38 protein-coding genes and 2 pseudogenes are annotated in these 45,659 nt (G+C 69.9%); 19 read left to right on the plus strand and 21 right to left on the minus strand.

Annotation, left to right across the window (positions count from 1 at the left end; genetic code table 11):
• The first annotated feature begins 148 nt into the window (after positions 1 to 148).
• Positions 149 to 1,333 carry a tyrosine-type recombinase/integrase gene (locus ABD979_RS11515; protein WP_345507617.1) on the plus strand — a complete coding sequence of 395 codons (1,185 nt, stop codon included), beginning with the start codon at positions 149 to 151 and terminating at the stop codon, positions 1,331 to 1,333.
• Positions 1,334 to 1,682: 349 nt separating this feature from the next.
• Here ABD979_RS11515 and ABD979_RS11520 read toward each other — a convergent pair whose 3' ends face one another.
• The 6 genes from ABD979_RS11520 to ABD979_RS11545 form a co-directional block, all read right to left on the minus strand.
• Positions 1,683 to 3,212 carry an MFS transporter gene (locus tag ABD979_RS11520; protein ID WP_345507618.1) on the minus strand — a complete coding sequence of 510 codons (1,530 nt, stop codon included), beginning with the start codon at positions 3,210 to 3,212 and terminating at the stop codon, positions 1,683 to 1,685.
• 327 nt (positions 3,213 to 3,539) lie between these two features.
• Positions 3,540 to 6,395 (minus strand): helix-turn-helix transcriptional regulator, encoded by a 2,856-nt coding sequence (locus tag ABD979_RS11525; protein ID WP_345507619.1) that lies wholly within the window; start codon positions 6,393 to 6,395, stop codon positions 3,540 to 3,542.
• A 351-nt stretch (positions 6,396 to 6,746) separates the two neighbouring features.
• Positions 6,747 to 7,907 (minus strand): MFS transporter, encoded by a 1,161-nt coding sequence (locus tag ABD979_RS11530; protein ID WP_345507620.1) that lies wholly within the window; start codon positions 7,905 to 7,907, stop codon positions 6,747 to 6,749.
• Between the two features lie 456 nt (positions 7,908 to 8,363).
• Positions 8,364 to 9,245 carry a CPBP family intramembrane glutamic endopeptidase gene (locus ABD979_RS11535; RefSeq protein WP_345507621.1) on the minus strand — a complete coding sequence of 294 codons (882 nt, stop codon included), beginning with the start codon at positions 9,243 to 9,245 and terminating at the stop codon, positions 8,364 to 8,366.
• Between the two features lie 205 nt (positions 9,246 to 9,450).
• A complete protein-coding gene (locus ABD979_RS11540; RefSeq protein WP_345507622.1) occupies positions 9,451 to 10,416 on the minus strand; it encodes an NAD(P)-dependent alcohol dehydrogenase in 966 nt (321 codons plus the stop codon).
• A gap of 72 nt (positions 10,417 to 10,488) precedes the next feature.
• Entirely contained in the window at positions 10,489 to 11,253 is a 765-nt protein-coding gene (locus tag ABD979_RS11545; protein WP_345507623.1) for an HD domain-containing protein, read from the minus strand.
• 318 nt (positions 11,254 to 11,571) lie between these two features.
• Between ABD979_RS11545 and ABD979_RS11550 the strand changes: the two genes are divergently transcribed.
• The 5 genes from ABD979_RS11550 (at position 11,572) to ABD979_RS11570 (ending at position 17,192) form a co-directional block, all read left to right on the plus strand.
• Positions 11,572 to 12,867 (plus strand): alpha/beta fold hydrolase, encoded by a 1,296-nt coding sequence (locus ABD979_RS11550; RefSeq protein ID WP_345507624.1) that lies wholly within the window; start codon positions 11,572 to 11,574, stop codon positions 12,865 to 12,867.
• Positions 12,868 to 12,927: 60 nt separating this feature from the next.
• Complete coding sequence (locus ABD979_RS11555; protein ID WP_345507625.1) at positions 12,928 to 14,316, plus strand: DJ-1/PfpI family protein; 1,389 nt, start codon at positions 12,928 to 12,930, stop codon at positions 14,314 to 14,316.
• The gene (locus tag ABD979_RS11560; protein ID WP_345507626.1) at positions 14,316 to 15,551 is read left to right on the plus strand and encodes a serine hydrolase domain-containing protein; all 1,236 of its coding nucleotides are present in this window, start codon (positions 14,316 to 14,318) and stop codon (positions 15,549 to 15,551) included. Before ABD979_RS11555 ends, ABD979_RS11560 begins: the two co-directional genes overlap by 1 nt.
• 148 nt (positions 15,552 to 15,699) lie before the next feature.
• A complete protein-coding gene (locus ABD979_RS11565) occupies positions 15,700 to 16,734 on the plus strand; it encodes an MFS transporter (protein ID WP_345507627.1) in 1,035 nt (344 codons plus the stop codon).
• Positions 16,735 to 16,814: 80 nt separating this feature from the next.
• On the plus strand, positions 16,815 to 17,192 hold the full coding sequence (locus ABD979_RS11570; RefSeq protein ID WP_345507628.1) for an MFS transporter: 378 nt from the start codon (positions 16,815 to 16,817) through the stop codon (positions 17,190 to 17,192).
• Between the two features lie 181 nt (positions 17,193 to 17,373).
• Here the strand turns inward: ABD979_RS11570 and ABD979_RS11575 are convergent, their stop codons facing one another.
• Positions 17,374 to 17,952 carry a helix-turn-helix domain-containing protein gene (locus ABD979_RS11575; protein ID WP_425583968.1) on the minus strand — a complete coding sequence of 193 codons (579 nt, stop codon included), beginning with the start codon at positions 17,950 to 17,952 and terminating at the stop codon, positions 17,374 to 17,376.
• 147 nt (positions 17,953 to 18,099) lie between these two features.
• Here ABD979_RS11575 and ABD979_RS11580 point away from each other — a divergent pair, with 147 nt between their 5' ends.
• The 5 genes from ABD979_RS11580 to ABD979_RS11600 all read left to right on the plus strand — a co-directional run bounded on the left by ABD979_RS11580 (position 18,100) and on the right by ABD979_RS11600 (position 22,222).
• Entirely contained in the window at positions 18,100 to 19,053 is a 954-nt protein-coding gene (locus ABD979_RS11580) for an NAD(P)/FAD-dependent oxidoreductase (RefSeq protein WP_345507630.1), read from the plus strand.
• Positions 19,054 to 19,145: 92 nt separating this feature from the next.
• The gene (locus ABD979_RS11585) at positions 19,146 to 19,436 is read left to right on the plus strand and encodes a putative antibiotic biosynthesis monooxygenase (protein ID WP_345507631.1); all 291 of its coding nucleotides are present in this window, start codon (positions 19,146 to 19,148) and stop codon (positions 19,434 to 19,436) included.
• Between the two features lie 109 nt (positions 19,437 to 19,545).
• The gene (locus ABD979_RS11590; RefSeq protein WP_345507632.1) at positions 19,546 to 20,382 is read left to right on the plus strand and encodes an MFS transporter; all 837 of its coding nucleotides are present in this window, start codon (positions 19,546 to 19,548) and stop codon (positions 20,380 to 20,382) included.
• Complete coding sequence (locus ABD979_RS11595) at positions 20,318 to 20,878, plus strand: MFS transporter (RefSeq protein WP_345507633.1); 561 nt, start codon at positions 20,318 to 20,320, stop codon at positions 20,876 to 20,878. Before ABD979_RS11590 ends, ABD979_RS11595 begins: the two co-directional genes overlap by 65 nt.
• Before the next feature lie 45 nt (positions 20,879 to 20,923).
• Positions 20,924 to 22,222: an MFS transporter gene (locus ABD979_RS11600; RefSeq protein ID WP_345507634.1), complete on the plus strand. Its 1,299-nt coding sequence runs from the start codon at positions 20,924 to 20,926 to the stop codon at positions 22,220 to 22,222.
• Positions 22,223 to 22,686: 464 nt separating this feature from the next.
• On the opposite strand, the gene ABD979_RS11605 is transcribed toward ABD979_RS11600, so the two are convergent.
• On the minus strand, positions 22,687 to 23,475 hold the full coding sequence (locus ABD979_RS11605) for an SDR family NAD(P)-dependent oxidoreductase (RefSeq protein WP_345507635.1): 789 nt from the start codon (positions 23,473 to 23,475) through the stop codon (positions 22,687 to 22,689).
• The gene (locus ABD979_RS11610) at positions 23,465 to 24,055 is read right to left on the minus strand and encodes a TIGR03086 family metal-binding protein (RefSeq protein WP_345507636.1); all 591 of its coding nucleotides are present in this window, start codon (positions 24,053 to 24,055) and stop codon (positions 23,465 to 23,467) included. Before ABD979_RS11610 ends, ABD979_RS11605 begins: the two co-directional genes overlap by 11 nt.
• Before the next feature lie 241 nt (positions 24,056 to 24,296).
• Between ABD979_RS11610 and ABD979_RS11615 the strand changes: the two genes are divergently transcribed.
• From ABD979_RS11615 to ABD979_RS11635, 5 genes are all read left to right on the plus strand, one after another.
• Complete coding sequence (locus tag ABD979_RS11615) at positions 24,297 to 24,815, plus strand: hypothetical protein (protein ID WP_345507637.1); 519 nt, start codon at positions 24,297 to 24,299, stop codon at positions 24,813 to 24,815.
• A complete protein-coding gene (locus ABD979_RS11620) occupies positions 24,812 to 25,636 on the plus strand; it encodes a CPBP family intramembrane glutamic endopeptidase (RefSeq protein ID WP_345507638.1) in 825 nt (274 codons plus the stop codon). The genes ABD979_RS11615 and ABD979_RS11620 overlap by 4 nt, the downstream gene beginning before the upstream one ends.
• A 245-nt stretch (positions 25,637 to 25,881) precedes the next feature.
• Entirely contained in the window at positions 25,882 to 26,979 is a 1,098-nt protein-coding gene (locus ABD979_RS11625; RefSeq protein ID WP_345507639.1) for a sensor histidine kinase, read from the plus strand.
• Between the two features lie 35 nt (positions 26,980 to 27,014).
• Positions 27,015 to 27,722 carry a response regulator gene (locus ABD979_RS11630; protein WP_345507640.1) on the plus strand — a complete coding sequence of 236 codons (708 nt, stop codon included), beginning with the start codon at positions 27,015 to 27,017 and terminating at the stop codon, positions 27,720 to 27,722.
• 147 nt (positions 27,723 to 27,869) lie between these two features.
• A complete protein-coding gene (locus tag ABD979_RS11635; RefSeq protein WP_345507641.1) occupies positions 27,870 to 28,292 on the plus strand; it encodes a GNAT family N-acetyltransferase in 423 nt (140 codons plus the stop codon).
• Between the two features lie 524 nt (positions 28,293 to 28,816).
• On the opposite strand, the gene ABD979_RS11640 is transcribed toward ABD979_RS11635, so the two are convergent.
• From ABD979_RS11640 to ABD979_RS11675, 8 genes are read right to left on the minus strand one after another with little or no spacing between them, the layout of a single operon-like run.
• Entirely contained in the window at positions 28,817 to 29,839 is a 1,023-nt protein-coding gene (locus ABD979_RS11640; RefSeq protein ID WP_345507642.1) for an SDR family oxidoreductase, read from the minus strand.
• A gap of 47 nt (positions 29,840 to 29,886) precedes the next feature.
• Positions 29,887 to 31,653 carry a glycoside hydrolase family 15 protein gene (locus ABD979_RS11645; RefSeq protein ID WP_345507643.1) on the minus strand — a complete coding sequence of 589 codons (1,767 nt, stop codon included), beginning with the start codon at positions 31,651 to 31,653 and terminating at the stop codon, positions 29,887 to 29,889.
• Positions 31,650 to 32,540, minus strand: a complete 891-nt coding sequence (locus ABD979_RS11650; RefSeq protein ID WP_345507644.1) for an enolase C-terminal domain-like protein — start codon at positions 32,538 to 32,540, stop codon at positions 31,650 to 31,652. Before ABD979_RS11650 ends, ABD979_RS11645 begins: the two co-directional genes overlap by 4 nt.
• A complete protein-coding gene (locus tag ABD979_RS11655; protein WP_345507645.1) occupies positions 32,513 to 32,773 on the minus strand; it encodes a hypothetical protein in 261 nt (86 codons plus the stop codon). The genes ABD979_RS11650 and ABD979_RS11655 overlap by 28 nt, the downstream gene beginning before the upstream one ends.
• Positions 32,770 to 34,470 carry a GMC family oxidoreductase gene (locus tag ABD979_RS11660; RefSeq protein ID WP_345507646.1) on the minus strand — a complete coding sequence of 567 codons (1,701 nt, stop codon included), beginning with the start codon at positions 34,468 to 34,470 and terminating at the stop codon, positions 32,770 to 32,772. The genes ABD979_RS11655 and ABD979_RS11660 overlap by 4 nt, the downstream gene beginning before the upstream one ends.
• On the minus strand, positions 34,467 to 35,171 hold the full coding sequence (locus ABD979_RS11665) for a gluconate 2-dehydrogenase subunit 3 family protein (protein WP_345507647.1): 705 nt from the start codon (positions 35,169 to 35,171) through the stop codon (positions 34,467 to 34,469). Before ABD979_RS11665 ends, ABD979_RS11660 begins: the two co-directional genes overlap by 4 nt.
• The gene (locus tag ABD979_RS11670) at positions 35,171 to 35,677 is read right to left on the minus strand and encodes a hypothetical protein (protein WP_345507648.1); all 507 of its coding nucleotides are present in this window, start codon (positions 35,675 to 35,677) and stop codon (positions 35,171 to 35,173) included. The genes ABD979_RS11665 and ABD979_RS11670 overlap by 1 nt, the downstream gene beginning before the upstream one ends.
• A gap of 2 nt (positions 35,678 to 35,679) precedes the next feature.
• Positions 35,680 to 37,476, minus strand: coding sequence for a thiamine pyrophosphate-requiring protein (locus ABD979_RS11675; protein ID WP_345507649.1), 1,797 nt, complete (start codon positions 37,474 to 37,476; stop codon positions 35,680 to 35,682).
• A gap of 164 nt (positions 37,477 to 37,640) precedes the next feature.
• Between ABD979_RS11675 and ABD979_RS11680 the strand changes: the two genes are divergently transcribed.
• A complete protein-coding gene (locus ABD979_RS11680) occupies positions 37,641 to 38,144 on the plus strand; it encodes a MarR family transcriptional regulator (RefSeq protein ID WP_345507650.1) in 504 nt (167 codons plus the stop codon).
• 253 nt (positions 38,145 to 38,397) lie between these two features.
• On the opposite strand, the pseudogene ABD979_RS20090 reads toward ABD979_RS11680, so the two are convergent.
• The 3 genes and pseudogenes from ABD979_RS20090 to ABD979_RS11695 form a co-directional block, all read right to left on the minus strand.
• A pseudogene (locus ABD979_RS20090) lies at positions 38,398 to 39,475 on the minus strand (IS3 family transposase); the annotation flags it as partial.
• Between the two features lie 268 nt (positions 39,476 to 39,743).
• Positions 39,744 to 40,424, minus strand: a complete 681-nt coding sequence (locus ABD979_RS11690) for an ABC transporter ATP-binding protein (RefSeq protein ID WP_345507651.1) — start codon at positions 40,422 to 40,424, stop codon at positions 39,744 to 39,746.
• Complete coding sequence (locus ABD979_RS11695) at positions 40,421 to 41,506, minus strand: ABC transporter permease (RefSeq protein WP_345507652.1); 1,086 nt, start codon at positions 41,504 to 41,506, stop codon at positions 40,421 to 40,423. Before ABD979_RS11695 ends, ABD979_RS11690 begins: the two co-directional genes overlap by 4 nt.
• 191 nt (positions 41,507 to 41,697) lie before the next feature.
• Here ABD979_RS11695 and ABD979_RS11700 point away from each other — a divergent pair, with 191 nt between their 5' ends.
• Together ABD979_RS11700 and ABD979_RS11705 are read left to right on the plus strand one after the other, a co-directional pair.
• Entirely contained in the window at positions 41,698 to 43,044 is a 1,347-nt protein-coding gene (locus tag ABD979_RS11700) for a sensor histidine kinase (protein ID WP_345507654.1), read from the plus strand.
• Positions 43,041 to 43,715: a response regulator gene (locus ABD979_RS11705; RefSeq protein WP_345507655.1), complete on the plus strand. Its 675-nt coding sequence runs from the start codon at positions 43,041 to 43,043 to the stop codon at positions 43,713 to 43,715. Before ABD979_RS11700 ends, ABD979_RS11705 begins: the two co-directional genes overlap by 4 nt.
• Positions 43,716 to 44,906: 1,191 nt before the next feature.
• On the opposite strand, the pseudogene ABD979_RS11710 reads toward ABD979_RS11705, so the two are convergent.
• Positions 44,907 to 45,562, minus strand: a pseudogene (locus tag ABD979_RS11710) (transposase); the annotation flags it as partial.
• Positions 45,563 to 45,659 lie beyond the last annotated feature (97 nt).

Genomic DNA, 45,659 nt, shown 5'->3' on the forward strand with positions numbered 1-45,659 from the left:
GCCCGCCCTGACAGCCTGATCCCTCCAACACGGATCACGCAGCGCTACACCACCACCTGGGACTTGACCTCGTAGGAGTCGCGAGTGGACTGATGTGGACTCCAGTTCCCTTTCGTTCTTGCACGAATCTTGCACGGAGGGAGTCACAGTGCGACAACCAGTGCACCCCGAAGGGCCAGCGGATGGGACAGCCGCGACGCCAGCGACGCGTCGATCCGGGGGCAACAACACCGGCCGCAGACGAGGGTTCGGCAATGTCCGCCGACTGCCGTCGAAGAGGTATCAAGCCAGCTACCTCGGACCCGATGGCCGCCGGCACCTCGCACCCACCACCTTTCACACCAAGAGTGACGCCGAGGCCTGGCTCAGTGTCCAGTCCGCCGCCATCACCGAGGCCCGATGGCACCCGGCGCCCCACTCCCCCGCGCCGCTCCCCGCGTTCGCCGAGTATGCGCACTTTTGGCTGGCCGGCAGAGAGCTCAAACCCAGGACGCGAGCAGAGTACGCCCGACTCCTCACAGTCCTCATCGCCGCCTTCGGGCCCACCCCTCTTGACGAGATCACCCCCGAGGCGGTCAAGGCCTGGTACTCGGGCTGGGGACAGAAGCGTCCCGCTGCCCGCGCGCACGCCTATTCACTCCTGCGGACCGTCCTCAACACGGCCGTCGAAGAGGAGCGGCTGTCCGGCAACCCCTGCCGTATCCGTGGCGCCGGCCGAAACCCCAGCCGCCTCGGCATGCGCCCGGCCACCCTCGACGAGCTGACCCAGATCGCCGACGCCATGCCCGACCGGTACCAGCTGATGGTTCATCTCGCGGCGTGGTGCGCCCTGCGATTCGGTGAGCTCACCGAACTTCGCCGCAAGGACATCGACCTCCTCCACGGGCTCATTAGGGTCCGGCGTGCCGTGACCTGGCCCGACGGCCAGCCACACGTGGGAACGCCCAAGTCAGCCGCTGGCACCCGGGACGTGACCGTTCCTCCGCACCTCCTCCCCCAGATCCGTGCCCACCTCGCTACCCACGCCCAGCGAGGAGCCGACGGCCTGATCTTTCCCAACACCGACGGACGCCACATGCACCACGGCAGCCTCTACAAGGTCTACAAGCCGGCGCGTGCCGCGGCCGGAAGACCGGACCTTCGATGGCACGACCTGCGCCACACCGGGGCCACCCTCGCGGCGCACGCGGGGGCCACCACCCGCGAACTCATGGACCGTCTCGGACACTCGACCGCAAGCATGGCGATGCGCTATCAACACGTCGCCGACGACCGTCCGGCGGAAATCGCGCGGCGCCTTTCTGCCTTGGTCGAACAGCAAGCGGTCCGCTAGGTGGCGTGCGTCAGACGAACTGTGCTCGGTCACCTCATCTTCCGAAGTGTCAATCGTCGTCCCGACACTAGGCCGCTGGTTGTCGTTACGGCAGGCGAGGGAGTACGCCGGACTGATCCTGCCAAGCAGGACCGTCTGGTGGGCTTGTCGACGAACAACGCGCACCGAACCCTTGCGGGTGCGGCCCACGCAACGCGGCGACCGGGCCGCCCATGCACGCGGAGCACCGAAGCCGTCTTGGACAGGGCCTCAGTGGTTCGACACAACCCTCGATCGCCAAGTAGTAGCTCGAGCGCTCGGCCCCCACGGGTGGGGGACCAAGCGCTTGAGTGAAGCGTTCCGGTTCGCTTTAGTGATGCATGTGCATCCCGGCCCCGGCCTCTACCCGGGTGGCAGGCATCCGCAGGTACGCGAACACGGCCAGGACGAGAGCGATGCCGGCTGCGACGAGGAACCCGCGGTCGAAGCTGTCGACGACACCGGTGGCACTGGTGAGGCTGCCGGCAGTGCTGGCCACGGCGGAGAGGACTGCCACGCCTAGGGCGGCACCGACTTCGTGCCCCGTCATGAGGAACCCGGATGCCATCCCGGCGTGCTGGGGTGGGATGCCAGCCATTGCGGTGACGGACACAGGCGCGAAGACCATGCCGACACCCAGACCGATCGTGGCCAGGCCGGGCAGGACGCCGGTTGGGAAAGCGGAGCCGGCGGATGCCTGGGCGAGCAGGACCGCTCCGCCGGCAACGATGACCAGGCCGATAGCGGCGATGAGCCGCGGGGTCCCGTGCGCCATGGCGTGCTTGGCGATGACGGTACCGGCGGTGATGGCGAGGGCGAACGGAACGAAGGCGACGCCGGCCCGGATGGCGGAGTACCCCATGACGGTCTGGATGAAGATGGACGTCAGGAACACGGTTCCGACCAGGATGCCGGTGACGCCGAGCATGACGGTGGTGCCCGACACCAGGGACTTCACCTTCCACGTGTGCGGCGGGACGAGCGGGTTCGAAGCCTTGCTTTCCCGGACCTTGAACGCCACTGCAAGGAGCGCGGCGATGGCGAACGCGGCCAGGACGCGAGCGGAGAGCCAGCCGTGCTGCTCCGTCGCACCCAGGCCGTAGATGAGGGCGGCGAGGCTGCCGATGACGGTGGTAGCGCCGGCCACGTCGAACTGCCTGAGGGTGACGGCTGGGGTGGTGGCCGCCGGGATGACCTTGAGCCCGGCGACGAGTGCGACGGCGCCGATGGGCGCGTTGATGAAGAAGATGGTTTCCCAGCCTGCCCACGTGGTGAGGGCTCCGCCGAGAAGGACGCCGACGGCGACGCCGAGGGAGCCGACGGCACCCCACAGGGTGAGTCCGAGGCGGCGCTGAGCGCCGGAGTACGTGGTCATGATGATGGAGAGTGCGGCCGGGGTCATCAAAGCCGCCGCGAGGCCCTGACCGGCGCGGGCAGCGATGAGTTGGTTTGCGCTGCCCGCGAACCCGCTGACGATGGATGCGATGGTAAAGATGGTCAGGCCGGTGAGGAACACCCACTTGCGCGACAGTAGGTCGGCGATGCGGCCGCCGAAGAGGAGGCCGCCGCCGGACATCATCAGGTAAGCAGTGACGACCCACTGCATGTCTGACCCGTCCAGGTGCAGGTCGCGACCGATGGACGGCAGTGCGGTGTTGACGACGGAGATGTCGAGGACGACGAGAATCTGTGCGGCGAGGGCAAGGGCCAGGACGGCCCAGGACGTGCGTGGCCCATCCCTGTCGTCGTGTTGGGCGGCGGTCGGTGCGTGGCCGTGGTGGGTCGGGGTGTGGGGTGCGGCGTGGGTGTCCGCGGTGGCGGTGTCGACCACGAGCGGATCGGCGGCGGGCTTGGCGTGCATGACAACTCCTTGACGGGTTTCGGCTGGCGGTCCACCACCAGGGGGTGAGCTGTTGGTGGGGTGATGCCTACCGTCGTCCGAACGCCGTGGGCTCGCGCCGGTCAAATGGCCGGGGTGTGCAAGGCGTGCGGCGTGCAAGGGCGTGGGCGCAGAAGCAGCCCGGTGCCACCGGCTGGCGAGAACCCGACATGCGTGGACCCGTTGGCCGTCGGGGACACGCGCCGGGAATCCGCTTTCGCCGCTGCCTCCCCACCATCGAGTTGGTGGGGAGGGCCCGGGGAGCTCCACCACGATGGTGTGCACTCCGGGTGCGACAGGTCGAAGAGGTCAGTTGAAGTCGAGCTGGGCGAGCTCGGTCCGTGAGCTCACGCCGACCTTGGTGAACACGTTGCGCAGGTGAAACGCTACCGTCCGCGGTGAGACCCAGCACTGGGCGGCGACATCCTTGTTCGACAGCCCGGTACTGACGAGATGGGCGACCTTGAGCTCCATCGGTGTGAGGTTCAGCAGGGTGGATGGATCGCGCTTGCGGGCGGTCTCCCCGGACGCTCGCAGTTCCTGAGAGGCGCGCTCGACGAGGGGGACGGCACCCAGCTCGGTGAAGGTCTCCAGCGCCGGCCGCAGGTGAGTGCGGGAGTCGACGCGACGGTTCGTACGGCGCAGGAACTCCCCGAACGCGAGCTGGGTGCGTGCCAGGTCGTAGGGGCGGCCGGCTTGCCGGTAGTGAGCGACCGCGCGTTCGAACGCCGCCGTCGAGGCAGCCGGGTCAGTCGCGGTCAGGGCACGTCCGAGCTCGAGCGCACCCAGCGCCCAGGCGTATCCGGTCCCGGGGGCGAATCGGGCCAGCTCCTCTACCCAGGTGCGGGCTTGGTTGGTGTCGCCGGCCCGGACTGCGGCTTCGAGTCGGTCGACGGCGGCCATCCGGTGCAGGGCGGGGACGCGCATCCCGGACAGGTGGTGCAACGCTGCTGCCGTTTCACCTTGCGCGGTCGCGCGGGCGCCCTTCGCCCAACGGGTCACGTCGTGTGCGGGGCCGGCCATGATGCCCAGAGGGTGTCGAGCAGAGACCTCTTCGAGGGATGCAAGATGGCGGTCGAAGTCGTCGCTGCCCGTCAGGGCAGCAAGCAGCGCCATGCATGCCAGTGGCGCGGCGGTCAGGGTCGGTTGCCCGACGCTGCGCGCCAAGGTCAGCGCTTCGTCGGCGGAGCTGAGCGCTGCCGTCCACGGTCCAGTCGGTAGTTGGGCGAACATGAGCCGTTCGAGGGCGTAGACGACGACCATGCCGGCGCCTGCCTCCCGGGCGGTGGACTCCATGGCGGAGTAGTAGAAGCGGGCTCCCTCATCGTGGCCCAGGTGCAAGGCGGTGTTGCCGAGGTTGCCCATGACGTCCAGGTCCTCGACGTGCCGCCCAGCGTCCAGTGCGAGTGCCAGCGCTGGAACGGCGCCGTCCCAGTCCTGGTCGCCGCACGCCGTCAGGGCGCCCAACAGCAGCCGCAGGCACGTGGTGCGTTCGGTGTCTCCTGACGAGGGAGCCAGCAGCTTCGCGAGCACCTCGTCACCTAGGGTGGCTCCACTGTCGGCGCCATAGGTGCGGTTGAGTGCGGCGGCGCACGCCATCTCCAACGCACGGCCGGTGTCGTGGTCCGCGACCGTGCGGGCGGCGACTGTGAAGATGCGGTGCGCGTCGACGGCCGACCCGACGTTGACCTCGATGCGGGCGCGCAGCCGGTCGATGTCGGCCCGTTGTAGCGGGTCGACGGCAACGTCGCGTGCTCCGGATGCCAATGCGCGCGCACGAAGCGCCTGCCCTGCTGCCCACGCGGTGCGACCAGCTCCGAACAGGCTGGTAGCGCGGTCCGTCTCGTTCTCGGTGAGTTCGGCTGAGCGTTCGAACGCGTCCGCTGCCGCGACATGGCCACCGCGTTGTTCAGCGCGGTCGGCGACGTCGTGAAGGGCTGCAGCGACCTCGGCGTCGGGTCCGTCAGCCGCAGCAGCACGGTGCCAGGTCGCACGATCCGGGTCGTCGACGCCCACTGCCTCAGCGAGGGCGCGGTGGACCTGGCGCTGCTCGTAGCTGGTCGCGGCTTGGTACACGGCCGAACGGACCAGCGGATGCCTGACAGCCACGACGTCGCCGGTGACGGTGAGCAGGCCTGCTCGTTCAGCGCCGTCCCACCCGGCCGCGTCGACACCAAGCGTGGCGGCCGCCTGCCGGACGGTGGCGACTCGTCCTGTGGCGTCGGCAGCGGCGACCAGCAACAGCGTCTGAACCCCTTGAGGCAGGCGACGACAACGGTCCAGGAAGGCGCGTTCCACTCCTGCGGTCAACGCGAGCCGTTGTGGCAACGGCGCCTGCCCGTGCAGCTGAGCCGGGCTCAGTCCGGTGGGCAGCTCGAGCAGGGCGAGGGGATTCCCACCGGTCTCGCGGACGAGGCGCTCGGCAACCTCGCCCGACAGGGGATCCCCGCCACGTTCGTCGAGGAGCTGACGGGCGGCGGTGCCGTCCAATCCATCGAGCTGCAGGGTCGGCAGCCCGGGCGGAGCGAATTCTCGTCCTGCTGGGTCGCCGGTTCGGGCGGCGAAGACCATCGCCACGGGGTCGGCGGCAAGCTGCCGGGCGGCGAACAGCAACGCGTCCGCGGACGCGGAGTCGAGCCAATGCGCGTCATCGACGACCACCAGAAGCGGATGGGCGGGTTCGGCTGCGTCGGTCAGCACTGACAGCGTGGCAACACCGACGAGGAAGGGCTCGACGGCGGGCCCGTCCTCGAGTCCGAACGCGATCCGCAGCGCCCGAGCCTGAGGGCGGGGTAGGTGGTCGACGTTTGCCAGGGGACGAAGCAGGCGAAGTAGCGCTGCGTACGGCAATGGTGACTCGGACTCGACACCGGCAGTGCGCAGCACCCGAACGTGCCCACCCTCACCCGAAAGTCGTCCCAATGTGGAGAGGTCGCGCAGCAGGGCGCTCTTGCCGACGCCTGGCTCCCCCAGCACGACGAGGGCGCCGCCGATACCGGCGCGTGCTTGGTCCACCAACGCGCCAAGCCGCGCGCGTTCGGGCTCACGGCCGTGTAGCACCAGCCGACCGTACCGCCGGCCCGGCCGCCCTGCGCGGCGTCCCGGCACATTGACCGCGGAATGCTGACCCGCCCGGCGCAACGTGGACTCACCGAAGAACGCCATGCCCAACTGAAGGACTCTCCATGACCGCAACCGACGCTCCCCCGGGCCCCACCGTGAGGGCCGCCATCAACCGCATCGCTACCGTCCGTACATCCAAGCGCTTGGGTCCTGGGTGCGCACCACTCGTTCGCGGACGTCCCACCGATGTGGGTGCTCATCCACCCCGGCGGCCGAGGCCCCCGGGCCCCTGATGCGTGACGAGGACCACTTGGAGCGGGCACGCCAGCAGCGCGCCGATGATCCGACCAGTGAGTGCACCGGACGCCGTGAGCCTCCGGGCTGCGCAGCGGCCGCGGGTGACCGCAGCGCCGTCGAGTGCCGTACGACTGTTCAAGCACTCGGCGGCGAAGGTCAGGCTGCTCGGAGGGTGTTGCGCCCGAGCCGCCAGACCAGCAGCCCGAGCGCGAGCATCGCGAGTCCGCCCTTCATGACGGCGCTCCATCCACCCGCGGACCACAGCATGCTGGCGATGGCGGATCCACCCGCCCCGCCGGTCATGGCGCTGGTCACGACGGCCGTGTTGAAGCGGCCTCGAGCGTGGACGTCGATGCTGACCAGCCGCGTCTGGTGAAGAACGTTTTCGGCTTGGACGGCGACGTCCAGCACGAGCACGGCCGCCAGGACGCCGAACAGGGTGTGCGACCCCACGGCGCCGATGGTGAGGGCGAGAATGGGCAAGCCGAGGGCGGCACCGGTCGCTGGGGTGGACTTGCCCACGTCGTGGGCGCGACCGACGTGTCGGGCTGCGAGAGCCCCCGCGAGCCCGACCAACCCGACGAGGCCGATCTGGACTGCGGTCCACGAGTAAGGCTCGGTGCTGAGTAGGAAGGTCAACGCGCTCCAGAACAGGGAGAAGACGCCGACATTGAGCGCGCCAAGCACGAGAGTCACCTGAACGACCCGGTGGCCGCGCACCACGGCGAACACTGACCGCAGCAGGGCGACGTAGCCGGCGGACACCGGCGCTGGAGCGGCTGGCAGGAGCCGGCCTAGCATGAGCGCAAGAGTGGCTGTGACCATGGCAGCGAGGAGGTAGATGGCACGCCATCCGAAAGCACTCGCGAGGACTCCGCTGACGGCGCGGGAGACCAGGATGCCGGTGAGTAGACCCGACACGATGCTCCCGACCACGCGTCCGCGTTGGTCGTCACCGGCGAGGTCGGCAGCGAGCGGGATGAGCAGTTGTGCGGCCACGGTCGTGAAACCGACCAAGGCCAAGGTCATCAGCAGGACTGGGTAACTCGTGACGAGTCCGGCGGCTGCGAGGGCGACAGCGCAGGCGCCCATGACCAGTGGGAGGAGCCGTCGAGCTTTGAGCCGGTCACCGAGCGGGACAAGCAACAAGACGCCAGCGGCGTAGCCAGTCTGGGTCACGGTGACGAGCAGGCCGGCAGAGCCCGCGGACACGTCGAACGTTTCAGCGATGACGTGAAGCAGCGGCTGTGCCCAGTACGTGTTGGCGACTGCGGCACCTCCAGCGAAGGCGAACAGAGCAGTCATTGTCCTGCTCATGCCGCGAGCCTGGGCGGCTGGTGAGCGGTGGGAAGTGGCGGTGTCGGACACGGTCGTGGCCTTCCGGACGGGGTCCCCGGTGATAGTTGGTGACCTGTCCACCCTGACGTCGATGGACTGCATTCGCCCCGGTCAGATGACCGGGTGCCTGGACAGTCCGCGTCGGCCGCCTTGACTGGAGCGCCTCGCGGTGTGAGCAGGGTGTGCGCGTCCACTGCCGCGACCCGCAGCACAGCCCGCAGAGACTGTCGGTGACCAGGGCTGTCGGCGACGTCAGTGGCGTGCGGAGACCAGGCCCTGGTCCTCCCTACACCGAGCAAGGGGCGTGAAGGCGGTGGCTCGATGGATGACGGTCGAGGCGGAATCGGCCTCGTGCCAGAGCTCGGTGCTCGCACAACGTCGCTTGATGAGGCGGGGCGAGGGGCGCGCCGTTGGCCCGGTGCACGGGTGCCGGAGTCACAACCCCAGCATGGTGGCGTTGCGAACGGCGTCGATGACGGCGTGTGCCAGCGCCGGACCGCCGAGGTTGCGGCTACGACGCCACGCAAGTGACAGGCCAACCCCAAGCGCGACGTGCACGACGACAATCTCGACCACCAGCAGCGGCAAGGGGAAGCCGGAGGCGACCGGCAGGTGCCACAGGCCCCACAGCGCGGACACGAATGCGGCGGACTGCCAGCGGCGTGAGTCCCCGTCGTGGTGCACGTGCGCGTCGAGGGCCCCGCGGAAGGCGACTTCCTCGAGGAGGAACGTGGCCGGGTAGTACAGGGCGGTGTACTTGGCCAGCGCGGCAACCGCGGCCATGGCAGGCAGGGGCGTCCCGGTCGCGATGTGCACTGCGCCAAACACGGTGCCCATGCCCACGGCCCCGATAGCCATGGGGAGTGCGGCCGAGCGCACGGTCGCGACGATGGAACTGGCACGCAGTGAGAACGCTGCCGCGACTGCACCGGCCATGGCGGCCAGGTACCAGCCGAACTCGGTCCAGTCGGCGGCCGTGAACGCGCCGACCGCGTAGTACCCCGGGGTGATGGCCAGCACGGTTGCCATCGCGAACCCTCGGCGGTCCAACGCGAACCGGGTCGTGCCTCCAGCGAACAGCTCACGCAGCGGGCGACGGCGCACCAGCAGCTGGAAGGCGGCGGTCATCGGGATGCCGAGCAGCAGGTATGCGTTCCTGCTGAGGTGCAGCAGGTATCCGGCAGTCACCCAGATGGCCACCAAGGCGACCGCTTCGGCGGCCCGGCGCCCCTGGGAGGGTTCTGGTCGAGGCCCGCGGGTCACCCACGAGGCAGGGCTGGCGTCGGGGCTGGCGTCGGGGCTGGTGTGCAGAGTCATGGCTCTGTGCTCCGTCCGGTGAGCTGGAGTGCGCCTGGGAAGTTGGCGCACGCACGACTCTTCTCCGAACCGGTCACGCTCACCCCGGCACAACGGCCGGGATTCGGCCCGGCCTCGTGGTCTCCTCGGGTCGACACCGACGTGTCGACCCGAGGAGCGCCCCCCCCTGGCGGTCCGTGGTGCTCGCGCAGCATCACGCACCGGGTCAGATGCCCAGGACGAGCCGGTTTGCTGCCGCACCCGTTCCCACCGCGGTGACGGCATGGGCCGCTTCGACCAGCGGATGCAGCTGAGTAGCCGTGGGCTGCACCTTCCCTTGGGTGATGAGGTCGTTCAAGCGCTCGAGGGTGGATGTGTTCTCCTTGGCGACGAACATGCGCAGCTGCTGGCTGACGAACGGGGAGAGCAGGGCGGCGCCGAGCTGGCGTTGGATGCCACCGACCCATCGGTCGCCTTCACCACCGACGATGACGAGCCTGCCCTTGGGTGCGAGGGCGCGGCGCAGCCGTCGCGTGGAGGTGCGACCGAAGACGTCGATGATGACGTCGTAGGTGCGGGTGCCGTCGGTGAAGTCGCCTCGGGTGTAGTCGATCGTGTGGTCGGCGCCGAGGGCGGCGGCGTGATCCTGGTGACGGGGTCCGGCGACTGCCGTGACCTCGGCGCCGGCCGCCTTCGCGGCTTGGACGGCGATGGAGCCGACTGCTCCGGTGGCACCGACGACCAGAACGTGTTCGCCGGGTTGCACCTTCGCGTGGTCACCTACTGCCTGCAGGGCGGCGAAGGTGGCGTAGGGCAGGACTGCGGCCTGCTCGAAGGTGAGCTGGGCCGGCTTGCGCGCCATCTTGGTCGGGGATGCGGTGACGTACTCGGCATACGCGCCGCGGGCTGCGCCGTAGACCTCGTCGCCCACGGCGAAGCCGGTCACGTTCGCACCGACTGCTTCGATGCGCCCGGCGTAGCTGACACCGGGTACCCGGATCTTGGGGCTGCGCAGGCCGGTGCCGAGGCGCATCAGGTACGGCTGTCCGGTCATGAAATGCAGGGCGCCGCGGTCGACGCCGGCGGCGACGACGTGGACGAGCACCTCGTCGTCGCCGAACTGCGGGCGGTCGATGTCGTCGAACCGCAGCGAGGAGGCGTCTCCGTAGTGGTCTTGCACGATGGCTTTCATCTCAGGGGGTCCTTTGCGTGGAATGGAGGTGGGGTGAAGGTGGTGCTGTGTTGGAGCGGTGTTGCGAGGGGTTCAGTCGTCGAAGGGTGCGAGTGCGATGGCGGCGGAGAACGCGCCGTACCGGCACAGGAAGCGGGCACGGCCGTGTGGGACGCGGGCTGCCTCGTTCGCCCAGACACCGGTGAAGTACCTCTTGAAGCCGTCGCGGGGGTGGTCGCGAACGGTGGTGGTCAGGACGCCCGGTGGCAGCTGCCAGGTGCGAACGCCGGCGACGTCGACACCGGTGCCTGCGGCGAGCAGGTAGGCGACGGGTCCGAAGTCGAGGGTGACGCGGGGGCTGTGGTGCAGGGTGATGGCGGTCTGCAGCGTTTCGGTGGCGGCCGTGGACAGGCCCACCTGTTCGGCGACGTTGCGGGCGAGGCGGGCTGAGGCGAGGGTGAAGTCGTCGCGGCCGGTGGCGGTGACCAGGCCGGTGTCGTGCAGGAGGGCAGCGGCGTAGAGAAGCTCGGCGTCGACGTCGACTCCTTCGAGCTCGCCGACGGCGCGGGCGAACCTGTAGGAGCGGTGGCTGTGGTTGAGCAGCGGCGACGGCAGGACTCTGGTCGCCGCGTCGGTGGCTGCGCGGGTCAGGGGTGAGGTCGGCGGGACGAGCCGGGCGGGGTCCACATACGCGTTCCGGCCTGGGTGCAGGTGCGTCAGCAGGCCCAGGCGTCCGACGGCGTTGCCGGCGTGGGCTCGGGCGAGGTCGACCAGCAGCCCACGCGCTTCAGCGGGTTGCAGGCGTCCGCCGGTGCGCATGGTCCACGCGTGCGTTCCGACGGTGGTGTCGGGGGTCATCGGTTACTCCTTGCTCACAGCGGTGTCCCGGTGCAGGGGCGCCTTCGGGTCCACTTCGAGAGTGACCCCAGGGGTGGGTGGTTCGCCCCGGTCAACTGACCGGGTTCTGAACCGTGACGCTGCCCAGACGCCCGTGGCGCACCACCAAAGGACTGGCAATCCTGGCCATGTGACCGGGGCGAGGAAACCCGCTGACGGCAACTGTGGGGACTGTGGCCGTCCACCTCGGACGCCAGGAAAGGGGAAACCGTCATGACCACCTCAACCGCCGTTGACACCCCGGCCGCGACCAGCTCGCCCGCTACTCGGGTCGAACCGATGGGTCGCATCACGTTCGCGTCCATGGCCACCGGTGCGCTGGTCGCCCTCACGCTCATCGTGGCGGTCGTGCCCGACGCGTCCGAGGCCCGCGTCGTCGGCGCGGTCCTCCTCGCGTTCGCGACCGGGTGGGCGATGCTCGCGCTCCTCACCACCCGGTGGACCACGCAACCGCAACGGTGGGCGCACGTCCCTGCCGCCGTGATGGCGACCTCCGGCGCCGTCCTGGCCGCTGTCGACCCGGGCGAGCCGGCCATGACCCTCCTGTCATGGGTGTGGGTGCCCGCCCTGCTCGTCCTCGGTGTCTGGGTCTGGGGCCAGGTACGGCGCTCCATGCCCGGCCGGTCCCGGCTGCTCGTCTACCCGGTGGCCGCCGCCATGCTCCTCGCCGGCACCGGCGGCCTCTACCACGCCAGCACCGAGTCCCCGACCGCTGCGGCCGGACCCATGCCGGGCAAGCTGGTCGACGTCGGTGGCTACCGGCTCCACCTGAACTGCACCGGCACCGGCTCCCCGACTGTCGTCCTGCTCAACGGGCTCGGTGAGACCTCGCCGCTGTGGGCACGCGTCCAACCGGCCGTCGCCGCCACGTCCCGTGTGTGTGCCTACGACCGGGCAGGGCAGGGCTGGAGTGACGACTCGCCGAACCCAGCCGACGCCACCACCGCTGCCACGGACCTGCACCAGCTGCTGAGCGCGGCCGGTGAGACCGGTCCGTTCGTCCTAGCCGGGCACTCCAGCGGCGGCGTCCACGCCCTCACGTACACGCATCTGTACGACAGCGACGTCGCCGGCGTCGTCCTGCTCGACAGCGCAAGCCCGCACCAGGTCGAGCTCGTCACCACGTTCAACGGGGAGTACCAGGTCATGCGCCGTGCCCTCGCAGTCGCACCGACCCTGTTCCGTTTCGGTCTCGGCAACGCGATGGGCGGTCCCGCCCTGCCAGGCCGTGCCGGTGCGCAGGTCGCTGCGTTCGCCAACAGCCCACGAGGCTTGGCCAACACGCGCGCCGAGCAAGCCGCACTGCCCGTCGCGTTCCGCCAGGCGCAGGCACTCGCCACGCTCGGGAACATCCCGCTGGTCGTCCTCACCGCCAAGGACAACGTCGACGATAAGCCCGGCTGGGCAGCGGCTCAGGACCAGATGGCCGCCCTGTCCAGCAACGCGCGGCACACCGTCGAGAACCAGTCGCACGTCGGCCTCCTCACCGACCCCACCGGCGCCGGCGGGACCGTCACCGCCATCGCCGACGTCGTCACCGCCAGCCGCACCCACGCCCTACTGCCCACCCGCTGACACCCCTTCGTCAGCGTCTGCGCAGCACCGAACTCCCGCCGCACCCGATTGGAGACCCTCATGCCCACCCACGGTCGCCGCGCCCTGCGCATCGCCGCCTCCACCACCCTCGCCGTCACCACCCTGGCCGCCCTGGTCTTCGCTGGAGGATGGGTCACCACAGCCCAAGCCAACAGCCCAGCACCCACCCTCCCTGTCCGGGACCTTCCCGCCAGCCGCCCATCCTCGAACGGCCCCATTCACGTCGCCGTCGCCCTGGGCGCGTCCGGGAGTGTCGGCAGCGACGCCCTCGCCCCGTTCGAGGTGTTCGCGAGCTCCCCGGCGTTCTCCGTGTACGCCGTCGCTGCGACCCCCAGCCCCCAGCCCACGCAGGGCGGCCCGGCCATCGTCCCCACGTACACCTTCGCCGACACGTCCTCCGGGCGCGCACCCCGCCCGGACGTCGTCGTCGTCCCCGCCGTCGCTGCCGCGAGTGGACCAGCCGAAGCGTCCCTGCGCGACTGGGTCACCCAGCAGGCAGCCGCCGGCGCACGAATCCTCAGCGTGTGCAACGGCGCCGAGATCCTGGCCGCTGCCGGCCTCCTCGACGGACGCACGGCCACCGCCCACTGGTCCCGTCTGGGCGCCTACGCCAAGAAGTACCCGGCAGTGCACTGGGTTGCCGGCAAGAGGTACGTCCGGGATGGAGCGATCACCTCCACCGCCGGCGTCACCTCCGGCATCCCCGGAGCGCTGCGCGTCATGGCCGACCTCGCCGGCACCGACGAGGCCACGCGCGTCGGCCGACTCGTGGCATACCCGAACTGGTCGCTGACCCAGTCGCCCGACATCCCCACCCGGTCCTTCGCCCCCACCGACCTGCCCATCGCCCTGAACGTGGTCATCCCCTGGGGCCGGCCCACCCTCGGCATCGCCCTGACCAACGGCATCAGCGAGATCGACATCGCCAGCACCTTCGAGGTGTACGACGTGTCCTACGCCGCCCGACCCATCCCCGTCAGCTCCACCGGAGCCGTCATGACCAGTCACGGGCTGGTGCTCCACACGAGCAGCGTCGGTCAGGCCCCCACGCCAAACCTGTTGGCTGTCCCCGGACCGGCGGGCATCGCGGGACTCGACCCCGCCCTCCGGGCTTGGGCTGAGAAGAACCGCGTCCCCGTCGACGCCGTCCACGGATCCGGCAGGTCGCCCGGGTTCGACGGCGCCCTGCAGTACCTGTCCGCCCACGCCGGCCGAGCGGCCGCGCTCTCGGCCGCGAAGATGATGGACTATCCGGCCACCCAACTGCGCCTGGAGGACGCCGGCAGCGGCGTCCGAATCCCCGTGTTGCTCGTGTTCGGTCTGCTCCTGGTTGCTACTGCAGCGGCGGCACCCACCGTGGTGCGCCGTGCACGCACGAGCTCAGCCACGAGGTCGAGCTCGCCAGCCCACCTCCGCGCCTTCGGCTGATGGGACCGGTCTGCCGCCGTGTGCCGCGACTGGCCGCGATCGTCGTCGTAAGTGCGTTGCTCGCGTACCTCGGAACCCTCGCTGCGGTGCGCGGTCCGGTTGCCGCCTACCGCATGGCCACCAACGGTCGCCCCAGCGTAGACACCTGGCGGATCTTCCCTCAGCGCTCGGTGGAGAGCACGGGCGTGCACGCCGCGTTGGCGACCTCACCCATGCCAACCTTCCCGGAGACCGTCGCGGTGCCCGACTTCTTCGACGTCTCGCAGAAGCGGGTCGCCCGCTGGAGCGATCTTTTCGCGCAGACCAACGCGCGCGCGTTCGTCGTCGTGCACGACGATGCGGTGGTCTACGAGGCCTACCCGAACGGCGCGCATCGCGACGATGTGCAACCGGGCTTCTCGGTCACGAAGTCGTTCATGTCCACGCTCATCGGGATCGCGATCCATGACGGGAGGATCCGAAGAGTCGACGACCCTGTCGTCGGCTACCTCCCCGAGCTGCTCGGCCGCGGGCTCGACGACCTCCGCATCCGTGACCTGCTCACCATGAGCTCGGGCGTCGGGTTCGACCAGGTCGGCGCCGTGTTCCCGCTGCTGGCCGCGTTCAGCGACGACCCGCGCGTCTACTACTCACCGGACCTGCGGTCCATCGCGCTCGGTGTGCGAGCGGGCGCCGAGCCGGTCGCGCAGGCGTTGCGATACAACGACTACTACCTGCTCCTCGAAGGGATCATCCTCGAGCGGGTGACCGGCCAGAGCCTGACGTCCTACCTGTCGGCGAAGCTGTGGTCGCCGCTGCAGATGGAGTTCCCCGCGTCCTGGAGCCTGGACAGCGACACCGACGGCTTCGAGAAGCCGGAGGCCGGCCTCAACGCCCGCGCTCTCGACTTCGCGCGGCTAGGACTCCTCTACCTGCACGACGGCCGCTGGGCCGGTGCGCAAGTCGTCCCGAGCGGATGGGTGCGCGCCGCCACCGTGCCCGACGCGGGTGACACGCGCCCTTGGCTCACGGCGCCGCGATGGAAGGAGCTCGGCTACTACGGCTACCACTGGTGGGGTCTTCGGGGGGCCGATGGACACCTACGACTTCATGGCTCGCGGGAACCTCGGCCAGATCATCTACGTGTCGCCCGCCACGAAGACAGTCGTGGTCAGGCTTGGAGGAGGACCCGACCCGGACACGTTGTGGCCGTTCGCGATCCGCGCACTGATCGCCGACCTCTACCCGACGCCTGACGTCGGATCATCGGGCCGATGACGAGCCAGAACGTCCACCAGACCCGGGGCCGTTCCGAACCCGGCCATTTCACCGGCGCGGACACCGCCACCCCACCGGCGCCTTGGACATGGATGACAAACCCGTGCCAACCCAAAGGAGCCCACCGTGTCCGCCACCCCCGCACCCAGCACCCTTGCACCCGACACCCGCTCGGCCGACCCCACCAGCACACCCGCCATCGACACCATCGACACCATCGACACCGCCGACCCGCGGGCCCGTCAACGCCAATGGGTCGCGCTCGGACTCCTCGTCTCCGCGCAGTTCGTCGTCATGCTCGACACCTCCATCGTCAACGTGGCCCTCCCCTCCATCCAGAGGGACCTCGCACTCAGCGCCACGGCCATCACCTGGGTCGTCAACGCGTACGTCCTCACCTTCGGCGGCCTGCTGCTCCTGTCCGGTCGCGCCGCAGACCTCTTCGGCTGCCGCCGCCTGTTCACCGCCGGCTCCGCTTTGTTCACCATCGGCACCCTGCTCGCAGCCCTCGCGACCAACCCCGCGCTCCTCATGAGCGGCCGCATCATCCAAGGCGCTGGTGCCGCAGCACTCAGCCCAGCCGCCATGTCCCTCCTTTTGCTGACCTACCCCGGACCCCAACGAGCCCGCGCCATGAGCATGCGGGGTGCCGCCTCAGCCGTGGGCGGAGCCACCGGGGTCATGGCTGGCGGACTCCTCGTCGGCATCTTCGGCTGGCCCTCCGTCTTCTACGTCACCGTGCCCATCTCCATCTCCATCGCCGCCGTCGCGCTCGCCCGCTCCGTCCTCCCCGTAGGCGCACGAGGCCCTCGCCGCCCCTTCGACTGGCACGGTGCCGCCGCCATCACCGGCGCCGTCATCGCGCTCGTGCACGGCGCCCTGGGCATCGCCGACGGCGGCCTCACCGCCCCGACCGTCCGGGGCAGCCTCACGGCCTCCGCCGCCCTCCTCACCGTCTTCATCGCCGTCGAACGCCGCACCACCGATCCCCTCGTACCCCTCGAGCTCTTCGCGTCCCGAACCATGAGGACAGGGGTGGCCCTCGCCGTGCTCGGCGGCGCCGCCCGAGCCTCGACCTTCGTCCTCGTCGCCCTCTACCTCCAGCAGGCCCTGCACCTGGCCCCCAGCAGGCCGGACTCGCCATGGTCCCCACCTCCCTGACCGGGTTTGCGTTCTCCCTCGCCCTCCTCCCACGGATCCTGCGAAGGTTCGGCCCGCAGCGCACCCTCCTTGCCGGCCTCGTGGTTCTCGCGGCAGGCCAGCTCTGGCTCGCCTACGCACCACGAGACAACGGGTACGCCACCGCCGTCCTCCCCGGGCTCCTGCTCGTCGCGGTCGGCGTCGCCCTCAGCTTCACCCCCACCACCATGGTCATCGCCTCCGCCGCCCCTGCCACCCACACCGGACTCGCATCCGGCCTCGCCGGCTCAGCCACCCAGGTCGGAGCCGCCCTCGGCACCGCCACCTTCACCGCCATCGGCGTCTCCATGGCTGCACCCGCCTCCGGCCACCTCGGCGCCAACGGCTTCTCCGCCGCCTTCACTGCAGCCGCTGCCGTCGCACTCATCACCGCCGCACTCGGCTCCACCATCGCGTGCACCCGACCCGGCTCCCGGTGAGTCCGATGGACGAGCGTCTTGGTCTCCGCGGGTGGGTCAACCATCCGACGCCCCCCCTTCGGTCGCGAAAGCGCAGACGGGTGTAGACGAGGGGCGCAGCTGCAGCCGGCCATCGGCGACACCGTGGGCGGCGTCCCCGAACCGAGTCCAGGCATCGTCAGCCAGAGGCGTGCGCCCACGGCTACTGGTGCGGCTCTGTTTCGGTGCCGCCGGAGGCCCGCACCTGCATGCGTTCGCCGACGCGTCCGAAGATGCTGAGCACCTCGGCCGGGCCCTCGCCGGTGCTGCCGAACCAGTGCGGCACCCGAGTGTCGAACTCGGCCGCCTCTCCCACACCCAGGACGAAGTCCTGGTCGCCGAGGATGAGCCGCATCCTGCCGGACAGCACGTAGAGCCACTCGAAACCCTCGTGTCCGCGGGTGCGTGGTGTCGTCTGGGATGCCGGGACGATGATCTTCCACGCCTGCACCCCACCCGATCGCGTCAGCGGGAGGACGGTGCGTCCGTTCACGTGCCGGGGTTTGAGCCTGACCCGTGGGTCTCCCACCTCGGGGGCTCCGACCAGGTCATCGATCGGCACCCGGTAGACATGGGCTAGCGGGAGCAGCAGTTCCAGGCTGGGCCGGCGTTGCCCGTTCTCGAGCCGCGACAGGGTGCTCTTGGACAGGCCCGTCCGTTCGGCCACGTCGGTCAAGGTGAACCCGCGTTGCGCGCGCACCCGCCGCAGTCGCCGCCCGACACCCGCCAGGGCCTGCTCCAACGGTGACCCGAGACCGTGTGCCGCGGACTCCGCGGAGCTGGGTGACCTTTCCTTCTTCGGCGTCGTCACGAAGCCATTGCATCGTGCGATTCCCGGAATCAGCAACAGTGGTTGCCGTGGAGTCCTGGCGAGGGTGACTCTCATGGCATGAACGAATACGACGTGGTGATCATCGGCGGAGGCGCCGCCGGCCTCTCCGCAGCCCTGGTGCTGACGCGAGCGCTGCGGCGAGTGGCCGTGATCGACGCCGGCCAGCCACGCAACGCGCCTGCCGCCCACATGCAGGGCTTCCTGGGCTCCGACGGCCTCCCGCCCACCGAGCTGCTGGCGTCTGGCCGGAGAGAGGTAGCCGGCTACGGCGGGCACCTGCTGTCCGGCCGCGTCGGCAGCATCAGCCACCTCCCGGCCGCCCCGGCCGCCGGGCAGTTGCGCTTCGAGGTCATCCTCGACGACGGATCCACCCTTCGAATCCGTCGCGTCCTGGTCACGACCGGGCTGCGCGACGACATCCCTGACCTCCCGGGAGTGCGCGAGCGCTGGGGCCGTGACCTGCTGCACTGCCCGTACTGCCACGGCCATGAGGTCCGCGACCAGCCCTTGGGCGTGCTCGGTGGTTCACCCGAGGCGCTCGCGCACGCCCACCTCGTCCGGCAGTGGTCACCCGACGTCGTCTTCTTCGCCCACGGCGACCCGCTCACGGCCGACCAGCGAGAGCTCCTCGCGGCCCGCGCCATCGGCGTCGTCGACGCCCCGGTCGCCGGGCTCGTCGTCGAGGACGACCGACTCACCGGGGTCGAGCTGGTGACGGGTCAGGTGGTCCCCCGAGCCGCGGTCTTCGTCCGCCCCCGGTTCGTCCCCAACGACACGCTGCTGACCGGCCTCGGTTGCGCGAAACACGACAACGGCTGGGTCGCGGTCGACGCCACCGGGAGGACCAGCATCGCCGGAGTATGGGCGGCCGGGAATGCCGTCAACCCGCGCGCCCAAGTCATCACCGCCGCAGGCGAGGGCTCGTCCGCAGCCATAGCCATCAACAACGACCTCGTCGACGAGGACGTCCGCATCGCCGTCACGAAATCCAGGCTCGGCCTCCCCCTCTGAGCCTCTCCCGGCCCCTCCCGCCCCATCGACCCACCGGCCGCGCCCGGCGTCGCCGGTGACGGCATTCCTCTCACGCCGCAAGGAGCTTCAGCATGCCCAACGCCCAGCCCACGCCCCAGCCCGACCCGACGACCGCAGCACACCCGGTCGCACCGAAATCCGCTGGGCCGCCCAGCAAGCACCAGCTGGCCCTGATGATCTGGATCGCCGTCTTCCCGACCCTCACCGTGCTCAACCTGGCGATCGGCCCGTGGCTCGCTGCCACCGGCCCCGTCCTGCGCACTTTTGTGCTGGCGACCATCGCAGTCCCGATCGTCATCTACGGGATCATGCCGCGACTGCACCGCGTGCGGATGCGGCTGCTGTCCCGGCGAGCCGCCTGACCCGGCCCGGACTCCTGGACCGGTCCCCCAACCGGACCTCGTTGGCGCCGGCAACCCCCTGCTGGATGCTGGTGACCGACCGGGTCCACCCCAAGGCCCAGCAGGCGAGATGCAACCTGCTGATCCTCACTCGGTCGCTCGAGGCGTCAGTCCCGCGCCGCTCGGCCCGCAACGGGTCGGGCGGCGGTTCCTGGCGCTATATGCACTCTCGTACGCGGGGGGATCGCTCCTCTTCCTCGGCCCCCTGCTGGTGTCGCTGGCCCTCAAGGTCGACGACCTGGTCGGCATCGCCGACGCCCCGAGGAACCTCGCGCTCGTCACCGGCGTCGGCTCGCTGCTCGCGATCGTGAGCAACCCGCTCTTCGGCCGCTTGAGCGACCGCACGACGTCACACCTTGGTATGCGACGACCGTGGATGGTCATCGGTCTGCTGGGCGGCACGGTGGGAACCCTAACGATCGCCCTCGTCTCCAGCATCCTGGTCGTCCTCGTCGGCTGGTGCGTGGTTCAGATCTTCCTCAACGCCCTGCTCGCGGCCCAGGTCGCGATCCTGCCCGACCACGTGCCGACGGCCCAGCGCGGCCTCGTCTCCGGAGTCCTCGGAGTCTGCCTCCCGGCGGCCTCCGTCGCTGCCACCTACTTGGTCCAAGCCTTCGAGGGACGACAGCTGATGACGTTCCTCGCCCCCCTGCTGCCGGGCGGCACGCTCGTCGTCGTCTTCACCACTTCCCTGAACGACCACCATCTCGACCCGACCGACAAGCCGCCGTGGTCGCTCCGGCAGCTGGTGGAGACGTTCTACGTCAACCCACGCGCCAACCCCGACTTTCGCGTGGGCGTTCGCCAGCCGGTTCATGTTCGTCATGGCGTACGCGTTCCTCGTGACCTACCAGGCCTACTACCTCATCGACGAGGCCGGCGTCCTCGAAGGCGAGGTCGCACATGAGGTCTACCTCGGAACCCTGGCGCAGTCCGTGGTCCTCGTCATCGCCTCCCCGGTCACCGGCCGGTGGTCCGATCGACCTCAGCGACGGAAGGTCTTCGTCGTGGCCGCCGCGGTGATCTACGTGGCGGCCCTCTTCATCATCGCCACGGCCAGCGGGGGCGGGGGCTACCTTTTCGGCATGGGCATCGGAGGTCTGGGATTCGGCATGTACATGGCCGTCGACCTTGCCCTCGTCGTCGACGTCCTCCCGGACACCGGCTCCGCAGCCAAGGACCTTGGCGTACTCAACATCGCCGGCGCCCTGCCCTTCGCCCTCGCGCCCGCTCTGGCGCCAGTCGTGCTCGGCGCCGGCGAGAACAGCTACTCCACCCTCTATCTCGTGGCTGGCACCTGCGCCCTGCTCGGTGCCGCCGCCATCATCCCTGTTCGTCGAGCTCGCCGATGGGGCACTCCATGGACGCTGGACCATCGATGTCATGTCCGGAGACGTGGATGAGCCACACCCTCGAGCATCACGGCAGCACGTCGAGGTGCTGACACCGTGAGCACCCGCAAACCTCTCGACCGACCACGCTTCTGGCGCCCCCAGATGCCGTCGGTGCTCCGTGAGGAGCCCCAGTACCGTCTCCTCTTCACCGGTCAGGTGCTCTCCATCCTGGGTGACCGCGTCATGATGGTCGTTCTTCCCTTCGCGGTCCTGGCCGTCGGCGGCAGCGTGGGTGACGTGGCGATCGTGTCGGCCGCCCAGTTCATCCCCTTCGCGGTGCTGGCACTGCCGGCCGGTGTGTGGGCCGACCGGCTCGATCGCAAGAAGATCCTCATCGCCTCTGACGTCACACGATTATCCTGCCAGCTCGCGGCCGGCATCCTCGTGGTGACTGGGGCTGCGCACGTCCTCCATCTCGCTCTCCTGGCGGCCTTGTACGGTGCAGCAGATTCCTTCTTCGCCCCAGCCTTCACCGGGCTGCTGCCCGGCACCGTGTCTCCCACCAACCTGCAACCGGCGAACGCCCTTCGTGGTCTCAGCTTCTCCGCCAGCTCGATCGTCGGCCCCGTGCTGGCCGGATTTCTCGTCGCCGTAGCGGGGCCGGGAGGCGCCTTCCTCTTCGACGCCGGGACGTTCGCGGTCTCGATCGCCTGTCTCATCCCGATCCGCACGCGAGTGGCCGCCCAGGTGCTGCACGACGAGGACCCCGACGCAACGACGACTCACTTCCTGTCCAGCCTCAAGGAAGGCTGGTCGGAGGTGCGCAGCCGCCCATGGGTCACCTCGTTCCTCGGCGGCATGTGCAGCTACCACGTCATCGTGCTCCCCGCGATCTTCGTGCTCGGGCCCGTGCTCGCCGAGGAGGAGCTGGACGGCGCAAGGTCCTGGGCCATCATCACGGCTGGATTCGGCGTCGGTTGCGTCGTCGGCGACGTGCTCCTGCTGCGCTGGAGGCCACGCTTCGCGCTTCGCGTCGCGAGCCTGATGTTGATCGGTGCATCGTGTCAGGCGGCGTTCATCGGCAGCGGTTTGGGTGAGTGGTCGATCGCCGGGCTGGAGGTACTGGCTGGCATCTGCGTCACCGGTACCTTCACGCTCTGGGAGACGTCGCTCCAGGAGCACGTGCCCGACCGCGCACTCTCACGTGTCTCCAGCTACGACTACCTCACCAGCGCCGGCGTGATTCCGCTGGGCAACTTGCTCATCGGGTTCGTCACGGTCGCCATCGGGCAGCACCACGCTCTGCTCGCCATGACCGTCCTGGGTGTGACTGTCGCCGTCGCCGTCGCCCTTGTCCCAGCCGTGCGTCAGCTGCCACGGGCACAGACAGTGACCGCCGTCGGGGAGGTCTGACCTCCGACCGCACAGCGGGCTGTCCCTGCCGGAGTACCGCGTCGGCGCGGCCGGCGCAGTGACCGCCCAGGCCCTGACCACGATGTACGGCTGGCGGTCCTGTCCTCGCAGTCGCGCATGCCAGCGCTCATCGGCCTGATGCCCGGGACGCTGCTGCGCTGCTCCCGCCTGGTGCATCGGGTGCGCGTTCCGACCCACCAGACGCGGAAGGAGCGCCTGACAACGACGGAGGTCGGAATCGCTCATCCTGTCGATCGCACGCCGGCGACTCGCCACCCGTTCCGGAAGCCCGGGAGTACGCCTTCCCGCGTCGAGAACCCGGCCTCTTCGGACCGAGGCGGCCACGAGGATGAAGTCGTTGTGGCAGCCGGGTCGAGGACGAGCTCGGAACCGAGCCGGGCCAGGACGCATGTCAGGACGCGAGGTATCCCGAAGCCTCCATTCACAGGTGGCCCATCGCGCGCTCATAACCCCATCGCCCCGTCGACGGTGATGACTTGCCCGGTGACGTAGGACGACTGCGGAGCGGACAGCCACAGCACCGTGTCGGCGATCTCATGCGGCTCGCCGATGCGTCCGAGGGCGATGAGTGAGTGGTATCGGTCGAGCTTCGCTTGGCGGTCGGCCTTGGTGGTGCCCTGCAGGTTCTTCTCCAGCATGGGGGTGCGGATGGCGCCCGGGCGTATAGCGTTGATTCGCACCCCTCGGGCTGCGAACTCCTTGGCGGCGGCGACCGTGAGGGCTTCGACGCCGGCCTTGGCGGCGGCATAGCTACCGGTCCCGGGCATCCTCAGCTGGGCGTCCATCGACGAGGTGTTGACGACGGTGCCGCCGTTGCGCAGCAAGGCAGGCAGCTCGTGCTTGAGGCACAGCCAGACACTGGTCAGGCTCGCGCGCACGATGCCCTCGAACTCGGCGAGGGTCATGTCCGAGAATCCGCCCGCACCCGTGGCGGCGTCGGTGTTGGCGGCGTTGTTGAATGCATGGTCCAGGCGCCCGAAACGGGCCAGGACGTTTGTCATCAGGCGCGCGACCGCATCCTCGCTGGTGACGTCGGCCGGGAAGAACTCGACGTCACCCAGGCCCCTCAGGGACTCGGCAGCGGCGTGGCCGCGTTCGGGTGATCGTCCGCACAGAGCGACAGACGCTCCCTGCTCCAGGAAGGCCCGTGCCGTCGCCAAGCCGATCCCGGACGAGCCGCCGGTGACCAGCGCGACTTTGCCGGCGAAGCTATTCCCGGGTTCAGCCGACATGAGCGGACTGGGGTTGCGTGACGGTACGCCCGAGGTAGGCGAGCAGGCGACGATGCGCAGGCTGGTGGCCGCTGATGGTGACGGCTGGTCCGAACACACCTGGCACCCGGTATGCGTCGACGCCGCCCATCTGCTCCATGGTGTCCAAGAGCGCCGCGCACGCGTTCTGGTCGGCGAGGTCCTCCCGGTCGATGGCCACGGCGAGGTCCAGGCCGTGGACGAGGATCTCGGTGAGATGGATGACCGCGGCGAGCGGTGCCGGCAGGGTCCCGAGGCCGAGAGTCAGGGTGCCGGTCAGCGCGTCCCGGCGGGCCCATGCCGCTACGTCGTCGGTGGCGGCGGCCTGGAAGGCTGCGACGGCGTCGGCGCCCAGCCAGTCGGACTCGTGCTCGGCGCGGGCCGCGACTCCGTTGAGCTCATCGGTGTAGAGGCAGATGCCGCCGACGAGGTGGTTGGTCACCTCCCGCACCGTCCATTCGGCGCACGGCGTGGGCTGGTTCCAGCCATCGCTTGGCACGGCGGCCACGATGGCGCCGGTGGTCTGCAGGGCGGTGGGGATGCGGGTGGGAACGTCGTTCACGAGGCACTCCTTGCTGTGGGCGAATGGATGGTGTGGACGGATCGACGCCCACGGTGCCGGACCTTGATCGGCGGGCGCATCGGCGCCCGGGTGGACAGTGGGCCAGCTGGTCGGACCGTCTCCACCCCTGGGTGGAGAGCTGCTTGTCCACCCGTGAGGCGATGCGCGGACGGTGCGGGTCTCCCTACCGTTGCGGTGCCGGCTCACGGTGAGCCGGCAACGACGAGAGGGAAATCGGGTCATGTCGACCGCGCAGTACGCACTCAACCTCGGCCTCCTGCTCTACATCCTGGCCACCAACCTCGGCACGCGCCCCGTGACCAAGAGACGCATGCTGCTCCCGGTCGTGCTGGTCGCCGTTGCCGCGGGATTCTTCCTGCGAGATGTCCCAACGAGCGGGAACGACGGGACGCTCGAGCTTCTCGGGATCGCGGTCGGCGCCGTGCTCGGCGTGGTCGCTGGCCTCCTCGTCCGCGTGCGTCAGGGAGCGGACGGTCGCCTTCATACCGAAGCCGGCGCCCCGTACGCGTTCCTCTGGGTGATCGTCATCGGTGGTCGCGTGCTCTTCGCCTACGGCGCGGATCACTGGTTCAGCCGGGACATCGCAGCCTTCTCTGTGGAGCACCAGATCACCGGTGCAGGCGCGTGGACCGCCGCGTTCGTGCTGATGGCCCTCACCATGGTCCTGGCTCGAGTCGCCGTCACCGCCACCCTCGCCGCCCGCTCGGTTCGGCTCGACCGGACGGCGGTGGCGGCATGACCGACATGACGAGGGAGACGACGACGCGACCGCGCCCGTGGTCCGCACTGACCCGTCCGCGCACCACGGGCCAGGCCTTCACGGCCGGACTGGCCGTGCTCGCCGGGACGCTCGCCATCACCGTCGTCGGTGGTCTTCTCACCAAGCTCTTCATGCGTGAAGCCTCTGGCATGCTCCGGGCGCTGGTGGTGGTCGCTGTCCTGACCGTGGTTGCTGTGGCCGTCCGGCCGCACTACGGCTCGTGGCGGGACCTCGGCGTCACCCCGTGGACGCCGAGCTCGGGCTCCGGTCTGCTCCTCGTGGCACTCTCCTTGGCCGTCAGCCCGTTGGCCTTCGGCGTCCAAACTTTGGAGCCGAAGGTGTGGCTGCTGCTGCTGGCCGGCTACCTGCTGACCGGGTTCACCGAGGAGCTGGTGTGGCGCGGCATGGCCTGGCGTGTGCTGACCCTGCTGGGTCCGGCACGTGGACCGCTGGTCGGCTCCGCCCTCTTCGGCCTCGCGCACCTGGGCAACGTGCTCTACCGGGACAGCGTGGTCCTCGTCGCCGCGCAGGTGTGGGGTGCGTTCTGTTTCGGGCTCGGGTATGCCGCCCTGCGCCGACGGACCGGCACCATCGTGCCGTTGATGGGCCTGCACCTGCTGACCGACCTCTGCGCGGCCGTCAGCTCAGGACCGTCCTTGGCACTGCTGGTCGGTCAGGACGTCGTACTCCTCACGCTCGGTGTCGTCCTGCTCGCCCGTGACTCGAGGTCCGCTCGCCGGCTCGGCGACGGTGGCCCGCTTCCACAACGGCGCGGGTCCACCGCGACGAACCTAGGGTGAGGGGTGTGACAGCAACACCCTCGTCGCGCCCACCGGACAGCGCGTCGGCCGCCACGGCGGGGAGAACCGGCCCAGACCTCTCGCCGCCGCCTCAGCGCCAGGCACGGACCCGGCCGGGGAGATCTGCGGACAGCCCGCGGGGGCGTTGGTCCTGGTACCGCGACGCTGCCGAACCCGAGGACCCTCGATGGCGCAGAGGGGTCGTCCTGCTGGGCACGGCGTGCGCGGTCGCCGTCGTCCTCGCGATGGTGCCAGCCGTCGAGACGTGGACGCTGACGATCGCGGGTGCTCTTGGGGCAGGGCTCGGTCTGTGGGCGCTCGAGCTCTACCGGACCCCGTCCAGCCGAGCCCTGGAGGCCGGCACGCTGCTCTGCGTCGGCATGGCCGGTGCGATCCTGAACGCCACCGCGCCACAGTCGCCCGGGTTCGTGCTCGCCTACTTCGCAGTCTCCGGGCTCGGGCTGCGTTTTCCCCCGCGACCGGCCACCCTGCTGGCGGCCGGCGTCATCATCGCTGTCGACATCGGCATCCTCACCACCTCGACCCATGTCGCGACCTCCCTGACGACCAGCGACCTCGGGCTGGCATTCGTGTTCGTGCTCGCCGCCGCCACGCGCAGCGCCCGCGCGGCGCACGCACGCACCGCGGCGCTCGTGCTGGAGCTCGAGCAGTCCAGGGCCGCGCAGGAGGCAGCGGCCGCCCTCGCCGAGCGCACCCGGCTCGCTAGAGAGATCCACGACATCCTCGCCCACTCCCTCGCCGGACAGGTGATGTCGCTGGAGGCCGGCAGGCTGCTCGCCCAGCGGACCGGCGCAGACCCTCGCCTCGTCACGGAGATCGACCGAGCCCAGCGCCTCGCCCGGGACGGACTCGGAGACACCCGGCGCGCCATCGCCGCGCTGCGCGGTGACGCCCTCCCCGGTCCCGAACAGCTCCCTGCCCTCGTGGCGATCGCGCAGTCACAGGGACTGCGCGCCACCCTCACCGTCCACGGAACGCCACGCCCGCTGGCGCCGGACGCCGGCCTGTGCCTGTACCGCACGACGCAGGAGGCCCTGACCAACGCTGCCAAGTACGCCGGGCGTGGTGCAACAGTGCAGGTCGTGCTGCGATGGGAGCAAGCAGCCGTGCACCTCGACGTCACAGACACCCGCCGCCCTGGACTCGGTGGGCCGATCTCCGGGCCGGGGGCCAGCGTCCCCCCGGGAGGGTACGGCCTCACCGGTCTGCGCGAGCGGGCCGAGCTGGCCATGGGCACCCTCGACGCGGGGCCGACCGAGGACGGCTTCCAGGTCCGTCTCACCCTGCCCACCGAACAGGCCACAGCGGAGGAGAGCAGATGACTCTGCCAAGCGAGACACGTGGCGGGGCCGCACGGGTGCTCATCGTCGACGACCAACGCGTCGTCCGAGAAGGGCTGTCGATGCTGCTCGGGCTCATCGACGGCCTCGACGTGGTCGCGGTGGCCGCCGACGGGGACGAAGCCATCACGCAAGTCGAGGAGAGCGACCCGGACGTGGTGCTGATGGACCTGAACATGCCGCGAACCGACGGCATCGAAGCCACGCGCCGCCTCGCCATCAGCCACCCTCACCTGCCGGTGATCGTGCTGACCACCTACACGGATGACGAACGCGTCTTCGCAGCGCTACGCGCGGGTGCCCGCGGATACCTGACCAAAGACGCCGGCGCCGCTGAGATCGAAGCCGCCATCACCGCGGCCACCGCCGGAAAGGTGCATTTGGACCCTGACGTCCAGCGGCGCCTGCTCGAGACGCTCAGGAGCGGCGCCGCCTTTGGCATCCCCGACGGCGATCCCGTCGAACCGTCAGGCAGATCCGCTCCCGCTCAAGGGGCTTCGGCAGCACCAGGCACGGCCCCGGACGGTCTCACGAGAAGGGAGGTTGAGGTGTTCCAACAGATCGCCGAAGGGCGCTCCAATGCCGAGATCGCAGCGAACCTGTACGTGTCGGAGGCCACTGTCAAGACGCACATCAACCACATTTTCGCCAAGACCGGCGTGCGTGATAGAGCCCAGCTGGTCGCCTACGCCTTCCGAACCGGGGTCGCAGGTCCTCCTTCCTGACCGGCCGCCGCCGGGACTCGCCCGAAATACCTAACGACGCAACGTGGCCTGGGGTACACAACATGCTCAACGGCGTCTCGGCGGTGATGAGCGTGCGTTTTCAGTGACCTTGCTTTGCGCGTACCTGGACTTCAAGAGGACAAGCACATGTCAGACCTGGTGACGTACGTCGATCGGCTCCCCACCCCCGGCGAGCATCGTGTACTTGCAGAGTCCGTCCGGTGGTCGCACGCCTTCGACTGGGACACTATGGAGGCATCATTGGCCGGCTCCATCGCTGGCGTCGTGACCCTCGACGGAGCGCACGTCATAGGCATGGTCCGGCTGGTCGACGACGGAGTAAAGTGCTACTACGTGCAAGACATCGCTGTCCTGCCCACCTTCCAAGGCCGGGGAATCGGCGCAACGCTGCTTCAGCGACTCCTGGAGCGCGTGGCCCGGACCGCAGTCACAACGGCCTTCGTGGGCCTGTTCGCCACGGAAGGCGCCGCATCCCTGTACCAGCGCCACGGCTTCACTCGTGGCGACATGACAAGTATGTTCCGGCTCGTCCCTCCGATGCATGCGTGACCCGACGCTCAGGCCACTCAAGTGGCCCGTTCCGGGTCTGATGGAGGCTCTCATTCCAAGGAAGGATGAGAGTCATGGCAGCACCGAGGAAGTACCCCGACGAGCTCCGCGAGGGAGCAATCAGGATGGCCGTCGAGCTGCGGCGTGACCCCGAGACCGACTGGCCCATCCCGTCCCTCGAAGGCCAGCTCGCCACTCAAGCACGGCGAGGGAAGTGGCGAGGACAGCGCTCGTGACGAAGTAGCGCCGGTCGCGGCCGGTCGCCGCGGCCCATGCCACCATGCTCATCGCATGGAGTCCGTCGACCAGGGCGCCCGCACGGTGCGCCTCAGGGACGCCCGCTGCTACCACCGCCACGGCCTGTGCCAAGTGACGGACTCCTAGCATTCGAGCGACCCCTACAGTTGTGTCGTCCGGCACCCCGTGAAGCTCGTGACCGGCCAGCCAAGCCGGGGCAACCATACCGCTGATCCCGTAGGCTGCCCTGCCGACCTCAAGCGGGACGCCGGCTGCGTTCATGAGCCTCATCTCGACCGCCGTGAGGTCACGGCCGCAGCTACGGCGGTCGCCGCGATGCCGCCAATAACACCGAGGAGCCCGTGGTGCTGGGAGGCCCAGAGCTGAGGGGACCAGTCGGCGGATTGCTCAGTGAAGGGGCCGCGCGTGCCGTAGTCGTGGTCCTCGTCGGCGGGACTGTCGAGGTTGTCCGGGCGGTCCGGGTCGCTCGGCTCGGTCGTCTGCTGGGAGTCGAAGCCGGTGCGGGCCAGGTAGCGGTCCAGCAGGCCGGGCGCCACGGCGTTGGCCACCAGCGTGCCCATCGTGCTGCCGCCCACCCAGTACTCCCGGCGCCCGGGGTGGTCGGCGGCGTGCACGACGGCGCGTGCGGCCACGTGCGGCTCGTAGATCGGGGGCACGGGCTGCGGCTTCCGGGGCAGGCGCGAGCGCACCCACTCGAACTGGGGCGTGTTGACCGCGGGCATCTGCACCATGGTCACGCGCACCGGGCTCTTGTCGTGGAGCAACTCGCATCGGAGAGACTCGTGGAAGCCCTGGATGGCGTGCTTGGCGCCGCAGTAGGCGGTCTGGAGAGGGATGCCCCGGTAGGCGAGGGCGGACCCCACTTGCACGATGGTGCCACGTCCGCGCTTCTTCATCCGCGGGAGGATCGTCATCGTCGCGTAGACGTAGCCGAGGTAGGAGACCTCGGTGACGCGGCGGTATTCCGCGGGGTGGATCTCGTCGAATGGTGCGAAGACCGAGGTGAACGCCACGTTGACCCAGACGTCGACGGGCCCGAGCTCGCGCTCGACGGTGTCGATGGCACCAGTCAGGGCATCGGGGTCGGCGACGTCGACCTCAACGACCAGTGGGTGGCCGCCGGCGGCGCGGACCTCTTCGGCGGCCGCCTCGAGGCCGGCGCGTCCGCGCGCCAGCAGCGCCACCGCGGCGCCGCGCGCGCCGAAGGCGACCGCGGTGGCGCGGCCGATGCCGCCGCTGGCACCGGTCACTGCGACGACCTGGTTGCGGTGGTTGCCTGGGTCGTTCATGGCGTTCCTCTCGTCGTACCGGACAGGGTCTGCTGGGACGGCTGGCGTCAGGTGTACAGGTGGGTGCCGGGTCCGTCAGCGAGCCGGGCGCTCGCCTCGAGCATCGCGGCGTGGACGAAGGCCTGAGGGAGGTTGCCGCGCAGCTGGCGTTGGCGGACGTCGAACTCCTCGGTGAACAGGCCCGGGGTCGTGCAGGCGGCGCGACCACGTTCGAACCACCGCAGCGCCTCGGCGCGGTGGCCCTGCTGGTGCGTGGCGAGCGCCATGTGGAAGCCGCAGAGCAGGAAGACGCCTTCGGCCTCGGCGAGGGGTCGCTCGTCGTGACGGAACCGGTAGAGGTAGCCCTCGTCGGCCAGCTCGTCGCGCACCGCCGCAAGGGTGGCGATGCTGCGCGGGTCCTCCGCAGGCACCGCACCCCGCACGGCGGCGAGCAGGAGGGACGCGTCGACCCGCTCGTCCTGCGGGCTCTGCTGCCAGCGGCCGCTCGGGTGGAGGCAGTCGGACGTCACGTCGGCGACGACGGTGTCAGCGAAACCGGCCCACTCGGCAGCCTGGGCGGTCGGCGCGACCGCGGCGATCCCCCGCAGGCCTGCTGCACAGACGAGACGCGAGTGCGCCCAGCGCCGGTCGGCCAGCTCCCAGATGCCAGCGTCCGGCTTCTTCCAGCGCGTGCGCATGACGTCGATGCACGTCTCGACCGCTCGCCACCCGTCGAGGTCGAGCATCCCGTGGCGCTCCGCTGCGGCGAAGAGCAGCAGCGACTCGCCGAGCGTGTCGAGCTGGAACTGCTGGTTGACCCAGTTGCCGACGACGTCCTTGCCGCCGGGGTAGCCGGGCAGGTCCAGCTGCCGCTCGTCCGGGACGAGGCCGCCGTCCACGGTGTAGGCCGGGCGGAGGTCGTTGCCGTGCTCGAGCAGCGCGCCGGACACGAAGGTGACCGCGGACCCGAGGAGCGGGTGGGGGCCGCAGGCGGCGACCGCCTGACCGGCGTAGCACTGGTCGCGGATCCACGCGTAGCGGTAGTCGTAGTTGCGGCTGCGTCCGCCGTGCTCGGGCAGCGACATCGTGGCAGCCGCCACCATCCCGCCGCGCGCGCTCGTGAGGCCACGCAGTACGGCAAACGACTGCCGGGCGTCGGTGGGTGCGATGGTCTGCTCGATGCTCGGAACGGCGTCGGCCCACGAGCTCAGCGTCGCCGACCACGTCGGGTCCGGGTCGGGTGGATGTTCGGGCAGGTGGTCGCGACCGATCTCGAGGACGAGATCGTGGCTCTGGCCGTCGTCGAGCTCCACGACGAGCTCGAGGCGGTTGTCCGAGCTGACCCAGTGGGCGTCGGCGGCGCCGGTCCAGCGCATGACGTGCCGGCCGGCGCGACCGGTCCACACGTCGCCAGAGCGGTGAACGTCGACCATCGGCTCGGTGCCGAAGCCGGCCCCGAGCGAGAGTACGGCGGCGAACCGGGCGTCGCCCTGCTGCGCCTCGAGATGGTGGAGCAGCACGACGCGGTCCTGGTCCCCGGGGAACGCCAGGGCTTGCCGGCACTCCATGACCCGGTCTGCGGCGGTCCACCGCCCGCGCCAGACGAGCGTCCCCTCCTCGTAGTAGCCGCCCCAGACGAAACGCTCCTCGAGCGGGGTGACGGCATACGTCCCCGGTCCGCCGATCAGGGAGCCGAAGACGGGGTCGTCGTGCCACTGCGGCGCGCACAACCACGCGATCTCCCCGCGGGGCCCGACGAGGGCGGCGCGCTCGCCGTCGGCGAGGACGGCATACTCCCGCAGGACGTGCAGCGGCAGGCCCGCCGGCAGCTTCACGCGACCCGCCACTGGTCCGCACCCCCGCTCACCGTCATGCCGTGCCCCGGGACGTCGGACCGCGGGTGCAGGGCACCGTCGCTCACCTCGGGTATGCCGTCGAGCAGCTGGGGCTCGAGCAGCGCGTGGTCGACGAACCACTCGACGTGCCGCAGGTTGGGCACCGCCGCCGCGACGACGGCGTGGAGCGAGGGCGCGCAGTGCGCCGAGACCTGTAGGTGCGCCGCCTCGGCCTGGGTCGCGCCGCGCAGCCAGCCGGAGTAGCCGCCGCAGCGGGTGGCGTCGAGCTGGAGGCAGTCGACGGCGGGCAGCAGCGCCGTCACGTCGTCGGGGGTCGCGGCGTACTCCCCCGCCGCCACGTCGCAGGAGAGCGCCTCACGGACGACGGCGAGGCCAGCGGTGTCGTCGCTGGAGACCGGCTCCTCGAACCACACGACGCCGAGGTCGTCGAGCCGGTCGCCGACACGGACGGCCTCACCGAGGGTGTAACCGCCGTTGGCGTCGACCATGAGCCGGGTGCCCTGGGGAGCCAGGCGGCGCAGCTGGCGAACGCGCTGGAGGTCGCGCCCGGGGTCGGCGCCCCAGCTCTCGCCGATCTTGATCTTCATCGCCGTGCAGCCGGCCTTGGCCCAGCCCTCGACCTGGTCGGCGAGCTGCGCGTCGTCGAGCGTCGTGAATCCGCCTGAGCCGTAGACCGGCACGTCGTCGCGGCAGCGGCCGAGCAGATCGCCGAGCGGCACGTCGAGCAGTCGCGCCTTGAGGTCCCACCACGCCACGTCGACGGCGCTGACGGCCTGCATGGCCAGGCCGGTGCTGCCCAGGTTGCGGACGGCGCGGCGCATCGCCGACCACCCGTCGGTCACGTCGAGGGCGCTGCGGCCGAGCACTGCGGCGTCAGCTCGTCCTCGACGACCGCGGCGGCCGCGCGGCTCGAGTAGGTCCAGCCGAGTCCGGTGCAGCCGCCTGCCTCGAGCGTGACCGTGACGGCGGTCGTCGCGCGCCACGCCAGCGTGCCGTCCGCCTCGGGCTGGGGCGTCGGGAAGCGGTAGACGGCCGTCTCGACTGCCGTGATCGCGCTGTCGTCGCGGGCGTATGCCGTGTCGCTCCGTCGCGCGCTCATGCTCGCACCGCCTGCTGCTCGGTCAGGCCTTGGCGAGCTTGCGCCGCAAGGCGATCGGCGGCCCGGGCGGCGAGCGCCATGATCGTCAGGGCCGGGTTCGCCGATCCCTGGGTGGGCAGCACGCTGCCGTCGACGACGTAGAGGTTGGGGATGCCGAAGACGCGGTGGTCGGCGTCGACGACGCCGTCCTCGGGCCGGGCAGCCATGCGGGCTCCGCCGACCAGGTGGGCGTAGCGGTCGATCGTCATGACCTCACTGGCTCCGGCGGCCTTGAGGATCGTCTCCATCGACTCGGTCGCGGCCTTGGTCAGCATGCGGTCGTTGTCGCACTGCGAGTAGGAGAAGTGCGCGATCGGCAGGCCGTGGCGGTCCTTCTCGTCGGCCAGGGTGACGCGGTTGTCGGGCTGCGGCAGGAACTCGCACAGCGCCCCGATGGTGGCCCAGTGCACGAAGTCGCGGAGGTACTCGCGCAGCGGTGCCCCCCAGTGCCCTTGCGCGACAACGTGTTCGGCCCAGGTGATGGGCAGCGGGCTGACGTTTTGGATCGACCAGCCGCGGCGGTAGGGCTTGGTCGGGTCGGTCTCGTAGAACTGCTCCGAGGACACCTCCGGCGGCGGGGCCTTGTAGGCGCGGATCTCCTCCTCGAACCGGCCCGAGGTCTGCGGGGCGCCCTGGACCATGAGGTAACGCCCGAGCTGGTCGTGGTCGTTGCCCAGCCCGGCGGCATACCGCTCGGTGGCCGAGAGCAGCAGCAGGCGTGGGGTCTCGATGGAGTAGCCGGCGACGGCGACCGCCCGGGCCCGCTGGAAGTGCTCGCGCCCGCGGCGCAGGTAGGTGACGCCGGTGGTCCGGCCCGAGGCGTCGTCGACGACGACCCGCGTGACCATGCTGTCGGGGCGGATCTCCGCGCCGTGCGCGAGGGCGTCGGGCACGTGCGTGATGAGCGGGCTCGCCTTGGCGTTCACCTTGCAGCCCTGGAGGCAGAAGCCGCGGTAGATGCAGTGCAGTCGGTGCCCGAAGCGGCCGTTGGCGATGGCCACCGGCCCGACGCGGGTCTCGATGCCGGCTGCGAGCGCGCCCCGCTGGAAGATCTCCCCGTTGCCGCCGACCGGGTGCGCCGAGTGCGGGTAGGAGTGCGGGTCACCCCACGGCCAGTCCTGCCCGGCGACGGGCAGCTCCTGCTCGATCTGCTCGTAGAACGGCCTGAGGTCTGAGTAGGCGATCGGCCAGTCGGCGCCGACGCCGTCGTCGGTCAGCACCGAGAAGTCGCTGGGGTGGAAGCGCGGGGTGTAGCCGGCGTAGTGCACCATCGACCCGCCGACACCTCGGCCCGAGTTGTTCGAGCCCATCGGCACGGGGTCGCTGCCGCCGATCTGGCGCGGGTCGGTCCAGTAGAGCGTGTGCGAGCCGCGCTCGTCCGAGACCCAGTCGGCGTCCGGGTCCCAGAACGGACCGGCGTCGAGGCACACGACGCGCCAGCCTGCCCGGGCAAGGCGCTGGGTCAGGACGCTGCCGCCGGCGCCGGCACCCACGACGGCGAGGTCCACCTCGTCGCTGTCGTCGAAGCGCCGCATGTCGTCGCGGAGGCGGTGGTTGGTCCGGGTGCCGTCGGTCGGCAGGAGCCAGGCGGAGTCGTTGCGAGCCCGTAGGTCCCGCTCGGCGCGCGGGCCACCCGAGGGGATGGGCAGTCGAGTCACCGTGCGCCTCCCTCGAGCATGGCGGCGTGGTGCTGTCGCGCCGCCTCCACCCGCTGGGCGAAGGGGGCGGGACGCCGGCCGACGGTGTCGGCGGCCTCCCAGTGCTCGCGTCCGCCGAGATTGACGTAGCCGCGTGGGTAGGCGGGTCCCGGGAAGCCGATCTCGTTCCATGCCCAGGGGTGGGAGTAGAAGGCGGTGCACGCATACCGCGTCCACAGGCTCCACACGTGCTCGGCGGAGACGCCGAGCCAGGGCTTGCCGGCCGAGGAGAGCGTCTGGACGCCCTGGACGAGCGCGGCCTGGCGGCGCGCATCGAGCTCACCGAAGCGCGTGCCGTCGAAGCGTTCCTTCGCGGCGTCGTCGAGCCAGGCCAGGGTGTGCCGCCAGGCGTCGCCGTCCTCGGGGAGGTCGTCGTAGTGCCAACCGTCGGTCTCGCCCACCGCGAGGCGCTCGTCGAGCAGCGCGAGCACCGGCACGCGGGGCTCCTCGTCCTGGTGGAGGATCAGGTCGAGCAGGGGCGCCGCGACCGACACCTCGTCGGGGGTGAAGAAGGCGAGGTCGGACGGGTGAGCGAGCCGGCCGAGGACGACGCCGGCGGTGACGTCGTCCCAGGCGTCGACCGAGTCGAGCACGTCGAAGCCGGCGAAGCGGCCACGCCCCTGGGGCGTGACGGCGTGACGGTGCGGAGCCCGGTACGGCATCAGCGGTGCCTCCCCAGCCGAAGCACGCGGCCGGAGGGGGACGTGCTGGGACGCGTAGTCTCGTCCTCACGCCGCAGCACCGCCGCGAGCAGGCCCATGCCACCGACGACGGTGGCCAGCAGCGGGGCGAACAGGGGCGGGCCCGACTCGAGGTTGTAGCGGGTGACACCACCTGGTCGCTGGGCGACACCGCGCCAGTGCAACCATGTGCCCTGCAGGCCGTTGGCGACGATGAGCGCCGAGGCGACCGGCAGCACGGTGTGGGCGGCGCGTTTCGAGAAGATGCCGGCCACACCCGCCGGCACGGCCGCGGGCAAGATCGCGACCGGCCACCACATCAGCTTGTTGCCGAAGCTCGCGCCGTCGTGGGCGAGGTAGATCTCGGCCGTGGTGACGGCGGCTCCCGCCGCGGTCAGGCCGGCGAGGGTCTGCTCGAAGCGGCCCGTGCGCACGTCCTTGACGGCTCGCTCGAGCCAGCTCGTGGCACTGCCGGTGGTGCGAGCCATCGTCACTCACCGCCCTTGAGGCCGGGGACGATCTGCTGCGCCTTCATCTTGACGCCCTGCTTGATGAAGCCCCACCGGTCCTCGTCGCCGTGCAGGACCGCGGCCGCGGTCGCCTTCGCCTGTTCCAGCGTGGCGCGCGGCGGGATCGGGGGGATGTCGGGGTCGCAGCGCACGTCGAGCACGGTCGGCCGGTCGGCCGACAGGGCGGCGTCCCAGGCGGGGCCGAGCTGGTCGGGATCGTCGATGTTGACCCCGACCAGGCCGAGGCTCCGCGCGAAGGCGGCGTAGTCGACGTCGGGGAGGGTCTGAGACTCGGCGAACTTCGGCGAACCCTCCATGGCCCGCATCTCCCACGTCACCTGGTTGAGGTCGTTGTTGTGCAGGACCGCCACGACGAGCCGTGGGTCGGCCCACTGCTGCCAGTAGTGCGCGACCGTGATGAGCTCGGCCATGCCGTTCATCTGCATCGCGCCGTCACCCACCAGGGCGATGGCCGGCCGGTCGGGGTGCGCCCACTTCGCGCCGATGACGTAGGGCACGCCCGGGCCCATCGTGGCCAGCGTCCCCGAGAGCGAGCCGAGGATGTCGCCGTGGAACCGCAGGTTGCGGGCGTACCAGTTGGCGGCGCTGCCCGAGTCGGAGGCGACCATGGCGTTGGTCGGCAGGCGGCTGGAGAGCTCCGAGAAGATGCGCATCGGGTTGACCGGCTCGGCGTCGTTCATCGCCCACGTGTCGACGGTCTGCCACCAGTCGTCGACGTTGGCCTCGATCTCCTCGCGCCAGGAGCGGCCCTCCTTGCGGTGCAGCAGCGGGATGAGGGCCCGCAGCGTGGCCTTGGCGTCCCCGACGAGGTTGAGCTCGTAGGGGTAGCGCATGCCGATCCAGGCCTCGGACCGGTCGATCTGCACCGCGCGGGCCTGGTCGAGCGGCGGCATGAACTGCGTATACGGGAAGTTCGAGCCGACGGTGAGCAGGGTGTCGCAGCGCATCATCAGGTCGTAGGACGCGGTGGTGCCGAGCAGGCCGATGGAGCCGGTGACCCACGGCAGCGTGTCGGGCAGCACGTCCTTTCCGAGCAGTGCCTTGGCGGCGCCGGCGCCGAGCAGGTCGGCGACCTCGGTCAGCTCGGCCTCGCAGCCGCGGGCGCCCTGCCCCACGAGCATGGCCACCTTCTCGCCGGCGTTGAGCAGGTCGGCGGCACGGCGCACGGCGTCGTCGTCGGGGCAGGCGGTGGCCCGGGCGGTGCCGACGCTCGAGGGCACCATCTTGAACGCGTGGCCGGGCGCGGTGTACTCGAGCTCGAGCACGTCGGACGGGAAGATGATGCAGGTGGGCGCGCTGCGCGCCTGGGCGATCCGGATGGCGCGATCGATGAGGTTGGGCAGTTGCTCGGGCACGGTGCACATCTGCACGTAGTCGGAGCAGACGTCCTTGAAAAGGGTCATCAGGTCGACCTCCTGCTGGTACGACCCGCCCATCGCGCTGCGCGCGGTCTGGCCGACGATGGCCACGACCGGCACGTGGTCGAGCTTGGCGTCGTAGAGTCCGTTGAGCAGGTGGATCGCGCCCGGGCCGCTCGTAGCGACACAGACGCCGAACTCACCGGAGAACTTGGCGTAGCCGACCGCCTCGAAGGCGGCCATCTCCTCGTGACGGGCCTGGACGAACTGCGGTCGGTTCTCGGCGCGTCCCCAGGCGGCCAGCAGGCCGTTGATCCCGTCGCCAGGGAAGCCGAACACCTGACGCACACCCCAGTCCCGCAACCGGGACAGCACCACGTCGGCAACCTGCTGGGTCATTTCAACCTCCTGCGTCGTCGTCCATGAGCCATGGGTCATCTGAGCCGGATCCGTCACGGACTGCTACCACCGGGCCGTTGGCCGGCACCAGCTGTCGGGGGCACTCCCATTCTGTTTACGCGCAATAGTTGCGGATTGCAAGAGTCAGGCGGCAGACTCGGTTCGTGATTGATGACGATCGCCCACCACCAACCGACCATCGCCAGATCCACGATGGCGAGGTGAGTGCCGTGCTCGACGCCTGCCGCATTCTCGTGGCAATCACCGCTCGATCGATGGCGGCCGTGGCGGAGGTGGGTGATCTGCTCGAGCTGCGCGCGCTGGTCGTGCTCTCAGGGCAGCCCCCGATGTCTCTCGGCACCTTGGCCGACGCGGTCGGCATACACCTGACCCGAGCCAGCCGCTTGTGCGACCGTCTCGTCGCGCGCGGGCTCATCGACCGCACCGACGACCCGGGCAACCGTCGCCAACTCCTCCTGCAACTCACGAAGGAGGGGCACGACGTCGTAGCGAAGGTCATGCAAGAGCGAGAAGGACAGATCCGGCCCATCCTTGCTCGTATGACCCCGAACGAGCGCAAGGGTCTCGTCACCGCCTTGGGACCATTCGCGCAAGCGGCAGACGGACTGGCCCGCACCGACCTCTGGGCCCTTGGATGGAGCCCGTGACAGCGCCCGGTGCCACGCACGTGATCAGCAGCTCCTACGTCACGTAGGTCCGCGCCCTCGACACATCGCCTTTTGGTGGCGCGGCACCCCAGCATCCCCGTCGTCGCCGAGCTCCGAAGCCGTCCCCCCGGGACTCGCGAGGAGTGTGCGTCCCGGGTGGGCCCTGCGCGCGAACGCCGTCCTGGCCGGGACTGCTGTACGGACAGATGACAGTTTCGGTTAGGCCGCCAGGGGGACGTCGTCGCCATGACCATTCGTGTTCGACCGGGATAAACCGCCCGAGTCGGGGCTGTCTCCGACGGTGGTGGTAGGTGCGCTCGATCCAGGTGACGACCGCGATTCGCAACCTTTCTCAGGCGGCCCAGTCGCGACGGTCTAGGACGTTCTTCTGCAGCAGCGCGAAGAACGACTCCATGGCCGCGTTGTCGCCGGCCGCTCCGACCCGGCCCATCGAGCCGACCATGCCGTGGCGGTGCAGCCGGTGGACCAGCTTCCTGGACCGGAACTGAGCGCGAGCTCAAACGGTCGGCGTGTAGGACGCACCCGGCCACGTCCGCGCCTTCAGCGTGCCAGCGGGCGACGGCGTTGTTCAGGGCCTCGACGGCGAGGGAGGACTTCATGCGTGAGTCGATCGAGGGAGGACTCCATGCGTGAGTCGATGGAGTATCCCACGATCCGGTTGGAGTGCACGTCCTTGACCGCGCACAGGTAGAGCTTGCCCTCGCCGGTCCAGTTCTCGGTGATGTCGCTGAGCCACAGGCGATTCGGGGCAGGCGCGGTGAGGTCCCGCTCAACCCGGTCGTCGTAGACCGGAGGGCCCGGCGTCTTGCCGTTACGGCCCCGCTTCTTGCCGAACGCGGACCACCAGTCCAGCTGCGAGCAGAGCTTTTACGCGGTCCGCTCCGCCATCGACTGCCCCGCCTCGCGGGCCTCGTCGACCAGGAACCGGTACCCGAACTCCGGGCCGTCGCGGTGCGCGTCGAACAACGCGTTCGCCCGGTACGCCTACGTCAGCTCGGCCGCCGTGACGGGCCGAGCGAGGCAGCGGTGGTAGGGCTGACGGGCGATGTTCCGCACCGGGCACGTCACCGTGACGGGGCCCCGTCGCCGGTGAGCGTGCAGACGAGCGTCAACCTCGTCATCCGGCAGGTGCGCCTGTGGGAGGTAGGCCGCGGCGCGGCGCTGGCCGAGCATCGCCCGTCGATCGTCAGCCACAGGTTGAGGCACGACGGCGACATCGCCAAGTCCTTCTCGCCCGGGGCGACGACGGCATCCGACTCCTTAAACCCCGGATCACGCCCTCGGAAATTGATGGGGAACCCCGGGGGCATGGTGCATTCCTCCGAGTACCGTCACACGTCGACAGATCAGATGTCACGCTGTCCGTGCAGCAGACGGAGGGCCTGGGTGAGGCACCCACCGAGCGGGATCGTCCGTGTGCTAGTCGTGACGTGGTCGACGCAGGGCAGATTTCCGAAGCGGGGTCGCAGCAACGCCCTGTGTTCATCGCGGGCGATGATCGTGTGGTCGACCGTCCACGTCTCGGCTTCGGGGCTTACCGAGGCGATGATCGTTCGGGATCGGGCGCCAGCATGGCTGCTACCAGTTCGCGAGCTGGCGGGTCTTGCCGTCGACGATCTCGGTGACCCGGTCGGCGGAGCCGAGATGCTCCTTGTTGTGGGTGACCATGACAGTGGTCAGGCCCCGGTCGGTTGTCAGCCGCCGCAGCAGGTTGAGGATTTCCTCCCCGCGGTGGGTGTCGAGTGCGCTGGTGGGTTCGTCCACCAGGAGCAGTGAGGGCTGGTTCATCAGTCCTCGGGCGATGGTGACCCGCTGGCGTTGCCCGCCGGAGAGCTGATGGGGGCGCTTGTCGGCCTGGTCGGCGAGCCCGACGGCGTCGAGCAGCTCGGTGGCGCGTTCTGACGCGACGGTCAGGTCATGGCCGCCCATGTGGGCGACGACCAGCAGCTGGTCGCGGGCGGTGAGGGAGGCGAGCAGGTTCGAGCTTTGGAAGATGATGCCGATCTGCTCTCGGCGGACGGTGGCGGTGTCGGAACTCGTGAGCCCGGCGAGGTCGCGCCCGCCGAGCAGGACCCGGCCGGAGTCAGGGGTGATCAGGGTGGCTGCGACGGCCAGAAGGCTGGACTTGCCTGAGCCGGAGGGTCCGACGATCGCGGTCAGGGTGCCGGGTTCGGCGGTGAGGCTGACGTGGTCGAGCGCGGTGAGGCGCTGGTCCCCGTCGGGGTAGGTGAGGGTGACGTCGTCGAGGCGAAGGGTCATCGAGCACTTCCTAGTGCGGTGAGGGGGTCGACCGTGGTGACGGTGCGCAGGGAGACCGCGGCCCCGGCGAGGCCCAGGACGATCATCACGACGGCGGGAAGGAGCAGGGTGGGCAGGTTGAGCACGAACGGCACGGCTGATCCGGCGAGGGTGGTGATGGCGGCTCCGATGCCGGCAGCCATGGCGGTGCCGAGTGCGGTACCGAGGGCGAGGAGGGCCAGGGCCTGGCCGAGGGCGTCCTTGAGGAGGTAGCTGGTGGACGCGCCGAGGGCCTTGAGGATGGCGATCTCGCCGCTGCGCTGCACGGTCCAAACGGTGAAGAAGGCGCCGATGACCAGAGCCGAGATCGCGAACAGCAGGGCCCGCATCAGCTGCAGCGAACCGTTCTCGGAGGTGTAGGAGCCGATCGCGGACAGCGACTGCCCCGGGGTGAGGGTGGTCGTGCCGAGCCGCTGGTCGGCTGCCGCCAGGGAGGCGTCGTCCGTGCTGGATCCGTCGGTGGTCAGTGCCAGGAACGTGGCTTCGCCAGGTTTCTTACCGGACGAGAGTGCGCTGGTGGTGACGGCCCAGATCACGGGGGCGTGGGAGAACTCCTCGTCCCCGGACACCGCGGCGACGGTGACTGACTGGCCTGCCACGTCGACGTGGTCACCTACGGCCACCTGCAGGGCAGTGGCCGCCTTGGTGGACAGAACCACCTGCCCGGGGGCGACCCCGGGAGCCAATGGCGAGCCGGACGGGACGGCGAAGAGCGCGACGCCGGCGCTGCGTCCGTCGACACCGGCCCGGGTCATGGTGATGGTGACGGGCTCTGCCCGTTGAACGCCCGGGACGCGAGACCAGCTCGCCTGCACGGAGGGTGCGATGGACGAGTCGGTGAACGCCAGCTTGGCTCCGGAAGCGGGCGCCGAGAAGACCAAGTGGTCGGCGGGAAGGTCGGTGATCGCAGAGGTGTTGCCGCGGCCGAGCCCGGCCGTGAGACCGGAGAGCAGGACGACAAGCAGGGTGATCAGGGTGACGACGGTGCCCATCAAGGCAAACCGTCCCTTGGCAAAGCGGAGATCTCGGATGGCGACGAACACGCCGATGGTTTCCTTTCGCAATGTCCCGGCTGGGGCGCATGCCTCGTTGTGGGCGTCGAGGTCGGGTCCGGTGTGTGCCGCGGGTTGCGGCGTTGACCCCTACGGTCCTTGACGCGGGCATGGTGCGGCATCGCCCAGCGGGTTGGTTGCGCGTCATCGAAGGACTCAGGAACTGGTCAAACCTTTGATGGATGCCGGTCGTGCTGCACCGCCGTAAGGTGGCTCGAGACATGTCTTCTCATTCGTCGGCCGTTCCGGTCGCTGCTGTCGCCAGCAGGCGGTTGGAGCAGATTCCGGTCCCTGCGTCGTTGCGCTGGGGCATCCACCTGCTCGTCGCAGCCCTGCTCGTCCTCGCTCTTGTGCGCGGCGTCGTCGGCCGCACACCTGGGTGGCCCTTGGTCCTGCTCTGCGCGGGGCTGGTCGGGATCGTCTACTCCGTCGGACCACGATGGCCCGCGGTGAGCCGGTCACCACGCGTGACGAGTGCGTGGCTCGCGCTGCTGCTGGGGGCCTGGCTGGCGCTGCTGGCCGTCAGCCCCGAAGCGGTCTATTTGGCGTTCCCCTGGTTGTTCCTGCTGCTTCACCTGCTGCCCCGCCCCGCTGGGCTCACCGCCGTCGTCATCGTCACGGGGATCGCAGTTGCCGGGTTTGCCTGGCATCAAAAGACGCTCACCGCCGCCATGGTCATTGGCCCCGTCCTCGGAGCCGGTGTCGTCATCGCCACCGTGCTCGGCTACCAGGCCCTCTACGCCGAGTCGGATCACCGGCGCCGCCTGATCCTCGAGCTCGACCGAACCCGGTCCGAGCTGGCAGCCGTGGAACGCCGCGCCGGGGTGATGGACGAACGGGAACGGCTGGCTCGGGAGATCCACGACACCCTCGCTCAGGGCCTGTCCAGCATCCAGCTGCTGCTAGGCGCTGCGACCCGATCCCTGGACCCCGAGCGCGAGGTCAACCCGGCCCGTGCCCTGGACCTTGTCGAACGGGCCCGGCACGAGGCGCGAGAAAACCTCGCCGAGGCACGACGGTTCGTGCGGGCACTGGCTCCCGTAGACCTTGAGGAGTCAACGCTCACGGCAGCCCTGCGGCGCCTGTGCGAGACAACCACGACGCGTGCCGGCATCCCGGTGTCCTTCCACGAGCAAGGGCCCGGGGTCGCCCTGGGCACGCCGGCCGAAGTCGCCCTCCTGCGCATCGCACAGGCGGCCCTCGGCAACACCACCCAGCACGCCCAGGCCACCCGCGCCGACGTCACGTTCACCGTCATGGATGCCGCCGTGACCCTCGACGTCGTCGACGACGGCATCGGCTTCAACACCCGAGCCACATCGGCTGGCGCAGATGACGAGACCGGCACCAGATCCGGAGGTTTCGGTCTTCGGTCCATGGCGTCGCGCGCCGCGGAGCTGGGCGGGGTGCTCACCGTGGAGTCGCAACGTGGCTGCGGAACCGCAGTCTCGGTGCGGTTCGACCGGGCCGGAAGCACCTCTCCACCACCGGCCCCAGCGGCTGACGAGGCTCATGAGGAGCCCACGTGACAACCATCCGACTCCTGCTCGCCGATGACCACCCTGTCGTCCGCGCCGGGCTGCGGGCGGTCCTCGAGTCCGAGCCGGACATCACCGTCGTCGACGAAGCCGCAACCGCCGAGGACGCGGTCTTGCGCACCGAGGTCGGGGATGTCGACGTCGTCCTCATGGACCTGCAGTTCGGACACGGCATGGGGGGCAGTGCCGCCACCAAGGCCATCACCAGCAGAAACGGGTCGACGCGCGTGATCGTGCTCACCACCTACGACACCGAAGCGGACATCATCGCCGCCGTCGAAGCCGGAGCCTCCGGCTACCTCCTCAAAGATGCACCCGCAGAGGAACTCGTCGCCGCCGTCCACGCCGCGGCAGCCGGACAATCGGCCCTTGCCCCCACCATCAGTGACCGACTCATCGAGCGGATACGCACCCCTGCAACTTCGCTCAGCACCAGGGAGACCGAGGTGCTGACCCTCGTCGCCGACGGTCTGTCGAACCAGCAAATCGCCCAGCAGCTCTTCCTCTCGCAAGCAACCATCAAGTCCCACCTGGTCCACATCTTCACCAAACTCAACGCAGACTCCCGCACCGCAGCCGTTGCGATCGCCGTTCAACGAGGGCTCATCCGAGCAGACCGGACACCGCCAGCCGGCGGCGGTCGACGGCCAGAAACGCCCTAACCAGACGCCACACGACGCGGTTCGTTCCCACGCGCCGATCGCCTCGCCGTGACTGACCGGGGTTCCCCGCCTCGCGAATGCCGGGCTGCAGGAGGGTCCGGTTTGGCGGACCGCTAGAGCCAACCGGCTGCGGCCGCCGCTCCTGTGTGCCGAACGTCAAGGACGAGATCAGCCTCGGTTGGCGCCGATGCTCCATCCACGTGAGCGGCGACGTCGGTGGAGCGAGGCGATTGGTGGGTTGGCTGGGCCCGCGTTGCACCCGATTTCCCCGTCCGGGACGCTGCTGGCGTCGCGGGCCCTGCGCACCATCTTCCTCTGGCCCGGAACGGCTCGCAAGGCCCATAGTCGCTGCGCAGTTCGCGGTTCAAGCGAGGTCGGTGACAGCGCGCGTCCGAAGGGGCTCGAGCCTGGTCGCGCAGAACGCGTTCGGAGGTGTCGAGCAGCTAGATACCACGTCCGGGACGACGTGCCAGGCGTTCCTGGTGGAAGACAGACGTGAGATCCATCAGGGGTTGACGACGGCTGTACATGTATAGATGGTGACGGGAGAAGGTCCCAGGTGGCCGAAAGGCCGCTGCACCGTATGGCAACGATATCGGCGACGGGTGAAGGAGATCGACCGCGAGCGTCACTGACTTCCCAAGACCTTCCCACTGGCCGATCGGGACCGGGAGTGGGACGGCAGTGCTGCCGAGAAGCGGATCCGAAGCTGGGCAGGCGCCAAGAAGGAGCCCAACGAGCAGTACCGCGACGCCCACGTCTGGTACGACGCAGACAGCAAGGACAACTTCACGGCATACAAGCTACTTATTGCCGACGTCGTTGACGGACACCTCCGGGCGGCCCCGCGCGCGATCATGACGGCGGCCGCCGCCATGCAGGGATCACGCGGGGGCGTGGACCTGCCGGTTGAGGACCGCGACCGCGTCCGCAACCACTTGGCGAAGTACTACGCCAAGATGGGCGAAGAAACGCCGTGGGAGCGGGAAGACTGAGGAGCGCGGCCAGAAACGCGCCCCCGGTGACACTCAGGACGGTGCCGAAGATCTAGCTGGCGTCGGGAGGCGAGGCGAGGCAAGGCGAGGAAGACGATCGCCGGAGGTCAAGTCGTCTTTCGCGGGGTGGCGCAGGCTGACTCTCGGTATTGGGCAGGCGTTCACGGCGGGCAGGTCGGCCCCGTCCTCGAGGTTGGGTTGCGGAGACGATGTTCACGCATGAGCGAACCAGTACGTCCAGACCGAGGTAACGACGCCTTTCGGCCCCTTCGTCGGTCTGCTCGGCCAGGACGGCTCCGACGAGGCGGACGATGGCTTCGCAGTTGCGGAAGATCCTGCGACGCCAACACGGAGTCGGAGCGGTGCCGGATCTCTTTGTTGAGCCACAGGGTTGGGTTGTTCGACCAGATCTGCGTCCAGATCTTCTTCGGGAAGCTGGTGAGGGACAGCAAGTCCTCGCAGGCGCGGCCAAGGTGCCCGAACACGGCGAGGACCTTGACTGGACGTAGTCGAGCAGCCGATCGCACTGGGCGGCCACGGCGGAGGCGCCAGGCTGGTCATAGACCAAGTGCAGCATGGCCCTGATCGCTGGCGACATGCTCTTCGGGGCCCATCAGGTTGACGGTAAGTGGGTGCGGCAGCTCGGCTATGCGGCGCCACGCAGGTTGGCCGCGATCGCGTCACGCAGCCCGGCGTGCGCCGGAGGGGACGAGCCGGACCCCGGCCAGGCCGCGGGCCACGAGGCCGGCGACGAGCACGTTCTCGTTGCGGGCACCCGGCTCCAGGTTTCTGCGGTGGCCACGGCATGCCGAATACTTCACGGTGGCCGTCGCCGTTGACGCCGGTCGCCAGCCATCATCGAGTTCCTCTGGTCAGGCAGGGTCAAGTCCCAGGTGGTGGTGTAGCGCTGCGTGATCCGTGTTGGAGGGATCAGGCTGTCAGGGCGGGC

It is taken from the genome of Terrabacter aeriphilus (genome assembly GCF_039542985.1).
GTDB classification, from domain to species: domain Bacteria; phylum Actinomycetota; class Actinomycetes; order Actinomycetales; family Dermatophilaceae; genus Terrabacter; species Terrabacter aeriphilus.

What these genes read in the sequence shown, in the direction of transcription:
- ABD979_RS11635 (WP_345507641.1), top strand. Translation starts at nt 27,870, where the DNA reads ATGTCAGACCTGGTGACGTACGTCGATCGGCTCCCCACCCCCGGCGAG.
- ABD979_RS11690 (WP_345507651.1), bottom strand. Translation starts at nt 40,424, where the DNA reads ATGACCCTTCGCCTCGACGACGTCACCCTCACCTACCCCGACGGGGAC.
- ABD979_RS11585 (WP_345507631.1), top strand. Translation starts at nt 19,146, where the DNA reads ATGCCCAACGCCCAGCCCACGCCCCAGCCCGACCCGACGACCGCAGCA.
- ABD979_RS11530 (WP_345507620.1), bottom strand. Translation starts at nt 7,907, where the DNA reads ATGAGCAGGACAATGACTGCTCTGTTCGCCTTCGCTGGAGGTGCCGCA.
- ABD979_RS11525 (WP_345507619.1), bottom strand. Translation starts at nt 6,395, where the DNA reads ATGGCGTTCTTCGGTGAGTCCACGTTGCGCCGGGCGGGTCAGCATTCC.
- ABD979_RS11675 (WP_345507649.1), bottom strand. Translation starts at nt 37,476, where the DNA reads ATGACCCAGCAGGTTGCCGACGTGGTGCTGTCCCGGTTGCGGGACTGG.
- ABD979_RS11580 (WP_345507630.1), top strand. Translation starts at nt 18,100, where the DNA reads ATGAACGAATACGACGTGGTGATCATCGGCGGAGGCGCCGCCGGCCTC.
- ABD979_RS11540 (WP_345507622.1), bottom strand. Translation starts at nt 10,416, where the DNA reads ATGAAAGCCATCGTGCAAGACCACTACGGAGACGCCTCCTCGCTGCGG.
- ABD979_RS11625 (WP_345507639.1), top strand. Translation starts at nt 25,882, where the DNA reads ATGGTGCCAGCCGTCGAGACGTGGACGCTGACGATCGCGGGTGCTCTT.
- ABD979_RS11555 (WP_345507625.1), top strand. Translation starts at nt 12,928, where the DNA reads ATGCCCACCCACGGTCGCCGCGCCCTGCGCATCGCCGCCTCCACCACC.
- ABD979_RS11665 (WP_345507647.1), bottom strand. Translation starts at nt 35,171, where the DNA reads ATGCCGTACCGGGCTCCGCACCGTCACGCCGTCACGCCCCAGGGGCGT.
- ABD979_RS11655 (WP_345507645.1), bottom strand. Translation starts at nt 32,773, where the DNA reads ATGAGCGCGCGACGGAGCGACACGGCATACGCCCGCGACGACAGCGCG.
- ABD979_RS11700 (WP_345507654.1), top strand. Translation starts at nt 41,698, where the DNA reads ATGCCGGTCGTGCTGCACCGCCGTAAGGTGGCTCGAGACATGTCTTCT.
- ABD979_RS11520 (WP_345507618.1), bottom strand. Translation starts at nt 3,212, where the DNA reads ATGCACGCCAAGCCCGCCGCCGATCCGCTCGTGGTCGACACCGCCACC.
- ABD979_RS11560 (WP_345507626.1), top strand. Translation starts at nt 14,316, where the DNA reads ATGGGACCGGTCTGCCGCCGTGTGCCGCGACTGGCCGCGATCGTCGTC.
- ABD979_RS11620 (WP_345507638.1), top strand. Translation starts at nt 24,812, where the DNA reads ATGACCGACATGACGAGGGAGACGACGACGCGACCGCGCCCGTGGTCC.
- ABD979_RS11535 (WP_345507621.1), bottom strand. Translation starts at nt 9,245, where the DNA reads ATGACTCTGCACACCAGCCCCGACGCCAGCCCCGACGCCAGCCCTGCC.
- ABD979_RS11605 (WP_345507635.1), bottom strand. Translation starts at nt 23,475, where the DNA reads ATGTCGGCTGAACCCGGGAATAGCTTCGCCGGCAAAGTCGCGCTGGTC.
- ABD979_RS11640 (WP_345507642.1), bottom strand. Translation starts at nt 29,839, where the DNA reads ATGAACGACCCAGGCAACCACCGCAACCAGGTCGTCGCAGTGACCGGT.
- ABD979_RS11615 (WP_345507637.1), top strand. Translation starts at nt 24,297, where the DNA reads ATGTCGACCGCGCAGTACGCACTCAACCTCGGCCTCCTGCTCTACATC.
- ABD979_RS11545 (WP_345507623.1), bottom strand. Translation starts at nt 11,253, where the DNA reads ATGACCCCCGACACCACCGTCGGAACGCACGCGTGGACCATGCGCACC.
- ABD979_RS11670 (WP_345507648.1), bottom strand. Translation starts at nt 35,677, where the DNA reads ATGGCTCGCACCACCGGCAGTGCCACGAGCTGGCTCGAGCGAGCCGTC.
- ABD979_RS11590 (WP_345507632.1), top strand. Translation starts at nt 19,546, where the DNA reads ATGCAACCTGCTGATCCTCACTCGGTCGCTCGAGGCGTCAGTCCCGCG.
- ABD979_RS11550 (WP_345507624.1), top strand. Translation starts at nt 11,572, where the DNA reads ATGGGTCGCATCACGTTCGCGTCCATGGCCACCGGTGCGCTGGTCGCC.